This is a genomic window from Allobosea sp. GW821-FHT03A12, from assembly GCF_058986765.1.
The window spans coordinates 1,015,534-1,069,798 of sequence record NZ_JBYSVZ010000003.1; the positions used below are offsets into that span (position 1 = coordinate 1,015,534).

Here is a 54,265-nt window from a genome sequence, read left to right on the forward strand (position 1 = left end):
GATCGCTCCGATGCCCAGCGCCGCGGCGATGGCCTCGGGATCGCGCGTGTAGAATTCGCGCTGCTGCGGCAGGTCGGCAGGCGTGAAGCTGTTACGCGTCTCGGCTGCGCGCAGATAGCCGGTGATGGTCGCCGTACCTGTCGCGGGTGCGATCGCCGCGAAGCGGCTCTCCGGCACGAAGCCGCGATTGACCAGGATCGTCATGCCGTCATCCAGGCGAAAGCCTTGGAAGATCCAGCGCCCGAAGCCGGAAAGCTGGCGCGAGCCGGGCGGGCCGGCAGCGATGGTGGTGCGCACGCTGGCCATGCCGTCGAGATAGCTTCCCTTGGCCTGGGCACGCGTGAGGTCGAGCTTCGGCCAGCCGCCATTGGCGGACAGCTGCACCGGGACAGCCTTGGCCTGCGTTTCCAGTCGCTCGATGAAGAAGCGCTTCTCGCTCATGCGCAGCCATTGCCAGGTGCCGAGCGTGCACAGCACCGCGACGCCGACGATGGTGAGGAGCGCCGGCAGCAGGAGCTTGGGCCGGGGCGTGGAGGAGGCGGACGCGCTCACTTCTTCAGCCTGCCTTCCTCAGCCTTGTGGGCATATTGCAGGGCGACCGCCAGCCCCTTCATCGGCCGCAGCAGCCCGAGGCAGGTGACGAGCGCCAGCGGCAGCCAGAGTAGCAGGTGCAACCAGATCGGCGGCGTGTAGGCGATCTCGACATAGAGCGCGAGGCCGAGCACGAAGAAGCCGGCGATCAGCATGATGAACACGGCGGGGCCGTCGGCCGAATCGGCGAAGGAAAAATCGAGCCCGCAGGCGGCGCAGCGCGGCTTCAGCTTGAGATAGCCGTCGAACAGCTTGCCCTCGCCGCAGCGCGGGCAGCGGCCAGACAGGCCGGTCGCGTAAGGGGAGGGCGGTGTGATCTGCGGCTGCGCCATCGCGGCCTCCTGCAAACGGAAAGGGCGGCCTCGCGGCCGCCCCTGTGTCAGGTTCGCGGCCGCTTCCGGCCCGACTGTCAGTGTGCCGCGGGCGTACCCGAGCCCCAGACATAGATCGAGGCGAACAGGAACAGCCAGACCACGTCGACGAAGTGCCAGTACCAGGCGGCAAACTCGAAGCCGAGATGCTGGTTCGGCTTGAAATGGCCGAGATAGACGCGCCACAGGCAGATCGCCAGGAAGATCGTGCCGATGATGACGTGGAAACCGTGGAAGCCGGTCGCCATGAAGAAAGTCGCGCCGTAGATGTTGCCCTTGAAGGCGAAGGCGGCGTGCGCGTACTCGTAGGCCTGCGTGATCGTGAACAGGATGCCGAGGATCACGGTCAGCCACAGGCCCTGCTTCAGGCTCTTACGGTCGCCCTGGATCAGGGCATAGTGCGCCCAGGTCACGGTCGTGCCGGAGGTCAGCAGGATCAGCGTGTTGAGCAGCGGCAGGTGCCAGGGGTCGAAGGTCTCGATGCCCTTCGGCGGCCAGTGACCGCCGGTGAACTCGGCGCGGGCGTACTGGATGTGCTCGCCGGTGAACAGGCTGGCGTCGAAGAAGGCCCAGAACCAGGCGACGAAGAACATCACCTCGGAGGCGATGAACATCAGCATGCCGTAGCGGTGGTGCAGTTGCACCACGCGGGTGTGGTGGCCCTCCGTCTCGGCCTCGCGGATCACGTCCATCCACCAGGCCAGCATGGTGTAGAGCACGCCGAGCAGGCCGGCGCCGAAGACCATCGGGCCGATGTTCATGCCCAGCAGCGGCAGCGACTTCATCCACATCACCGCGCCGATCGCCATGATGGTGGCGCTGGCCGCACCGACGAGCGGCCACGGGCTCGGATCGACGAGGTGGTAGTCGTGGTTCTTGGTATGGGCCCCGGCCATCGTGCTCAAGTCTCCGCGTCCGTAGAAGTGCAGCGCTTCCTGCGCAGCTTTATAGTTTCGATTGGTTGCCGTCACCCTTGCTTTCCGCCACCGGCTGCCCGTTCTTCGACGGGAAGTAGGTGTAGGACAGGGTGATCGATTTCAGGCTGGCGAGCTCGCGGTTCAACTCGATCTCGGGATCGATGTAGAACACCACCGGCGCTTCCAGGGTCTCGCCCGGCTGCAGCGTCGTCTCGGTGAAGCAGAAGCACTGAATCTTGACGAAATAGGCGCCCGACTGGTTCGGCTGGACGTTGTAGGTCGCGATCCCGGTCATCGGCCGCGAGGACGTGTTGGTGATCTTGTAGAACACCGTCTGCGTCACGCCGACCTGCGCCCTGATCTCCGTCTTCTCCGCCTCGAAGCGCCAGCCCAGCGCCGGCGCGACATTGGCGTCGAACATGACCGAGACGATTCGATCGCTGGTCTTGCCGGTGGCGGCGGTGCCGACCATCGGCGTGCCGGCAAAGCCGGTGACCTTGCAGAACAGGTTGTAGAGCGGCACTGCGGCGAAGGAGAGCCCGGTCATGGCGAGCACGGCGGCGCTGCAGGCGAGGACGGTCCGGCGGTTGCGGGAAGCGGTGCTCATCGCGTCACAGCGGCCGGTTGAGGACCGCCGGCCCGGTCTTGGCCAGCGTCACGATGAAGAAGAACAGCACGAGCCCGCCGAGCACGAGCGCGAGCGCGACCGAGCGGCGATTGCGCCGCGCCATGTCCTCCGGCGAGAACGGCGCCGGCGGCTGCTTCTTGCCTTGCGGGTCCTGGCTCATCCCAGCACCTTGGGCAGAGCCCACATCAGGCCGAGGCCGTTCTCGGCCAGCAGCACGGCGAAGAGTAGGAAGAGATAAAGGATCGAGAAGCCGAACAGAGCATAGGCGGCCTTGTTGGCGGCTTCACCCTCGGTGACCTTCAGCACGCGCAGCGACAGGCCGATCATGGCCAGGCCGGTGGCGACCGAGACGATCAGGTAGATCAGCCCGCCGAAGCCCATCAGAGCCGGCAGCACCGCGACCGGGGCGAGCACCAGCGTATAGGCGACGATCTGGCGGCGGGTGGCGGCCGGGCCGGCGACGTTCGGCAGCATCGGGATGCCGGCGCGGGCGTAGTCGGCCGACTTCACCAAAGCGAGCGCCCAGAAATGCGGCGGCGTCCACAGGAAGATGATGGCGAACAGCACGATCGAGGTCATGCCGAAATCGCCGGTGACCACCGCTTCGCCGATCATCGGCGGGAAGGCGCCGGCGGCGCCGCCGATCACGATGTTCTGCGGCGTCGCCCGCTTCAGCCACATCGAATAGACGACGGCGTAGAAGAAGATGGTGAAGGCCAGCATCGCCGCCGCGAGCAGGTTGGCGACTAGGCCGAGTACCAGCACCGAGCCGATCGAGAGCGTCAGGCCGAAGGCGAGCGCCTCCGAGGGCAGGATGCGGCCGGCAGGGATCGGCCGGCCGGCGGTGCGGGCCATTACCGCGTCGATGTCGGCGTCCCACCACATGTTGAGGCAGCCCGAGGCGCCGGCACCGACCGAGATCGCCAGCAGGGCGGCAAAGCCGATCACCGGATTGACCGTGCCAGGCGCCGCGACCATGCCGCCGAGCGCCGTGACGATCACCAGGAACATCACCCGCGGCTTGAGCAGCGCGAAGAAGTCCCGCGCCTCGCCGGTGGAACTCAGCGCGACGCCGTCGTCAGCCTGGTTGATCTGATCGAAGGCAGCAGACATCGAAATACGTTCACTTCAACTCTTGGGGATGCCCTGGGGGCATCGGTTGCGGAATCCGCCCGTCTCCGGAACGCCTGGGACCAGGCGCTCGGGGGAGAGGCGGCGGCGGGCTGTTGCGCCCGCCGCCGGTGTTTTCAGTGGTCCGAGCCGGCGATGCGCGGCAGCGTCTCGAACTGGTGGAAGGGCGGCGGCGAGGACAGGGTCCATTCCAGCGTGGTCGCGCCTTCGCCCCACGGATTGTCGCCGGCGAGCTCCTTCTTGGTGAAGGCGACGATGACGCCGTAGATCCAGACCAGCAGTCCGGCCGCGAAGATGTAGGAGCCGATCGACGACCAGAAGTGCCAGCCGGCGAACGCGTCGGGATAGTCGACATAGTGGCGCGGCATGCCGGCGAGACCGAGGAAGTGCTGCGGGAAGAACAGCAGGTTCGCGCCGATGAAGGCAATCCAGAAGTGCAGGCGGCCGATCCAGTCCGGGATGATGTAGCCGCTCATCTTCGGGAACCAGTAGTAGAAGCCCGCGAAGATGCCGAACACCGCGCCGAGCGACAGCACGTAGTGGAAGTGTGCCACCACGTAGTAGGTCGCGTGCAGCGAGCGGTCGAGGCCGGCATTGGCCAGCACGACGCCGGTGACGCCGCCGACGGTGAACAGGAAGATGAAGCCGATCGCCCAGACCATCGGCGCGGTGAAGCGGAGCGAGCCGCCCCACATCGTCGCGATCCAGGAGAAGATCTTCACGCCGGTCGGCACCGCGATCACCATCGTCGCGAACACGAAGTAGCGCTGCGTGTTGAGCGACAGGCCGACCGTGTACATGTGGTGGGCCCAGACGATGAACCCGACCACGCCGATCGCGACCATGGCGTAGGCCATGCCGAGATAGCCGAAGATCGGCTTCTTCGAGAAGGTCGAGATGATGTGGCTGATGATGCCGAAGGCCGGCAGGATCATGATGTAGACTTCGGGGTGGCCGAAGAACCAGAACAGGTGCTGGTAGAGCACCGGGTCGCCGCCGCCGGCCGGATCATAGAAGGTCGTGCCGAAGTTGCGGTCGGTCAGCAGCATGGTGATCGCGCCGGCGAGGACCGGCAGCGCCAGCAGCAGCAGGAAGGCGGTCACCAGCACGCCCCAGGCGAACAGCGGCATCTTGTGCATGGTCATGCCGGGCGCGCGCATGTTCAGGATGGTCGTGATGAAGTTGATCGCGCCCAGGATCGAGGCCGCGCCGGCAAGGTGCAGCGCCAGGATGCCGAAATCGACCGAGGGGCCGGGATGGCCTGTCGACGAGAACGGCGGATAGATCGTCCAGCCTGTGCCGACGCCGTGCGCGCCGGGCGCGCCCTCGACGAACATCGAGATCAGCAGCAGGATCAGTCCCGCCACCGTCAGCCAGAACGAGATGTTGTTCATGCGCGGGAAGGCCATGTCCGGCGCGCCGATCATCAGCGGCACGAACCAGTTTCCGAAGCCGCCGATGAGGGCGGGCATGACCATGAAGAAGATCATGATCAGGCCGTGGCCGGTCACGAAGACATTGTAGCTCTGGCCGTTGGCGAAGATCTGCAGGCCCGGCTGCTGCAGCTCGATGCGCATCATGATCGACAGGAAGCCGCCGATCAGGCCCGCGATGATCGAGAAGATCAGATAGAGCGTGCCGATGTCCTTGTGATTGGTCGAGAGCAGCCAGCGGCGCCAGCCCGTCGGGGTATGGTGCTCGTGGGCGTGGGCGTCGTCATGCCCGTGGGCGTGGGGAGCCGCGGTAGCCATGGAATTCGTCTCCTCCTGCGAATGCGGTTCGCGTGAGTTCTTTCAAGATGTCGGGTTCAGCGGGCCGCTTCGGCGACCTTGCTGGTGGCGTCTGCCGCATTGGCGAATTTCTGCTTCGCTTCCGCGAGCCAGGCCGTGTAGCGCTCCTGGCTGACGACGCGGATGGCGATCGGCATGAAGGCGTGGTTCTGGCCGCAGATGAACGAGCACTGGCCGTAGAAGATGCCTTCGCGATCGGCCCGGAACCAGGTCTCGTTCAGGCGGCCGGGAATGGCGTCGATCTTCACGCCGAAGGCCGGCAGCGCGAACTTGTGGATGACGTCGGCGCCGGTGATCTGCAGGCGCACGATCTTGCCGACCGGAACGACCGCCTCGTTGTCGACGGCGAGCAGGCGGGGCGCCTCGGTCTCGGCGATCTTCTTCGACGAGATCGCCTCGGCGCGCTGCTTCTCGTCGAGCATCAGCGAATCGAAGCCGAAGCTGCCGCCGTCCTGCGGGTACTCATAGGACCAGTACCACTGCTTGCCGGTGACCTTCACGGTCATGTCGGCCTGCGGAATTTCGAGCTGCAGCTTGAGCAGGCGGAAGGAGGGGATCGCGATCACGACCAGGATCAGGACCGGGACGATCGTCCAGGCCACTTCGAGCAGCGCGTGGTGAGTCGTCTTCGAGGCGACCGGATTACGCTTCTCGTTGAAGCGCCAGGCGACATAGACCAGCAGCGCCAGCACGAAGAGCGTGATGATGAAGATCAGGACGTTCACCCAGTCGTGGAACCAGTGGATGAACGTCATCACCTCGGAGTTCGCCGGCTGCAGGTTCATCTGCCAGGGATGAGGCATGCCGTTCTGGGCCGATGCGACGGCCGGCGAAAACGCCACCAGAGCAGCGGCGAAGGCCGCCAGGGCGTTCCTGAGAGGAGTGGTCACAAATCGCATCGGTCCGACATAGCTCCTGTGATGCCGCGCGATCTGCCTCCGTCAGCTTAAGACAGGCGCGCGCCGGGGCAGCCACGTCTGGCCGACCCGGTTCTTCGGCATTGCGATAAATCAAAGATCACGCTTGCGCCAGTGGGGCAATGACAGCCTGTGACGCAGCCCGTGCGGCATAAGTACGCGACATATGCATGGACGCGCGGTGGCCGATCTGCGCAGCCTGCAGTCAGTCTGCCACGAGTCTGCCACGCGGACGCACGTGATCCTTCGCCTTGACAGGAATCGGGACGCATGGTCGGAACGCATTCTCGCGTGGCGGGGGCGCCGTTTCGGTGTGGGTGTGCGCACATTCCCACGCCTGTAAGGAGAGGATGACAGGGATGCGCTCATTGATCGGTCCCGTGGCCGCGGCGCTTGCCGTCCTCGGCTGCGGCTGGCTTTCGGCCACGCCGGCCCACGCGCAAGGCGCGGTACGCTCCACCCATGGCGATTGGCAGATGCGCTGCGAGACGCCGCCGGGCGCCAAGGCCGAGCAATGCGCGCTCGTGCAGAATGTTGCGGCCGAGGACAGGCCGAATCTGACCCTGCTCGTCATCGTGCTGAAGACGGCCGACCAGAAGAGCCGCCTGCTGCGCGTCGTCGCCCCGCTCGGCGTGCTGCTGCCTTCCGGTCTCGGCCTCAAGATCGACGACAAGGATATCGGCCGCGCCGGCTTCGTGCGCTGCCTGACCACCGGCTGCGTCGCCGAGGTGGTGATGGACGATACCCTGCTCGGCCAGCTCAAGACTGGTAAGAGCGCCACATTCATCGTGTTTCAGACGCCGGAGGAGGGGGTCGGAATCCCGGTTTCGCTCAACGGATTCGGTCCCGGTGTGGAGGCTTTGCCGTGATTGATCGCTTCGCTGGCCGCGTCGGCCGGTTCGCTTTGCCTGCCGCTCTGGCGCTCGTGCTCGCCGGCTGCGGCTCTTCCGGCTCGTCGGGCACCGGCGAGCCGAGCTCCGCGCAGAAGCTCGGCAATATCCTGATGTTCCAGTCGACCACGCCGCCGCCGGCCGATCAGTTGCCGACCGATGACGATGTCAACTTCATCTGTCCGCAGGTGATCATCTCCGATGGCGGCGCCGCGATCCGCGCCCAGTCGGGGGCGGACAGCGGCAGCCTGCGCAGCCAGGTCTCGATCACCACCGTGGCGCGCGAATGCACCCCGGTCGGCAAGGATGGCGCCTTCACCCTCAAGGTCGGCGTCGAAGGTCGGATCCTGATCGGGCCGGCCGGCAGCCCCGGCAATTATGGCGCGACGCTGTACACGCAGGTGATGCGCAACAACCAGGTGATCGCGCGCCGTAGCGCTCGTGTCGGCGGTGCCATCCCCGGCGGCCAGACAGGTGCCGACTTCTCGCATGTCGAGAGCAACATCTCCGTCCCCGCCGGCTCCGGCGAGGTCGAGATCATCGTCGGCCTGAATCCGGGCGGCGGCGAGCCGGCGCGGCGCCGGCGCAGGTAAGCGGCACGCTGCCGTGAATTCGGGCGGGTGGGCCGATTGACTCGGCCCCCCGCTCGTCTATTGCTGGCTCAGCCGCATCATCCCCGCGGGAGAGACCGGGGCCGGACTTGTCCGGACCCGGCGCCGAAGGCGCAACCGCCCCGGAAACGCTCAGGCAAACGGACCGCGTGGGAATTGGCGCTCTGGAAAGCGGCGGGCTTTTGAAGCCCGCCCACCGACGGGGGTAACCCGCTTGGGCTTCGGCCCAGTGGGGAAATCTCTCAGGTCCCGAGACAGAGGGGGCGCGCTCCGGACGAATCCGTCCGGGGCTCGCGCTCGATTCTGTTGAGGGGATGCCATGGCTGCCGAAGCCGAGACTGCAAGCACCGAGCCGCTGCTCAAGACGCCGCTGCGCGCCCGCCATGTCACGCTCGGCGCGCGCATGGTGCCGTTCGCCGGCTACGACATGCCGGTGCAGTATCCCGCCGGAATCATGGCCGAGCACAACTGGACGCGCGAGAGCGCCGGCCTGTTCGACGTCTCGCATATGGGCCAGGCTTTCCTCGTCGGTCCCGACCACGAGACCACGGCCCGCGCGCTCGAAGCGCTGATCCCGGCCGATATCGTCAACCTGCCGCCCGGCAAGCAGCGCTATTCGCAGCTGCTGAACGAGGAGGGCGGCATCCTCGACGATCTGATGGTGACCCGCTCGGCCGATCCGGACGAGGACGGGGCGCTGCTGCTCGTCGTCAACGCTGCCTGCAAGACCGAGGACTACGCCCATATCGAGGCGCGGCTGCCGGCCCATGTGAAGCTGGTCAAGGCCGAGCATCGCGGCCTGATCGCCCTGCAGGGCCCCAAGGCCGAGGAGGCGCTGGCGGCGCTCAATCCCGAGGCCGCCGAAATGGGCTTCATGACCCTGCGCACGCTGAAGCTCGGCGGCGTCAAGGCCAACGTCAGCCGCTCCGGCTATACCGGCGAGGACGGCTACGAGATCTCCGCCGCGGCCGACCGGATCGGCGAGATCTGGGACGCGCTCCTGCTCGATGCGCGCGTCAAGCCGATCGGCCTCGGCGCCCGCGATTCGCTGCGCCTTGAGGCGGGCCTCTGCCTCTACGGCCACGACATCGACACCACGACCTCCCCCGTCGAGGCGGCGCTCAACTGGTCGATCCAGAAGCGCCGGCGCGAGGAGGGCGGTTTCCCGGGGGCCGCTCGCATCCAGCGCGAGTTCGCCGAGAAGCCGGCTCGCATCCGCGTCGGCCTGCTGCCGGAAGGTCGGGCTCCGGCCCGCGAGGGTGCGGAGATCGCCACTGCCGACGGCACCATCGTCGGCAAGGTCACCTCGGGCGGCTTCGGCCCGACCCTGAACGGCCCCTGCGCCATGGGCTATGTCGCCAGGGAGCATTCGGCTCCCGGCACGAAGCTCGACCTGATCGTGCGCGGCAAGCCCCTGCCGGCGACCATCGCCGCGATGCCTTTCGTCCCCAACCGCTACAAGCGCTGAACCCACCTGTTTCGTCGGAGGAAACCATGGCCGAGACCCGCTACACCAAGGACCACGAATACATCCGCATCGAGGGCGACACCGGCACGGTCGGCATCACCGACTACGCCCAGGGCCAGCTCGGCGATGTCGTCTTCGTCGAGCTGCCCACCGTCGGCAAGGCGCTCGCCAAGGGCGGAGAAGCTGCCGTCGTCGAGAGCGTCAAGGCGGCCTCCGAGGTCTATGCGCCGGTCTCCGGCGAGGTCGTCGCCGTCAACAGCGAGCTTGAAGCCGCGCCGGGCACGGTCAACGAGGACCCGGCCGGCAAGGGCTGGTTCGTCAAGATCAAGCTGGCGAACACCGGCGAGCTCGATGGCCTGCTGAGCGAGGCCGAGTACCAGGACTACGTCAAGACGCTCTGAAACCGTCACTCTGGTCCGGAGAGCCCCAACCTCCGGACCAGAAAGCACTGGTCGAAGAGATGCTCGGGCTGAGCCCGAGCATGACGCCATTCAAGGAACCTCCATGCGCTATCTCCCCCTGACCGAGACCGACCGCGAGGACATGCTCGCGCGCATCGGCGTAACCGATGTCGATGCGCTCTTCTCCGACGTGCCGAACGGCAAGCTGCTGAAAGAGCCGCTCGACCTGCCCCGCGCCAAGGGCGAGCTTGAGGTCGAGCGCATCCTTGGGCGGCTGTCGGCGAAGAACACCGCGGCGGGCTCGGTGCCGTTCTTCGTCGGGGCCGGTGCCTACAAGCACCATGTCCCGGCGACGGTCGATCATCTGATCCAGCGCTCGGAATTCCTGACCAGTTACACGCCCTATCAGCCCGAGATCGCGCAGGGCACGCTGCAATATCTCTTCGAGTTCCAGACCCAGGTCGCGGCGCTGACCGGCATGGAGGTCGCCAACGCCTCGATGTATGACGGCTCGACCGGCACGGCCGAGGCGGTGCTGATGGCCCACCGCGTCACCCGGCGGCGCAAGGCGGTGCTCTCCGGCGGCCTGCACCCGCATTACACCCAGGTCGTCGAGACCCTGTCCGAGATGGCCAGTGACGAGGTCGTGGCGCTGAAGCCCGACGTCCGCGCCACCGAGGACATCCTCGCCGCGATCGACGACAGCGTCTCCTGCGTCGTGGTGCAGTCGCCCGACGTCTTCGGCAACCTGCGCGATCTCAAGCCGATCGCCGACAAGGCGCATGCCCATGGCGCGCTGCTGATCGCGGTGTTCACCGAGGTCGTCTCGCTCGGCGCGGTGATCCCGCCCGGCGCGCAGGACGCCGACATCGTCGTCGGCGAGGGCCAGTCGATCGGCAATGCCCTGAACTTCGGCGGCCCCTATGTCGGTCTCTTCGCCGCCAAGTCGAAATATGTCCGCCAGATGCCGGGCCGGCTCTGCGGCGAGACCGTCGATGCCGATGGCCGCCGCGGCTTCGTGCTGACGCTCTCGACCCGCGAGCAGCATATCCGCCGCGACAAGGCGACCTCGAACATCTGCACCAATTCCGGCCTGTGCGTGCTGGCCTTCACCATCCACATGACGCTGCTCGGTCAGGCCGGCCTGACCCGGCTCGCCGAGGTCAACCACGCCAATGCGGTGAAGCTCGCCGACGCGCTCGCCGGCGTGAAGGGCGCCGAAGTCCTGAACGAGAGCTTCTTCAACGAGTTCACGGTGAAGCTCGCCAAGCCGGCGGCCGAGGTGGCCGAGGCGCTCGCCGCCAAGGGCATCCTCGCCGGCGTGCCGGTCTCGCGCCTGCTGCCGGGCGCCGGGCTCGACGATCTCCTGATCGTCGCCAATACCGAAGTGAATACGGATGACGATCGGGCGGCCTTCGTGGCGGCGCTCGCGGAGGTGCTGTGATGCTGAACCGTCAGGGACGTCCCACCCAGGCTGGCGAGGGCGAGAGCCAGCGTCACGAGACCTTCACCGGCAACAAGGCCCTCCAGCAGATCGAGCCGCTGATCTTCGAGATCGGCCATCACGAGACGACCGGCGTCGATATCGACAAGCCGGCGCCGTTCAAGAGCCGCCTCGGCAAGCATGCTCGCCAGGGCGAGATCGGCCTGCCCGGCCTCTCCGAGCCGGAGGCGATGCGCCATTATGTGCGCCTCAGCCAGAAGAACTACGGCATCGACACCGGGCTGTTCCCGCTCGGCTCCTGCACGATGAAGCATAATGCCCGCCTCAACGAGAAGGTGGCGCGGCTGCCGGGCTTCTCCGACGTGCACCCGCTGCAGCCGGTCTCGACCGTGCCCGGCGCGCTCGACGTCATGCTCGAGCTCGCCCGCTATCTGATGACGCTGACCGGCATGCCGGCGGTGGCGCTGTCGCCCAAGGCCGGCGCCCATGGCGAAGCCTGCGGCATGATGGCGATCAAGGCCGCCATCGCTGCCAAGGGCGAGGGCGCGACCCGCAACGTCGTGCTGGTTCCCGAATCGGCTCACGGCACCAACCCGGCGACCGCGGCGCTGATCGGCTTCTCGGTGAAGGCCGTTCCGGCCCGTCCGGACGGCACTGTCGCGGTCGAGGACGTCAAGGCGCTGCTCGGCCCCGAGGTCGCCGCGATCATGCTGACCAATCCGAACACCTGCGGCATCTTCGAGCCGCAGATCGTCGAGATTGCCGCGGCGATGCACGAGGCCGGCGCCTATTTCTATTGCGACGGCGCCAATTTCAACGCGATTGTCGGCAAGGCGCGCCCGGGCGATCTCGGCGTCGACGCCATGCACATCAACCTGCACAAGACCTTCTCGACCCCGCATGGCGGCGGCGGTCCGGGCGCCGGCCCGGTCGTGCTGTCGGAGCGGCTGGCGCCCTACGCGCCGGTGCCGTTCATCCATGTCGAGGGCGGCAAGTCGCGTCTGGTTGAGCACAAGGCCGATGCGCCGGAGGGGAACGACCCGTTCGGCCGCATGACCGCCTTCCACGGCCAGATGGGCATGTATGTGCGGGCCTTGGCCTACATGCTCAGCCATGGCGCCGACGGCATGAAGCAGGCCTCGGAAGACGCGGTGCTGAACGCCAACTACATCCGCGCAGGCCTCGCCGACCTGATGTCGTTGCCCTTCCCCGACCACCCCTCGATGCACGAGGCGCTGTTCGACGACGACTGGCTGAAGGGCACTGGAGTCACCACGCTCGACTTCGCCAAGGCGATGATCGACGAAGGCTATCACCCGATGACGGTGTATTTCCCGCTCGTCGTCCACGGCGCGATGCTGATCGAGCCGACCGAGTCCGAATCGAAGGCCTCGCTCGACCTGTTCATCGCGACGCTGCGCGACCTCGCCATCGCTGCCAAAGGCAACGACAAGAGCCGCTTCACCGCTGCTCCGCATCATGCCCCGATGCGCCGCCTCGACGAGACCAGGGCCGCGCGCCAGCCGGTGCTGAAATGGGAAAAGCCCGCGCCGGTGAAGGAAGCGGCGGAGTAAGGCCGGCGTTTCCTGCTTCTGATCGGGTCGCTCGACCCGATCAGATCCGATGTCTTCAGGCCTCGTCCCAGGGATCGATGATCGTCAGCCCGAGGCCGGTGAAATGTCTGACGTTGCGCGTGGCGATGGCGAGGCTGTGTGTGGCGGCTGTCGCCGCGAGAAACCCGTCCATGATCGACATGTTCAGGCCAGTGCGGCGAGATTGCGCCATCACGTCGCCCCAGAGCGCTGCGACCGGTGTCGAGATCGGAAGGAGCCGGTTCCCGAAACGCGCCGGCAGCTCAGCCGCGACCCATTCGCTCAAGCGGATGCGTCGGCGGCCTTCCGCCATCAAGGCCACGCCGCGGTAGAGCTCGGCAATCGTGATGATGCTGAGATAGAGGCCTTCCTCGGGGGTATCCTGGAGGAAGCGTTCGACGGCAGCTGATGGTTGCGGCTTCTGCGGCTCGGAAATGACGTTGGTATCGAGCAGTATTTTCACAGCTCGATGTCGCTCGGCTGATCTGTGAGGCGCCTGAGGTCGAGGTCAGCCCCCCGTAGTGGTGAGTTCTGCAGAAACTCCAGCAAATTGCCCTTCGGCGCCGTCTTCTTCTCCCACTCCTCCACCGACACCAGCACCGCTGCCGGCTTGCCGTTGCGGGTCACCGTCTGCGGACCTTCGGACTTTGCCTTGTCGATGAGCTCGGAGAAGTGCGCCTTGGCGTTGGCGACGCTCCAGCTCGCCTTCGATGTCGCTGTCATGCACCGCCTCCCCAAGAAATGACCATGATGACTATATGGGTCATCTACGGCGTCCGGCAAGCCGAGCTGACTTATGGTCACCTTTCCGGCCTGCCTTAAGGCTTCCTTGACCATATGCGAGGGAAGCTTCCGACGGCGTGTATCCTCGCGCCTCGGAAGCTCGCCCATGTATCGCGTTCGCCTTCGCCATATGCTCGCCGCCGCGGTCTCCTTCGCGGCGATGCTCTCGGCCTCCCGCGCCGAGGAGCCGGGCTATGGCCCCAAGACCTATGACCGCACGCTCGAGGCGCTGATCACGCATGAGGACATCGCCGGCCGCGGCGGCTGGCCCAAGATTCCCGGCTCGGCGAGCGCGCTGAAGCCTGATTCGCAGGGGCCGGATGTCGCCCTTCTGAAGAAGCGGCTGATGCTGAGCGGCGACCTGCCGCCCGATGCCCTGCCGGGCGATGTCTATGACGCGACCGTCGTCGCCGCGATGAAGCGCTTCCAGCGTCGCCATGGCCTGTCGGATCTCGGCACGGTCGGCCGCCTCACCTTGAAGGCGCTGAACGTACCCGTGGAAGTGCGCCTCAACCAGCTCACCGCGACGCTGGAGCGGCTCAAGGGCAACGGCTTCAGCTTCACCGATCGCTATGTCGTGGTGAACATCCCCGGCGCCAGCGCCGAGGCGGTGGAAAAGGGCGTGGTGCAGCGCCGCCATCTCGCTATCGTCGGCCGGCCCGATCGGGCCTCGCCTGTGCTCCAGGCCAACATCACCTCGGTCAATCTGAACCCCTACTGGACGGTGCCGATGTCGATCGTGAAGGCCGACATCATCCCGAAGATGCGCAAGGAGCCGGACTTCATTGCCAAGTCCAACATGAAGCTGCTCGGCGCCGAGAACCGCGAGATCGATCCGGCCAGCGTCAACTGGGCGAGCCTGAGCAACCCCTATTTCTACGTCCGGCAGGAGCCGGGCCCGACCAATTCGCTCGGCCAGCTCAAGATCGACATGCCGAACAGCGAGGCGGTCTACATGCACGACACGCCGAAGAAGTCGCTGTTCCGCAACGATGTCCGCTTCAACTCCTCCGGCTGTGCCCGCATCGAGGGCGTGCGCGACCTCGCGGCCTGGCTGCTCGAAGGCACCGAATGGACGGAGGCCGCGATCGAGGCCGAGATCGCCAAGGGCGAGCGCAAGAACATCACGCTGAAGAAGGCGGTGCCGGTCGCTTGGGTCTACATGACCGGCTGGCAGGATGCCGAGGGGCTGGTGCAGTTCCGCGACGACATCTACGGGCTCGACACGCCGCAGGGCATCGTCACCTCGACGATCCAGCCACGCCGGCCCAAGCCCAAGCCGGTCGTCGCTCCGGCAGGCGCTGCCCCCGCCACGGTGAAGCTGCCTCAGCCGGTCGTCCGGCCGGTTGCGCCGAAGGCTGCGGCCGCTCCCGTCGCCGCGCCGCGTCCGGCGCCCCCGACGGCTGTCGCCATCCAGTAGGGCAGGGCAGTCCTTCCTGGTCAGAAGAGTCAATGAAAAACGCCGCGGTCCGAGGACCGCGGCGTTTTCGTTTCTCGCAATGGCGCAGCGGCTCAGTTGAGCTTGGCGCGCACGTCCTTCAGGCCGGCGGCGATCAGGTCGGCACCGGCCTTGCCGGCGACCTGGCCACGCAGGATGACCTCGGCGGCGCGGGTCGCAGCCTCGGCGGCGGCGGCACGGACCTCGGCGGTGGCCTGCGTCTCGGCCTGGGCGATCTTGTCCTCGGCCGACTTGGTCCGCCGGGTGACGAACTCCGCCAGCTTCTCCTCGGCGTCCTTGGCGAGGCGCAGGGCCTCGTCCTTGGCGTTGGCGACGATCGCCTCGGCCTCGGCCTCGGCGGCCTTGCGCTTGCCTTCGAACTCGGCGAGCAGCAGCTCGGCCTCGTGGCGCAGGCGCCGCGCCTCGGCGAGTTCGCGGGCGACAAGCTCACCACGCGCGTCGAGCGCGCCGGTGAGGCCCTTGAGAGCACCCATCTTCACCGCCATGGCGAGGAAGATGACGGTCGAGACGAGGACCCAGAAGGTCGGATTGCTCAACATGGTGCTCAGCCTCCCAGCGCGGTCTTGACCGCCTTGGCGGCGTCGGCCGGGGCCGGAGCCGTGCCGGTCAGGTGGCTGACGATAGCGCCGGCCGCGTCGGCGGCGATCGCCTCGACATGGCTCATCGCCTCGGTCTTGGTGGCGACGATCTTGGCCTCGGCATCGGCGAGCTTGGCGGAAAGATCGGCCTCGACGCTCTTGCGCCGCGTGGCGCTGTCGGCGTTGACTTTCTCGCGCGTCTCCTGCGCGATCGCCTGTGACTTGGCGCGGGCTTCGGCAAGCGACTTCTCATAGGCCTGCCCGGCCTCTTCGGCCTTGGCCTTCATCGCGGCTGCTTCGTCGAGGTCGCCACCGATCTTGTTGGCGCGGTCCTCGAGGATGCTGCCGAGACGCGGCACGATGACCTTGGCGGCGAGCCAGTAGAGGAAGCCGAAGGTGATCGCGAGCCAGAGCAGCTGCGAGGCAAAGGTTTCGCCCTGGAAAGGCGGGAAGCCGCCGCCATGGGCGGGAGCCGCGCCGCCATGGGCGGTCGTTCCGGTGGTCGTGGCTGGCGCTGCCATCACTGAACCTCATCCGGCCGCGCGAGCCCGGACGGTTCGCACGGCGATAGGGAAGGGAGGCGGGAGCCCGCCGCGTGGCGCCTTATGAGGGGCGCCGCCTGCGGCAGGCTCGGGTAGCGTTCGCGATCAGACCGCGAAGAGCAGCAGCAGCGCGATCAGCAGCGAGAAGATGCCGAGCGCTTCGGTCAGCGCGAAGCCGAGCAGCAGGGTGCCGCGCTGGCCATCGGCCGCCGACGGGTTGCGCAGGGCGCCCGAGAGGAACTGGCCGAACAGGTTGCCGAGGCCGATGCCCGCGCCGGCCATGCCGAGGCAAGCGAGACCAGCGCCGATGTACTTGGCTGCGACGGGATCCATGGAAATGCTCCTTAGGGGGATAGTTGTGACAGTCGAGGGGTGAACTTGGGGATCAGGGCCGATCAGTGGCCCGGATGCAGGGCGTCGTGCAGGTAGATGCAGGTCAGCACGGCGAAGACATAGGCCTGCAGGCCGGCGACCAGGAATTCCAGCGCGATCAGCGCGATGGTCAGCACGAGCGGCAGCGGCGAGAGGATGGCCCAGCCGCCGGCGAAGAGCAGCGTCGCCACGAAGCCGGCGAAGATCTTCAGCGCGATGTGGCCGGCGAGCATGTTGGCGAAGAGACGGACCGACAGGCTGATCGGGCGCGAGACGAAGGAGATCACCTCGATCGGCACCAGGATGATAAGCATCAACGGGTGCACGCCCTTCGGCACGAACAGGCCGAAGAAGTGGGCGCCATGCTTGGCGATGCCATAGATGATGACGGTGAAGATCACGAGCGCGGCGAGCGCGGCGGTGACGATCAGGTGGCTGGTGACGGTGAACGAACCCGGGATCATGCCGAGCATGTTACAGACCAACACGAACATGAAGAGCGAGAACACCAGCGGCATGAACTTCATGCCGTCATGGCCGGCCGAGTCTTTCACTGTGTTGGCTACGAACTCGTAGCCCATCTCAGCCAGCGATTGCAGCCTGCCTGGAACCAGCGAGCGGTTGCGCGTGCCGTAGACGAAGAGCAGCACGATGATGGCGACGGCGGCGACCATGAACAGGGCGGAATTGGTGAAAGCGATCTCGCTTCCGCCGATCTTGCCAAGAGACACGATCGGTTTGATCTCGAATTGTTCGATCGGACCAGCCATCTGTCGCCCTTGTTCCTGCCATAAGACGGCCCCTTTCGGGACCGAGCCTCAGTTCTGCGCGCCCGACTTATCGTCAGTGCGCGATTTCATCAAGCCCGCAGCGCGCACGACGTTCATCACGCCAGCGCCGAAGCCGAGCATCAGCAGGGCGATCATCCCGAAGGGCGCCGTCCCCAGCCATTTATCGACGGCCCAGCCGAGCCCGCCGCCGACAATGATGCCGGCAACGAATTCCGTGGAAAGCCGCATCGCCTGACCGATTCCGCTGGAATCGGCGGACGTGCTCTCGCGCCGGATTTCGGCTTCCGTCTGGTTGGTCGCACGCTTCAGGCCCGCATCTAGGGATTTGAGCCGGCTTTCGAGGCTCGCATCCTTGTCCGCAGGCCGCTCCGGGCCTGAACCTTGTCCGTCCTGGCCCGTCATCACCGTTCGACCGCCGTCATGACACGACCCTTCCGTGCTCGGTCCCCGAAGAAACCGGACAATACCGGAATTGTCGCTGATTTGCGCTGCCTGGCCGGTCGATCCGGAACCGGATCGTCGTGGCGGGCGCTCATCGGATTGCCGATCGCTCCGCGCGGTGAAAAAAGCTCCGCCACCCGGAAAAATCGGGCGCACCATATTGACGGGGTCATATGGTGTCAAGTTGAGCAGGTCGTGATTAATGCCTTGAAAAATAAAATGATTTTAGAGTGTCGCAGGGCGCTTTGGACGATTCTTGTGCGCCGCGGCAATAATGTCAGACCGCCTCGCGGATGCGCTCGGCCGTGGCGAGGTCGACCGATACCATCTGGCTGACCCCGCGTTCGGCCATGGTGACGCCGAACAGCCGGTCCATGCGCGCCATGGTGATCGGGTTGTGGGTGATCAGGATGAAACGCGTCGAGGTGTTGCGCGCCATCTCCTCGAGCAGGTCGCAATAGCGCTCGACATTGGCGTCATCGAGCGGGGCGTCGACCTCGTCGAGCACGCAGATCGGCGAGGGATTGGTCAGGAACACCGCGAAGATCAGGGCGGTTGCGGTCAGCGCCTGCTCGCCGCCGGAGAGCAAGGTCATCACCTGCGGCTTTTTGCCCGGCGGCCGCGCGATGATCTCGAGCCCGGCTTCGAGCGGGTCCTCCGAATCGACCAGGGTCAGGTCGGCTGTGCCGCCGCCGAACAGCACCCCGAAGAGATGCTGGAAATGGCCGTTGACGATCTCGAATGCGGCAAGAAGCCGCTCCCGTCCTTCACGGTTGAGCGCTCCGATCGCCTGGCGCAGGCGCCGGATCGCCTCGGTCAGGTCATCGCGCTCGGTTGCGAGGCCGCTGCGCTTGCCCTGGACTTCGGTGAGTTCGTCATCGGCGCGCAGATTGACCGCGCCGAGCCGCTCACGCTCCGCCTTGAGCCCACCGAGCCGGCGCTCGACATCCTCGGCATCCGGCGGCGTATCGCCGACCTTCAGCCCGGCGAGCTGATGCAGGCCTGCGACCTCCGTCTCCAGCCCGTCGACGATCTGGCGCACGACATCGGCGAGGCGCTGCCGCGCTGCCTCCAGCCTGGCCTCCGCGCTCGCACGAGCCTCGCGGGTCGCCGACAGCGCTTCCAGCGCCGCACGTGCCTGCCGGTCGGCTTCCGCCTGCGCGACTTCGCCTGCGGCGAGCTTGTCGGCGGCGGTACGCCGGTTGCCCTCGGCAGTCTCGATCTCGGCGAGGAGCCGGCGGCGCTCGACCAGGAAGGTGTCGGGCGCCTCCAGGAGGGCCTTGTGCTCGGCCGCAGCGGTCTCGATTCGCCGGCGGGTATCGGCAGCGCTCTGCTCGCTGGTGGCGGCCCGCTCGCGCCAGGCGCGCAGGTCCCCTGCGATCGCCTCGCGGCGGCGGCTGCGCAATTCGGCCTCGCGCCCCTGCGTCTGCACCCGCGCCCGCGCCTCGGAGGCTGCCGCACGCCGCTCGCCCAGTTCGGCCCGGGCGGCGAGCAGGGCGCCTTCCAGTTCGGGCGCCGGGGCGAGGCCCCCTAGATCCTGATTCGTGGCTTCGGTTTGCGCCTGCGCGTCGGCGATGTTCTGGCCGAGCCGGCCGATCGCCTCGGTCAGGGCCGAGCGGCGGGCCGCCGTCTCGCCGGCCTTGCGCTCGGCCTGGGCCAGCCGCTCGCGCGCCTGGTCGAGATTGCGCCTGGCCTCGCGGGCTGCCTCCAGCGCCTTCGTCTCGGTCTGGGTGGCCGCCTTGGTGCGTTCGCTCGCCTGGTCGAGACCATCACGCGCCGCTTCGGACGCTTCGCGCGCCACCTGCGCCTCGCGTTCGAGATCGCCGAGGCGATTCTTCTCGGCGAGCCGGCGGGCGGCGGGAGAGGGCGCTTCGGCAGCGCTGGTGAAGCCGTCCCAGCGCCAGATATCGCCTTCGCGCGAGACCAGCCGCTGGCCCGGCAACAGCTTGGGTCGCAAGGCGACGCCATCCGCCCGGGCGACGACGCCGATCTGGCGCAGGCGCCGGGCGAGTGCCGCGGGTCCGCGCACATGCCTGGCGAGCGGCTCGACGCCCTCTGGAAGGGCAGGGTCGCTCTCGCCGCTGCCGCTGTCGGACCAATGCGCCGGCGCGGCGGAATCGGCGGAGGCGTCGAGATCGTCGCCGAGCGCTGCGCCCAGCGCTGTCTCGTAGCCCTTGGCCGCAGCGATCGAATCGAGGATCGCCGGCCAGCGTCCGCCGGCCGCCGGAGCGAGCAGTTTCTGGAGGGTGCGGACTTCGGTTTCCAGGCGTTGCGCCTTGCGGTCGGCTTCCGCGACCGGCCCGCGTAGCCGCGCTTCCTCCTCGCGCGCGGCAGCGAGAGCGCTGCGCGCCGCACCCGCAGCGGCATCCGCGCTCTGCATCGCCGTTTCCGCGGTCGCAACGGTGGCACGCAAGCCGTCGAGCGAGGCGGCGGTGCCGTCGGCATCGAGCGCAGCCTGGTCGCGCTGCAGCCGCTCGCGCTCTGCCGCGTGGCGGGTCTCGCGTTCCCTGGCCTCGCGCAGGGCCCGTTCGAGCGCACCGCGTCGGGCGCTCAATTCGGACAGCCTTGCCTGCACTGCCGCATGCTCGGCTTCGGCGGCCGCCAGCGCCTTCTCGGCTTCGGCGAGCTCGACGGCTGCCGTCTTGCTGCTGCCCGTCGCGGCTTCGGCCTCCAGCCGCAGGCTCTCATCCTCGGCCGTCAGGCGCGACAGGCTGTCGCTTGCATCCTTGCCGAGGCTGTCCTGCCGGGCGAGATCGCCCTGCAGTTCGGCGAGCCGCTTGGCCAGTTCCTCGGTGCGCTGCCTGGCGCGCCGATTCTCGGCCTCGATTTCGTCGAGGCCGCGCTTCAAGCGCACAAGTGCTGCTGCGGCCGCGGCCTCGCCCTCGCGCAGCGCCGGCAGGGCATGCGCCGCGATCGCCTGCAGCCGGGCCGCTTCCGCCTGCACGCCGGTCTTGTCGGCGACCTCACGGACGGCCGCTTCGAGCGCCCGTTCGGCTCCGGCTTCCTGCGTCCGCGCTTCGTGATGGGCGATCAGCGCCAGCACGGCCTCGGCCTTGCGGATGTCCGAGGCGAGGTTGCGGTAACGCGTCGCCTGGCGCGCCTGGCGTTGCAAAGCCTCGACCTGCCCGTCGATCTCGGCGAGCACGTCTTCGAGCCGGTTGAGATTGTCCTCGGCGCCCCTGAGGCGCAGCTCGGCCTCATGCCGGCGGCTGTGCAGCCCGGCGATGCCGGCGGCGTCTTCGAGGATACGTCGGCGCGATTGCGGCTTGGCCGAGATGATCTCGCTGATCTGGCCCTGGCGCACCAGCGCCGGCGAACGCGCGCCGGTGGCGGCGTCGGCGAAGAGGAGCTGCACGTCGCGGGCGCGCACCTCCTTGCCGTTGATCCGGTATGTCGAGCCTTCCTCGCGCTCGATCCGGCGCGTCACCTCCAGCACCTCAGCCTCATTGAAGGCGGCGGGCGCCTTGCGGTCGCTGTTGTCGAGGGTGAGTGCGACCTCGGCCATGTTGCGGGCCGGGCGCTCGGACGAGCCGCCGAAGATGACGTCGTCCATCCCCGAGCCGCGCATGTTCTTGAACGAGCTTTCGCCCATCACCCAGCGCAGGGCTTCGACGAGATTGGATTTGCCGCAGCCGTTCGGGCCGACGACGCCCGTCAGCCCCGGCTCGATCTGGAATTCGGTCGGCTCGACGAAGGTCTTGAAGCCGGCGAGCTTGAGGCGCGTCAGATGCATCGACGCGCCATCAGGCTATCGGGCCGCTCAGCTGCCGAGCAGCGGCTCGAGGATCTTGTCGAATTCGGCGAGGCTGAGTGCACCGGAGCGCTTCTGCCCGTTGATGAAGAAGGTCGGGGTGGAGTCCACGCCAGCCTTGGCCCCACCTTCCTTAACCTGCGTGACAGCGTCGTAAATGTCCTGACGTTTCAGGCAGGCCTCGAAAGATTCCTGTGTGAAACCGGCCTGCTTGACCAGGCTCGAGAGCGCATCGACGGGCTTTTCGGTGAAGGCCCAGTTGCGCTGCTGCGCGAACAGCAGGTCGGTCAGCGGGTAGTATTTGTCGGTGCCGTTGCAGCGCGCCAGCATGAAGCCGGCGGTGGCGAGCGGATCGAGGGGGAACTCGCGCAGCACGAAGCGCACCTTGCCGGTGTCGATGTACTTCGCCTTCAACGCCGGCCAGGTGTCCTTGTGGAAATTGGCGCAGTGGCTGCAGGTCAGCGAGGCGTATTCGATGATCGAGACCTTGGCGTCGGCATTGCCGAGCCAGACATCGCCGAGCGGGTTGGCGACGCCGGGAAGCGTCTGGGCCGAGGCGCCCTGGCTGGCGAGAAGCGGCGAGAGGGCCAAGGCGGCGGAGCCGATCAACACCTGGCGGCGGCTGGTCATGCGGAAATCCCTGTGGCGAGTTGGTCGCTGCGGACCATAGTCGCCAGCAGGATTGTGGCAAGATCGGTTCGTCGCATCCCGCTCACGAAGCCGTGTCGTCGCCCGCGGCCTGGCGCCGCTGCGCGATACCGCGCCCGAGCCGCGCCAGCGCCTCGCGCAACTCCGCACTTTCGACGCCCGCGACCTGCGCATCGATCCGCGCCAATACGGCCGGATCCGGCGGCGGAGCCGGCTTTGGCGCAGACGGCAGCGCGACGGGCCCCTGCTTCAGCACCAGCTTGCCGACGGCGCGCCAGCCGAGATGGCTGTTGACGCGTTCCAGCACCAGCGGCCCGAGCTGCTGCATCTCCAGCGCAAAGGCGCCTTCGACCCGCACCACCAGTGTCGCTGGATCCGAGGCTTCTCCGGGTGCGCCACGCCGCCGCGGCCAGTCGATCTTGAGCGGCCGTGTGCGCTGCGCCAGCCGCTCGCCGACGATCTCCGGCCAGAAGGCGACGACCGAGCGTCCCGCAAAACCCTGCGCGGCGAGCGCAGGCGCGAGGCAGTCGTCGATCAATTCGGCGAGGGGCTTTGCAGGCATGGGCTATTTTGCGACGGGAGCCGTGCGGCGGCAAGCAGATCAACCAGCCGCCCTGTGGGCGCGCCATTCCGCTGCGGTGATCTCCCAGATTTCCGCGGGATGCTCGCCGGAGACGAAGCTGTGCGTCTCGACACCGACCATGCGCATGCCGCTGCTCTGCGATATCCGGCGCGAAGCGATGTTCTCCACCGCTTTCGGCGCCCGTAGCAGATCGCGCCCGAGCACCTCGAACCAGAAGTCGGTCGCGGCGACGACCGCCTCGCTCATCAGGCCTTGGCCGCGCCATTCGGGCGCGATCCAGAAGCCGCGATTGTTCTTCTCTCCGATCAGCAGGCTGATCACGCCGATTAGCCGTCCGGGGTCCGCTTTTGGGCGCAGACTCCAATGCCATTCCTTGCCCTCGGCCATACCGGGCAGCGCGACACCGCGCAGGAAGCTCTCTGCGCCATCGGGCGGATAGGGCCAGGGGATATGGCTGGCGAGGAAGCGCACGATCTCCCATTGCGGAAAAACCGTCTGGATCGCTGCCGCGTCGTCGAGCGCCAGCGGTTTGAGCAGCAATCTTTCGGTTGCGAGGTTGGGAACGACATTGGCCATGATCGACAGGATTAGCTGCAATTGCTCAGTGGGTCAGCCAGCGAAATGCCCGTTTCAGGAAGGCACGGCCATCGGCCCGGACCGGCGTTCCGTGCGCCATCAGGATCTTCTCGGCAGGCCATGACAGCAGCCGCTCGGCAGCTGCTCGGGCCGCCTTCCTGTCGGTGAAGGCGAGGCGGAACTTCCTCGGCACGGAGGGTTCTGAAGCGAGCATCAGGTCCCATTTCGCGATGAGCGCGCGCCAGCCGCTGAACCAGCGCGGCGGAAACTGCTGCAGCAGGTCGGTGAACAGCACCGTGCCGCTCTTGGCATGAAAGAAGACGACTTCGGTCGTGATCGCATTGCCCGCCATGACGACATGGGCGATCTCGTTCGCCCAGGGCAGGATCGCCTGGTCGGTGACCTCGGTGTCGAAGGCGAGGTCTTTGCGCTTCTGCTGCAATCCGGGCGCGGCATAGAGGCGAGCCTCGGGATAGGCCTGCTTCCAGCTCGCGATGAACAGGTCGTGCAGGGAGTTGGGCGCGACGAGATGGCGGACGGAGCCGAGCGATGCGAGCTCCGTCTTGAGCTCGTCGCTCAGCGCGACTGGCGACCAGACGAACAGCTCTCCGTCAGCGAGGCGGATCACGGCCATGCGTGTCGGGTAGTTGAAACCGAGCGCGGCCGTCACTTGCGGACCGCTCGCGATCCAGATCTCGGGACCGAACTCTTCCAGCATCGCCATCACGACCGCTCCACCTCATCCGGTCTGCGAGAGATTCCCGCCGGCCGCAGACATTCATATGACGGTTCATACTGAGCTTGCCTGTCCCGCCCGACGCATTACACCGGACATCATGGACGCCCCCGCTCCCCAGCCCCGCGCCGCCGATCTCCTCGCCTGGTATGACCGCCACCGGCGCGTCCTGCCCTGGCGGGCGCTGCCGGGCGAGCGGGCCGACCCTTACCGTGTCTGGGTCTCCGAGATCATGCTGCAGCAGACCACGATCGCGGCGGTGAAACCCTATTTCGAGCGCTTCATGGCGCGCTTCCCGAGCGTCGAGGCCTTGGCCTCCGCGCCGTCTGAGAACGTCATGCAGGCCTGGGCCGGTCTCGGCTATTACTCCCGCGCCCGCAATCTCCATGCCTGCGCCAAGGCGGTCGCGGATCAGCATGGCGGCCGCTTCCCCGATACGGAAGAGGGGCTGCGCGCTTTGCCGGGCATCGGCGTCTATACGTCGGGAGCCGTCGCGGCGATCGCCTTCGACCGGCCGGCGGTTGCGGTCGACGGCAATGTCGAGCGGGTGATCACCCGGCTCTTCGCGATCGAGGACGAGATGCCCTCAGCCAAGCCGCTGATCCGCGAGCGGGTCCTGGCCTTGCTGTCGCATGAGCGGCCCGGCGACTTCGCGCAGGCGCTGATGGATCTGGGCGCCACGATCTGCACGCCGCGCTCGCCGGCCTGCGGGCTCTGTCCCTGGCGCGAGCTCTGCCGGGCGCGGATCGAGGGCACGCAGGAGAGCTTCCCGCGCAAGGCGGCGAAGAAGACCGGCAAGACCCGCTATGGCGTGGCCTTCGTCGCGATGCGCGAGGATGGCGCGGTGCTGGTCCACACCCGGCCGGCCAAGGGCTTGCTCGGCGGCATGGTCGAGGTGCCCGGCAGCGACTGGCGGGCCGACTATGAGCCCGGCGATGCCCTGCGCGATCAGCCGGTGCCGGCTCAATGGCGTCGGCTGATGCTGCCGGTCCGCCATGTCTTCACGCATTTCCCGCTGGAGCTGACGGTGTTCGCTGGGCGCGTGCCGCTGGAAACGCAGGCGCCGGAGGGCATGCGCTTCACCCCGTTCAGCCGGCTGAAGGAGGAGGCGTTCCCGAACGTCTTCCTGAAGGCGCTCGAAGCGGGACTGGAAGAGTTGCAGCGGGCTTAGGCCGCTGCCATCTGCGTCCTGATCTCACCGCGCAGGACATCGAGCAGCATGGCTTTGCCCTCGCGCTCGACATGCCAGAAGGTCCAGCCATTGCAGGCCGGCAGCCCTTGGGCCAGCGCACCGACCTTGTGGATCGAGCCGACGGCGGGACCGAGCACCAGCGTGCCGTCGGCGCGGATGATTGCGCTGTGACGGCGCTTCTCGTCGAAGACGGTCTCGCCCGCCCTGACCAGCCCGGCCTCGACCAAGCTGAGGAAGGGCACGCGCGGCTCGCTGCGCTTCGACGGCGCGGTGGCGAAGGCTTCCGGCGGCAGCGGCTGCACCGCGGCGATGCGCTCGCGCGCCGCCTGGGCATAGACCTGCTCGCGCTCGATGCCGATGAAGTGGCGGCCGAGCGCCTTGGCGACGGCGCCGGTCGTGCCGGTGCCGAAGAAGGGATCGAGCACGACGTCGCCGGGATTGCTGGCCGAGAGCAGCACCCGGGCGAGCAGCGATTCGGGCTTCTGGGTCGGATGGACCTTGGCGCCCTTCTCGTCCTTCAGGCGTTCCTCGCCAGTGCAGAGCGGCAGATACCAGTCCGAGCGCATCTGCAGGTCGTCATTGCCGCCCTTCAGCGCCTCGTAGTGGAAGGTGTATTTGGACGCTTCGCCGCGCGCCGCCCAGATCAGCGTCTCATGCGCATTGGTGAAGCGCCGGCCGCGGAAATTCGGCATCGGGTTGGCTTTGCGCCAGACGATGTCGTTCAGCATCCAGAAGCCGAGATCCTGCAGGATCGAGCCGACCCGGAAGATGTTGTGATAGGAGCCGATCACCCAGAGCGCGCCGTCCGGCTTCAGCGCGCGGCGGCAGGCCGAAAGCCAGGCGCGGGTGAAAGCGTCGTAATCGGCGAAGGAGGCGAACTTGTCCCAGTCGTCGTCGACGGCGTCGACGAGGCTGTCGTCGGGTCGGCGCAGATCGCCGCCGAGCTGGAGATTATAGGGCGGGTCGGCGAAGACGAGGTCGACGCTGCCCGGCGGCAGGGCCTCGATCGCGGCGACGCAATCACCGACGATCACCTGGTCGAGCGGAAGCTCGCGAGGCGGGAGGATCTGAGAGGGAAGAAGGCTCTTGGCCTTCATCCGGGCCCCCAGCGCGGGCCGTCCGGTACGCGAAACCTGAATCCGGACGGGAGCGCTGGCGGTCCCGGTACGCGAGGTACTCATGACGCCAAGACCGTTACGCAACTTCAACAGTCGCGATCCTGGCCGGTCAGGGTAAAGGTCGGGTTTCCAGCTTGAAAAAAATGCGTCCCATTCTGGGGCTGCAGATTTTGCCTAGCCTATTGATTATGTTTGGAAATTTGTAACGGAAGTTAAGGAAGGGTAACCGGCCCGGAGCTGCCGTTGGGGGAGGCGTCCAACGGGCGCGCCTTCCCTTCTCCCCTTGCGGGAGAAGGTGGCCCGGAGGGCCGGATGAGGGGGCGCACTACCCTATCCGGCGTCAGCGCATATCAAGCGCGAAGGCTGTAATCGTCGCGCGACCACTCATCCGTCTCGGCTTCGCCGAGCCACCTTCTCCGGCAAGGGGAGAAGGGAGGCGTGGCTCGTCATTGACGCTATCCCGCCCGCGCCCAGAAGCCCTTGATCGGCGCGAAGGAAAAGCGATGTGCGGGGCAGGGGCCGTGTTCCTTGATGGCAGCGCGGTGCTTGGCCGTCCCGTAGCCGGCATGACCGGCGAAGCCATAGGCCGGATAGAGCAGGCCGAGCCGCGCCATCATCCGATCGCGCATCACCTTGGCGACGATCGAGGCTGCGGCGATCGAGGCGATCAGCCCATCGCCGCCGATGATCGCCTCGCAGCCGCAGGCCAGCGCTGGCGGATCGTTGCCGTCGACCAGGACGAGATCGGGCGAGAGCGGCAGCGCCCCGACCGCGCGCCGCATCGACAGCAGGGTCGCCTGCCGGATGTTGATCGTGTCGATCTCGGTCGCCGAGGCGCTGCCGACGCCGACCGCCAGGGCGCTGGCGAGGATTTGGACGCAGAGCTCTTCGCGGCGCTGGGCGCTGAGTTCCTTCGAATCGGCGAGCCCGTCCGGAATCGCCAAGGGGTCGAGGATGACTGCGGCGGCGACGACCGGGCCGGCGAGCGGGCCGCGCCCGACCTCGTCCACGCCGGCGACGCGGGCGCGCCCGGCAATCATCGCGGCCTGCTCGCGGCTGAAATCGGCGGTCATGGCTTCGCTATGCCAGATCAAGGCTCGAAGGTCTGCCGCTGCCAGTGCCACATCCACAACTCAGCCGGGCTGCAGAAAGAAGGCGCGCAAGGCTTCCGCAGCCGCCAGCGGGCGAGCTTCCGGGAAGAAATGCCCACCGGGAACGGCCTTACCTTCCACATGATCCGCCCAGCGGCGCCAGATCGCGAGCGGCCCGCCATCGGCTTCATACCATTGTGCCAGAGCGCCCTCGGAACTCCACAGGGCGAGCGTGGGACAGGTGATGCGCCGCTCGTTTCGCTGGTCCTCGGCGTCGTGCTCTCGGTCGATTCCGGCCGCGGCCCGGTACTCCTCGCAGATCGCGTGGATATGGCTGGGATCGCTGAGGGCGGCGACGTAGGCGTCCCGCGCCGCGGCTGAAAAAGTCGAGGCTGGCGTGCCCCAGCCGTTCAGCGCACTGTCGATGATCGCGTCCGGGGCTGCCGCGAGCAGCCGCTCCGGCAGGGGCTCGGGCTGGGCGAGCAGCGTCCACGGCCAGAATCCGAGCGCAAAGCGGGCGTCGGCACGGTCCCAGGCCTCAGCTGTCGGCACGATGTCGAGCACGGCTACCTTCGCGGTCCGCTCCCGATGGTCGAGCGCCAGGCGGTAGGCGACGCGGCCGCCACGATCGTGTCCGGCCACACAGAAGCAGCGAAAACCCAGCTTCTCCATGACTGCGACCATGTCGGCGGCGAGGGCACGCTTGCTGTAGGGGGCGTGGTCGGCGGTCGAGGGCGGGCAGGAGCTCGCGCCATAACCGCGCAGGTCGGCGCAGATGACGGTGAAGTCCTTCGCTAGAAGCGGAGCGACGTCCCGCCACATCAGATGAGTCTGCGGAAAGCCGTGGAGCAGAAGAAGCGGAGGGCCCGAGCCCTTCCGGCGCAGGAAGATCGTGGCCTCGTCCGTTTCAATCGTCTCGCTGCTGAAATCGTCCATGACGGCCTCCGCCTCATGAAGCAAAACGCATGGCGGTGCGATCGGTGCCATCAGATGCTGGGCTGGGGCGCTCAGAACAGACTGAGCTGCGCCTTCTCCTTCTCCGGCTTGACGAAGAGATCGGTGCGCAAGCGTAGCCGCGTGCTGTTGAAGCCGAGCCGCTCGGCCGCCATTTCGAAGCGCCGGCCGATCATCCAGGCATAGGGGCCGGAGCCGACCTGGCGCTGGCCCCAGGCGGCGTCATAGTCCTTGCCGCCGCGGGTCGAGCGGATCAGCGAGACGACATGGCGCATCTTGTCGGGATGATGCGTCACCAGCCAGTCCTGTACGATGTCCTTCACCTCGAGCGGCAGGCGCAGCAGCACATAGCCGGCCTCACGAGCTCCCGCCGCCTTGGCGGCGTCGAGGATGCGCTCGATCTCGTGCTCATTGATCGCCGGCACGATCGGCGCCACCAGCACCGTCACCGGGATGCCGGCCTCCGAGAGCTTGCGGATCGTCTCGATGCGCTTGGCGGGAGCGGCGGCGCGCGGCTCCATGTTGCGGGCGAGCTTGGGATCGAGCGTCGTCACCGAGAGCGCGACCTTGACCAGCCCCTTCGCCGCCATCGGCGCGAGGATGTCGAGGTCGCGCTGCACCAGCGCGGATTTAGTGACGATGCCGACCGGATGGTTGAACTTCGCCAGCACCTCCAGGATCCCGCGCATGATCCGGAGCTTCTTCTCGATCGGCTGGTAGGCGTCGGTATTGGTGCCGATCGCGATGGTGCGTGGCTGGTAGCTCGGCGAGGACAGCTCCTTTTCCAAGAGCAGCGCCGCGTCGGGCTTAGCGGTCAGCTTGCTCTCGAAATCGAGGCCAGGCGAGAGGCCGAGATAGGCATGGCTCGGCCGCGCGAAGCAGTAGACGCAGCCATGCTCGCAGCCGCGATAGGGGTTGATCGAGCGGTCGAACGAAATATCGGGCGAGTCATTGCGTGTAATGATCGTGCGCGGCTTCTCGACCGAGACCTCGGTCTTGAACGGCGGCAGCTCGCCGAGCGAGCCCCAGCCGTCATCTTCGCTGATGCGCTGTTCGGCTTCGTAGCGGCCGCCGGGGTTGATCGTCGCGCCGCGCCCGCGCCGCCGCTCCGGGTCGATCTGGCTGCCGACATAGGCGAGCGGGTCGACCGGCGCCGAGACCGTGCCCGACTCGGCGTCGCGGCGCTTGAGCGGTTGCGTCCTGGCTGAGGGCCTGGCCTGCAGCATGGTTTCGTCTCCCGGCGGAATCGGTGGCTCCGAGACCAAGGAATGTGAACATAAAGGGAACAAAAGGCAAGTGACAGGATTGCGACATGTTGCAGTGCGTCATAAGCTGTCAGTCCATGATCACCGCCGTCATCCGGGCCAATCGTGACGCCGAGGCGCTCGCCGCGACCTTGTCCGTACTGATTCCGGCGGTCGCCAAGGGCGTGATCGGCCATGCCGTGGTGATCGACGAAGCTGACGATGCCGCGATCGCGCGCCTCGCCGACGAGACTGGCGCCAGCTATGTCAGGGCGAAGAACGGCGAGGCCTGGTCGTCCGGCGCTGCGCAGGCGCGCGGCGATTGGGTGATCCTGCTCGAAGCCGGTGACCTGCCCGAGCCAGCCTGGACGCCCAGCATCGAGCGGCATTTGCTGACCTCGGCGGCGCTGCCGGCTTTGATGCCGCTGCGCGGCATGGCGGCGGCCTTGCGCGAATGGGGTGCGGTCTCGCTGCGTTCGCGCGGTGTCAGGGCAGGGTTGCTCGCGCCGAAGAAGCAGATCCTCTCCGGCCGGCTGGCCCGCGCGCCGCGCCGGCTCACCGTCCGCCGCGAGCGCGCTGCGCGCTGACGCTCAGAGCTGGTTGGTGCGGAAGGTGTCGCAGCTCTGCAGCGAGCCGGACTTGAAGCCCGTGTTGAACCAGCGGGTGCGCTGGGCCGACGAGCCGTGCGTGAAGGAATCCGGCACGACCACGCCACGACCCTGCTGCTGCAGCTTGTCGTCACCGATCGCGGAAGCCGTCCGCATCGCCTCGTCGATGTCACCGGGCTCGACCCGGTCCATCGCCTGGAGATTGTAGGCCCAGACGCCGGCGAAGCAGTCGGCCTGCAATTCGACGCGCACCGAAAGCGCGTTCGATTCGCGCTCGGAGAGTCGCTGGCGCAGCTCGTTCACCTTGGGCAGGATGCCGAGCAGGTTCTGGATGTGATGGCCGACCTCGTGGCCGACGACATAGGCATAGGCGAAGTCGCCGCCGCCGCCGAGCTTGCGCTGCATCTCCTGGAAGAAGGAGAGGTCGAGATAGACCCGCTGGTCGTTGGGGCAATAGAATGGGCCCATCGCCGACTGGGCAGTGCCGCAACCCGAGCGATCGACGCCGCTGAACAGCACCAGCTTGGGCGGTACGTATTTCCGGTTGGCCTGCTGCGGCAGCACCTTCGTCCAGATGTCCTCGTTCTGCGCCAGCACGGCCGAGATGAATTTGCCCATCTCGTCCTGCGGCGGCCCGGCCGATTTGCGCTGCTCCTGCGTCGGCGCGCTGCGCCCGCCGATGCCGCCGATCATCTCGGCGCCGCCGATCAAAATGCGCGGATCGATGCCGAGCGCCCAGCCGAGCAGGCCGAGCACGACCATGGTGCCGATGCCGATGCCGCCGCGCCCGCCGGGAAGGCCGGCATATTCGCCACCACCCCCGCCGCGCCGGTCCTCGACGTTCTCGGACTGGCGGTAATCTTCCCAACGCATGCACGAACCCTTTTTGTAGCGCCGCCAATGTCGGCGAGGACGCGGCGGAACTCAAGCGTTGCCGTCAGCGCGGCTGCCCGCTATTTGGCCTCGCCGCGCGAGACGTCGGTGATCATCCGCGCGAGCAGGTAAAGCCGCGGCACGATCGAATCCAACGCGACATATTCATTCTGGTTCGAATGCGAGCCGAAACCCCTGAGGCCGAAGCCTTCGATCACCGGCCCCTTGGCCTGGAGCGCGGCATAGGCAGCGTCGGTTCCGCCGCCGGTCGCTCTTTCCGCGATGGTCAGCGGCCGGCCGATCTCGTCGAAGATGCGCTTGGCATGCGCACCGAGCGCCTTGCTGGCCTCGGTCGGCGCCAGAGGCGGGCGCCCGCGCGTGAAGGTCGCCTCCACCACCGTATCGGGGATGAGCTTGTTCTGGATGCGCTCCTTCACCGCCGCCTCGATCAAGTCGAAATCGGCCATGCGCAGCGCCCGCATGTCGCCTTGCGCCTTCGCCTCTGCCGGAATCGCGTTGCTGACCAAGCCGGCCGAGGCGAGCGTCCAGTTCAGCTTGAGGCCCATCTCCGGCTTGGAGAGATCGCGCATCTGCAGGATCTGGTGGGAGAGTTCGTAGAGCGCGTTGCGGCCCATTTCCGGCGAGCTGCCGGCATGCGAGGCCCGCCCGGTGACCTTGAGCTGCACCGAGCCGATGCCACTGGTGGCGAGGCGGAGCGTGTCCTGGGCGATATTCGAGCCCTCGCAGGAAAACACCGCATCCTGTTCGGCCGCGATCTTCGTGATCAGCGCCCTGGAGCCCGCCGAGCCGATCTCCTCGTCGCCATTGATCAGGACGGTGAGCGTGCCGTAGTCCCTGGCCGCGATCTTGTTGAGCAGCGCGACGGTGTGGAGGATCAGGGCGATGCCGTGCTTGTCGTCGGCGATGCCGAGGCCATAGGCCTTGTCGCCCTCGATCCGGAAAGGCTGCTGGGCCAGCATGCCCTTGGCGTAGACCGTGTCCATATGCGCCAGCAGCAGGATCTTCCTGGTGCCGCTGCCCTTGAAGCGCGCGAGCGCGATCTTGCCGGGCGATCGCGCCGGCTCGGCCGAGTCGATCAGCTCCGTCTCGCCGCCGAGGGCCTTCAGGCGATCGGCGATCAGGGCGGCGATCGTCGCCAGCCCCTGCGCATCCCGCGAGCCGGATTCGATCGAGACCAGCTTTTCGAGCGTCGCGAGATAGGCTGGCTTTTCGGCCTCGGCTGCGTCGAGAACGGGCTTTTGCGGTGCTGCCAAGGCCGGAGCGGCCAGCAGCAGCGCGGCGATCACGGCGCTGCGGGCGATTCTGGTCGCGAACATCATGTCCTCCCTCGCCGGTTCCGTCAGAGGCGTCTCAGTTCCTGCGCCTGCCGCCGGAAACGCTCAATGATAGCCCGCATCGGCTTTCACCTTGCCCCGGAACGTCCAGTACACGAAGGCCGTGTAGAACAGGATCATCGGCAGCAGGAAGGTCACGCCGATCAGCACGAAGACATGCGAGGACGGTGCTGCCGCCGTGTCCCAGATCGTCAGGTCGGGCGGCACGAGATAGGGATAGTTCGAGATCGCGAGCCCGAGGAAACAGAGCAGGAAGATCGCGATGGTGAAGGCAAAGGGCGTGAACTCGTGCGCCCCGTGGAGGCGCTTCCAGGCCATGTAGCCGCAGAAGGCGGTCAGCACCGGGAAGGGCCAGAGCAGCATCAGGTTCGACGGCGTGAACCAGCGTTCGGCGATGCGCGGATGCGCATAGGGCGTCCAGAGCGAGACCAGCGCGGCGAAGGCGAGCAGGCAGAGCAGCAGGGTCTTGGCCTGGCGGCGGGCGCGATCGGCAACCGGCCCCTCGGTCTTGAAGACGAGCCAGGTCGCGCCGAGCAGGGCATAGCCCACGACGACGCCGGCGCCGCACATCAGCGAGAACGGCGTCAGCCAGTCGAACGGGCCGCCGGCGAACTGCCTGTCGGCGACCTTGATGCCCTGGATCAGTCCGCCGAGGATGACGCCCTGGGAGAAGGCGGCGGCGGTGGAGCCGAGCCAGAAGGCGAGATCCCAGATCCGGTGCCTGGGCTTGGCCACCCAGCGGAATTCGAAGGCGACGCCGCGGAAGATCAAGGACAGCAGCATCAGCGTCACCGGCAGGTACAAGGCCGGCATGATCACGGAATAGGCGAGCGGGAAAGCGACCCAGAGGCCCGCGCCTCCGAGCACCAGCCAGGTCTCGTTGCCGTCCCAGAACGGCGCGACCGAGTTCATCATCTGGTCGCGCTCGCTTTCGTCCCCGGTCGTCGGGAACAGGATCGCGATGCCGAGGTCGAATCCGTCGAGCACGACATAGAGCATCACGGCGGTGCCGATCAGCCCGGCCCAGATCACGGGGAGATACCATTCCATAATAGTTCTCCTCAGCTTGCCGGCTGGATCTTGTCGTCGCCGGGATGGCCGTCACCGAAGATGGCGGAGGCCGGAGCCTGCGCCGCCTTGAGCGGCCGCTTCGATGGCTGCTCGGGCGGATCCTCCGGGCTGATCTCGTCCGGCCCCTTGGCGACCAGGCGGTTGATCAGCGCGATGCCGGCGGCGAAGACGACGCAATAGACGAAGACGAACAGCGCCAGCGAGATCGCGACCTCGGCGGTGGTGATCGGCGAGACCGCATCCTTGGAGCGCAGGATGCCGGTGGCGACCCAGGGCTGGCGCCCGACCTCGGTGACGAACCAGCCGGCGAGAATGGCGACGAAGCCGGCCGGCCAGCTGTACTGGGCGATCCACAGCCAGCGCCGCGACTCGAAGAGGCGGCCGCGCCACCAGAGCCATGCTCCTACCCAGCCGAAGATGATCATCAGCGTGCCGAGCCCGACCATCAGCCGGAAGCCGAAGAAGGGGATCAGCACCGGCGGGCGGTCCTGCACGGCGAAGTCCTTCAGGCTCGGGAACAGCGCATCCATGCTGCCATGGGTGAGCAGGCTGGCGACGCCGGGAATCGCGATCTCGAAGCGGTTGAGCTCGGCCTTCTCGTCCGGCCAGGCGAAGAGCACGAGCGCGCCGGGCTTGGAGGAATCCCAGTGCGCCTCGATGGCGGCGAGCTTGGCCGGCTGGTAGATTGCGGTCTGCTTGCCGTGGAAGTCGCCGATCAACGCCTGCAACGGCGCGGTCAGCGCGATCATCAGGATCGCCATGCGCACCATCGTCCTGGCCGATTCGGTTCGGTGGCCGGCAAGCAGATGGCGCGCCCCGGTCGCCAGCACCACGAAGGCGGTGGTCAGATAGGCGGCGGTCATCATGTGCGCATAGCGCAGCGGGAAGGTCGGGCTGAACACGATCTTCATCCAGTCGACGGGGTAGACGATGCCGTCGCGGACTTCGTGCCCGACCGGATACTGCATCCAGCTATTGGCCGAGAGGATCCAGAAGCCCGACAGCGCCGTGCCGCCTGCGACGATGACGGCGGAGAGGAAATGCAGCCAGGGCGGCACCCGCTTCCAGCCGAAGAGCAGCACGCCGAGGAAGGAGGCCTCCAGGAAGAAGGCGCTGAGCACCTCGTAGCCGATCAGCGGACCCAGTACATTGCCGGTGACCGCCGAGAACCGGCTCCAGTTCGTGCCGAACTGGTAGGACAGCACGATGCCGGAGACCACGCCCATGGCGAAGGACACGGCGAAGATCTTGGTCCAGAACCGGGCGAGGAGATGGAACTTCTGGTCGCCGGTCTTCAGCCACAGGCCGAGCAACGTCGCGATATAGGCCGAGAGCCCGATCGTGAAGGCCGGGAAGACGATGTGGAAGGAGATCGTGAAGGCGAACTGGATGCGTGACAGCAGAAAGGCGTCGATTTCCATCGCATCGCTCCGGCGTGCCGGCCACGGATCGCCATGGCCGAATGACCCTGCTGGTTGCAGCGTCTACTTTGCACTCGGAATAATCAAGGCGATGCGACAGGGCAGCCGGTGCCGATGCCGCAGTGGCATCGCGCCGCTGCGTCAAAGCGCGGCGAGGGCGGCCTTGAGCGCGCGCAGGTCGCGCCAGGCCAGGCGCTTCTGCAAGGGCTGGCGCAGCAGGTAAGCCGGGTGCAGCGTCGCGATCGCCCGGATCATGCGCGTGCCGGTGTCGTATTCCATCCAGCGCCCGCGCGAGGCCAGGATGCCGGAGACGCCCAGCAGCCCCTGCGCCGAGGGGCCGCCGATGCAGACCAGGACATCCGGATCGACCAGTTCGATCTGGCGCTGGATGAAGGGCAGGCAGATCGCGACCTCCTGCGGCGTCGGCGTGCGGTTGCCGGGCGGGCGCCAGGGCAGGAGATTGGCGATGTAGACATGCTCCTGCCGGTTGAGCCCGATCGCCGCCAGCATCCGGTCGAGCAGTTGTCCTGAGCGGCCGACGAAGGGCAGGCCGATCCGGTCCTCGTCGGCGCCGGGTGCTTCGCCGACGAACATCACCTTCGCGGCCGGGTTGCCGTCGGCGAAGACCAGGTTCTTGGCGGTCGCCTTGAGCGGGCAGCCCTCGAAGCTCGCCAGTGCCGTCTTGAGCGCGTCCAGCGTCGTCGCCTCGCGCGCCAGCGCCCGGGCCGACAGCGCCGCCTCGTCCGGCGGGGTGGCCGCAGCCACGGCCACAGGGCGCCGTGGCGCCTGCTGCGCAGTGGAGACTGAGCGTGCGACAGGCTGTCGCGCCGGTTCCGGTGCGGCTGCGAAATGGTCGTGCGACGTCTCGTCGAGCGCCTCGGTCACACCCATTTCGGCGTACCAGGCGATCAGTTCGGCTGCGGAGACGGCATCGAGGGACATGGGAGGCAGGATACCGCGCCGCTTGGGCCGAAGCGAGCCTGTTCGCTGTTGCAAAATGAACGGGAGCCCCGGATAGAGGAATTCCAATCAACTTGGCGGCAGTGCTTGGCGGGTTGATCAAGATAGTTCATATATAAACTATCTAACAATGAAGACGCGCGGGTGGAGGGCAGGATGGATCTGAAGGAAGCGCAGAGCACGCCGCGCGAGAGCATGGACTATGACGTCGTCATTGTCGGCGCAGGTCCCGCCGGGCTCGCTGCCGCGATCCGGCTGAAACAGCTCGACGAGGCTATCTCGGTCGTCGTGGTCGAGAAGGGCTCCGAGGTCGGCGCGCACATCCTCTCCGGCGCGGTCATCGATCCGATCGGGCTCGACAAGCTCCTGCCGGACTGGCGCGAGGACGAGGCCCGCCCGCTGCATACCCAGGTGACTGAGGACGTCTTCTATTTCCTCGGCCCGGCCGGCGGCGCGCGCCTTCCCAATTTCGCCATGCCGAAGCTGATGAACAATCACGGCAACTTCGTCGGCTCGCTCGGCCTGGTCGCGCGCTATCTCGCGGCGCGCGCCGAGGCGCTCGGCGTCGAGATCTATCCGGGCTTCGCCGCCGCCGAACTGCTCTATAACGAAGACGGCTCGGTCGCCGGCATCGCCACCGGCGACATGGGCATCGCCAAGGACGGCACGGTCTCCGACCGCTTCACCCGCGGCATGGAATTGCGCGGCCGCTACACGCTGCTCGGCGAGGGCGCGCGCGGCTCGCTCTCCAAGATAGCGATCAAGCGTTTCGCGCTCGACGAGGGCCGCGAGCCGCAGAAATACGGCATCGGCCTCAAGGAAATCTGGCAGGTCAAGCCGGAGAAGTTCAAGAAGGGGCTGGTGCAGCACTCCTTCGGCTGGCCGCTCGACATGTCGACCGGCGGCGGCTCCTTCCTCTACCATTTCGACGACAACCTGGTTTCGGTCGGCTTCGTCGTCCATCTCAACTATTCCAACCCGACGCTCTCGCCCTTCGACGAGTTCCAGCGCTTCAAGACCCATCCGATGATCCGCGACGTCTTCGAGGGCGCCAAGCGGCTCTCCTACGGCTCGCGCGCCATCACGGAGGGCGGCTGGCAGTCGGTGCCGAAGCTGACCTTCCCGGGCGGGGCGCTGATCGGCTGCTCGGCCGGCTTCGTCAACGTGCCGCGCATCAAGGGCAGCCACAACGCCATCCTCTCGGGCATGCTCGCGGCCGAGCATCTCGTGCCGGCGCTGGCGGCTGGGCGCTCGCATGACATGGTCGACGGCATCGAGGACAGCTGGCGCGCCTCCGAGATCGGGCGCGATCTCAAGCTGGTGCGCAACGTCAAGCCGCTCTGGTCCAAGCTCGGCACGATCGGCGGCGTCATGCTCGGCGGCATCGACATGTGGATGAATCAGCTCTTCGGCTGGTCGCCCTTCGGCACGCTGAAGCATGGCAAGCCGGACCATGCCACGCTGAAGCCGATCGGCATGGTCAAGCCGATCGTCTATCCCAAGCCCGACGGCAAGATCTCCTTCGACAAGCTCTCCTCGGTCTTCCTCTCGGCGACCAATCACGAGGAGGACCAGCCGGCGCATCTGAAGCTGACCGACCCCAACGTGCCGGTGCTGCAGAACCTGCCGATCTATGGCGAGCCGGCGCGGCTCTATTGCCCGGCCGGCGTCTACGAGGTTGTCTATGCCGACCCGGAGAAGCAGTCTCTGCCGCGCTTCGTGATCAACGCGCAGAACTGCGTCCACTGCAAGACCTGCGACATCAAGGACCCCGCCCAGAACATCACTTGGACCGTGCCAGAAGGGGCCGGCGGTCCGAACTACTCGAACATGTGATCGCGCTGGCGGCCGATTCTGTTTTGGCCCTGAAATTTGAAAGGCCGCGCGGCTTGGACCGCGCGGCCTTTTTCATTGTTTGCCCTGAAATGGGGACGAATCAGCCCTTGCGGACGATCGGAGCCGGCTTCTCGGGTTCCTTGGTGGCGCAGCCGCCGGCAATGCCGGCGAGCGTGAGAACGGCCGCGAGCGCGAGCGAGACCTTCTTCATCTGGGAGCACCTTTGACGAATCGCCGCGAAGTCGCGGCAAAGCCAAGGCTACGCCTGAAAAATTGACCGAATCCATCAAACCGACCGGCCTGGCCCGGGCGGCTGTGTCTTTTTCACGTCAGCGTGACAACGATAACGCAGAGCGGCGTGCAACTCTTGTCGGCAGGCCTGGAAACGGCCATGTTGACCGCCTAATCGTTCAGGTCACGGTCCCGTCCACGGACCAGTCCCCGGCGGCCGGGGCGGACCGAGGGAGAATGTCGAACGTGACGTTTCAGATCAACGGCCGTAGCGCCGCTCTTGTGCTGGCGTTTGTCGCGGGTTTGCATGTCGGCATGCCGGCTCTCGCGCAGGCGCGCCCGGTCGATAAGTTCGAGCCGGCCGAAAGCCTCGAAGGTAATTATCTCGCGGCCGTGGTGGCCGGTTCAGCCCGTGATCTCGGTGCGGCCTCGATCTATCTGCGCGAGGCGATCCGGAACGATCCGCAGAACAGTGAGCTGCTTGAGCGTGGCTTCGTCGCCTTCCTCGCCGACGGCGCGATGAACGAGACCTTCCGCGCCGCCGAGAAGCTGATCCAGCGCGACGCCACCAACGGCCTTGCCCAGCTCGCGCTCGGCGTGCGCGCGCTGAAGCAGAAGAACTACGCCGCCGCCCGCACCCAGCTGCAGCGTGGCGGCCGCGGCCGTTCCGCCGACATCACCGCGACCTTGCTCGCCGCTTGGGCCTATTCCGGCTCTGGTGAGACCAATCGCGCCATCGATACGCTGGAGCGCCTCAAGGGCGAATCGACCTTCGACCGCTTCCGCGATTTCCATGCCGGGCTGATCCTCGACATCGCCGGCCGTCGCAACGATGCCAACCGCCGGCTCAAGGCGGCCTATGAGGCCGAGAAGACCAATTTGCGTCTCGTCGATCTCTGGGCGCGCCAGCAGGCGCGCACGGGCGACAGCGAGGCAGCCCTGGCGACGCTGAACGATTTCGAGCGCAACGTCCGCCCGAACCATCCGGTGGTGCGCGACGCCATCGCCAAGATCGGCAGCAAGGAGCCGCTGCAGCGCATCGTCGGCAACACCCAGCAGGGCGCCGCCGAAGTGCTCTACGGGCTCGCCAGCGCCGGGATCCTGCAGGGCGACGAGGCGACCGCGCTGCTCTATCTGCGCTTCGCGGTCTACCTCGATCCCGGCCACGACCTCGCCGTTCTGACGCTGGCGGACATCCTGGAGCGCGCCAAGCAGACCGAGGATGCGGTGCAGGTCTATCGGCGCATGCCGGAGAACTCGCCGCTGCGCCCGGTCGCCGACATCCAGATCGGGCTCGGTCTCGAGCAGCTTGGCAAGACCGATGAGGCGACCAAGCATCTCGAGGGGATCATCGTCGCTCGCCCCGACGACATCGACGCGATCTCGGCGCTCGGCAACATCTATCGCTCGCGCAAGCGCTTCGAGGAGGCCGCGGCGACCTATGACAAGGCGGTCGCCAAGCTCGGTACGCCCAGCCGTGCCAACTGGGACCTCTTCTATTCGCGCGGCATCGCCTATGAGCGCACCAAGAAATGGCCGCAGGCCGAGGCCGACCTGCGCAAGGCGCTGGAGCTGATGCCGGAGGCGCTCGGGCGCGAGCGCGCTTTGGTGCTCAACTATCTCGGCTATTCGCTGGTCGACCAGAACCTCAAGCTCGAAGAGGCGCTCGGAATGCTGCGCCGCGCCGTCGAGCTTCGGCCGCGTGACGGCTACATCATCGACTCGCTCGGCTGGGCGCATTACCGCCTCGGCCGCTATGAGGAGGCGGTGAGCGAGCTGGAGAAGGCGATGGAGCTGCGTCCCTCCGATCCCGTGATCAACGACCATCTCGGCGACGTCTACTGGAAGACCGGGCGCTATCTCGAGGCGCGCTATCAGTGGAACTACGCCCGCGATCTCGGCCCGGAGCCGGAGGACCTGGCCCGGATCCAGCGCAAGATCGAGAAGGGCCTCGAGGATCCGGCGCCTTCCGCCAATGCGGCCGAGCCGAAGAAGGATGGCGGCTGACCCTTGTCCGCCGGCAGACTGGCGACCCGCGCCCCGGCCAAGGTCAACCTCTCCCTGAGTGTCCTCGGCCGGCGCGCTGACGGCTATCATGAGCTCGACAGCCTCGTCGCCTTCGCCGGTGTCGGCGACGCGCTGAGCCTGACGCCGGGCGAGCCTGGCGATATGCAGATTTCGGGACCGTTTGCCGCCGGACTGTCGACGGGGCCCGACAACCTCGTCCTCAAGGCCGAGCGCGCATTGCGCGAGGAGATCGCCGGCCTGCGCTCCGGCCGCTTCCACCTCGTCAAGCGCCTGCCGGTCGCCTCTGGCATCGGCGGCGGCTCGGCCGATGCCGCGGCAGCGCTGCGCCTGCTGGCACGGCTCAACGACTTGCCATTGTCACACCCCGCGTTGCTCGCCGCTGCCGGCCGGATCGGCGCCGACGTTCCGGTCTGCCTGGAGGCGCGCGCCCGTATCATGCGCGGCATCGGCGATCAGCTCGGTCCGCCCTTGCGCCTGCCGCGGCTGTTCGCGCTGCTGGTCAATCCGGGTGTCGCGGTCGAGACGGCGCCGGTATTCCGCGCGCTCGGCTTACAGGCAGGGCAGGGACATGCGGGCGCCGTCGCGGCGCTCAAGGCGGAAGCGGCTTCGCTGACGACCCCGGCATCCCTGATCGCTGCCTTGGCCGCCACCGGCAACGATCTCGAAGCGCCGGCCCACGCCGTCGCGCCGGTGATCGGCGAGGTGCTGTCAGCGCTGTCGGCCTCGCCCGGCTGCCGGCTGGCGCGCATGTCGGGCTCGGGCGCGACCTGCTTCGCCCTGTTCGACGATTGTCGCGCAAGTGCCGCGGCGGGAAAGCGCCTGGCGCATGACCGGCCGGATTGGTGGGTGAAGCCTACGATGATAGGTTGAGCCCGCTTTCGAGACCTCGCAATGCTCTATGCCGCCGTCTTGCCGTTGATTGCCCTGATGTTCGCGGCAGGGCCGGCGCTCGCACAGGCCAGGCAACCGGCGACGGACGTGGTCGTCAATGTGGAGCAACAGGCCGAGGCCGAACGGTTGCGAGCCTGTCCCAGCGGTCGTTGGCGCTGGGACGGAAATGAGTTTGAAACGCCAGTAGTCCGGGCCGCAAAGGAACTGGATGTCCCTGGAGGACGTCTGATCGGCATCGACCGCGGCGAATGGGGTGGCGAGCTCCGTTTCCGGTTACTCACGGGGCAGGAGAGTGTTCTTTCTCACGACAACGTCGTGGGTCTGTTGCCGGTCAAGGATGGCGCGATCATCCTGTTCGGCCTCACCCACCTTGGCATGAATCGTGGCTATGCGATGTTGGCGCGACAGAAGGACAACGTCTGGTCGCTGACCTTGATCGACAAGCTGCCTGGCAGGCCTGTCGCCATCAGTACGCTCGGAGACAATGGGGGTGTGCTGGGCGAGCACTTCGCCGTAGCAACCCGCCCCGGAGGCGACATTCGCGCCAAGGCGTCCATCACAATCGTCAATAGGCGTTTTGCTTCAAACGGAGCACGTTGCATTGGTGAGCGGCAGCGGCGCGGATCAGGGTAGATTGCAGTCAGGTGTAGTCGTGCGGTGGCACGGACCAATCTGCCGCGTCGTTCGCTCGTGAGGTGGTGATGCGTCCATTGCATGGCCGGTCGGATTGGTGGGTGAAGCCGACTGTGCTGAGATAAGCGCCACCACTCGCCCGGAAGGCGCATCATGACGCTGGCCTCTTTCCTTGCCTATGTCGGCGTCGCGGTGCTGGTGATCTGCACGCCGGGCCCGGACACCGCATTGACCATCCGCAACACCCTGTTCGGCGGCCTGCTGACCGCGTTCGGCGTCGCGACCGGACTGTCGCTCTGGGCGCTGGCGACCAGCCTCGGCCTCGTCGCGCTGCTGGTGGCGAGCGAGCCGGTCTTTCGCGCCATCCAGTATGCCGGCGCCGCCTATCTGATCTATCTCGGCCTCATGGCGCTGAAGGAGGCTTTTCGCGGCGGTCCGGCCTCGTCGGTTGCTGCTGAGCTGTCGCCGCCGCGCCGGCTCGCCCCCGCGACGGCCTACCGGCAAGGGCTGGTCAGCAATCTCGGCAATCCCAAGATCGCGGTCTTCTTCGCGAGCCTCTTGCCGCAGTTCGCGGCTGGCCGCGGCAGCTTCACCACGCTCTTCCTGCTCGGTCTGGTCTTCGCCGCGATGACGCTGCTCTGGCTCTCGGCCTATGCGCTCGTCGTCGCCAAGGCCGGCGACGTGCTGCGGCGCTCGCAGGTCAGGCGCGTCATCGAGGCGGTGACGGGCGGGCTCCTGCTGGCGCTGGGCTTGAGGATCGCGGCGGAGCAGCGCTGAACGGCCGAGCCCGTTCTATCGCAGGCTGGGCAGCAGCCCCTTGAGCATCAATAGCCCTATCGTCGCGACGGTCGTCGCATCCCGGATCGCGCCGCTCTCGATCATCGCAACGACCTCCGCCACCGGGATGCGGCGCGTGACGAGCCCTTGCTCTTCGTGGTCGAGGCGCTGCGTTACGGCGGTGAGCTGTCGTGCCAGGAAGACGTGGCAGCCCTGGTTTGAGTAGCCGTAGCATTCGTAGAGATAGCCGACGCGGATGATCTCGCCGGCTTCGAGCCCGGTCTCCTCGCGCAGCTCGCCGCGGGCGACGTCGAGCGGATCGGCTCCCGGCGCGGTTTCCCAGGAGCCTTGCGGCACCTCCCAGAAGCGCCCGCCGACCGGGTAGCGGTATTGCTCGACGAGGTGAAAGTCGCCGTTCTCCTCGATCGCGGCGATCGCCACGAAATCGGTCTTCTCGACGACGCCGTAGATGCCCGTCGATCCGTCCTGGCGGAGGATCTCGTCTTCTCGGACCCTCATCCAGCGGTTCTCATAGACGAGCCGGGACGACAGCGTCTTGATTTCCGCCTTCGGATCGGAGGTCACAAAGGATCGCCTCAGTGCGCCCGCGCCACGCAGAAATCGACGGCGTCGTTGAGCGCCTGTTTCATCGGCGATGACGGGTAAAGGCCGAGCGCGTCCTTCGCCATCTTGGCGTAGTGGCGGGCGCGCTCGATCGTGTCGGCCAATGCGCCGTGCTTGCGCATCAGCGCCTGCGCGGCCTCGAGATCGCCGTCACGGACCTCGCCTTCCTGCAGGGTGCGACGCCAGAAGGCGCGCTCGTCCTCGTTGCCCCGGCGGAAGGACAGGACCACTGGCAGCGTGATCTTGCCCTCGCGGAAGTCGTCGCCGACATTCTTGCCGAGCTGGCCCGAGGAGCCGCCATAGTCGAGCGCGTCGTCGACGAGCTGGAAGGCGATGCCGAGATTGAGCCCGTAGCTGCGGCAGGCGGCGGCCTCGCCCTTGGACGAGCCGGCGATCACCGGCCCGACCTCGCAGGCGGCGGCGAAGAGCTCGGCAGTCTTGCCGCGGATCACGGCGAGGTACTCGTCCTCGGTCGTCTCGGTGTTCTTGGCGGCGGCGAGCTGCATCACCTCGCCCTCGGCGATGACGGCTGCGGCGGTCGAGAGGATGTCGAGAGCGCGCAGCGAGCCGACCTCGACCATCATCTTGAAGGCCTGGCCGAGCAGGAAATCGCCGACCAGCACGCTCGCCTCGTTGCCCCAGAGCATGCGGGCCGCAGCCTTGCCGCGGCGCATGTCGCTCTCGTCGACGACATCGTCGTGCAGCAGCGTCGCCGTATGCATGAACTCGACGCTAGCCGCGAGCTTGACATGGCCCTCGCCGCGATAGCCGCACAGCGCCGCCGTCGCCAGCGTCAGCATCGGCCGCAGGCGCTTGCCGCCCGAGGAGATCAGATGGTTCGCCACCTCCGGGATCATCGTGACCTCGGAACCGGTGCGCGACAGGATCATCGCGTTGACGCGTTCCATGTCGGCGCGCGTCAGCCCGACCAGCGGCTCGATGCCGCCCTGGCTGGTGTCCTTGTCTTCGAAAGCTACGACGACGCCCACGCGCAAACTCCGGCCTCATTCCCGCGCAACCGCGCGCTATGCCCTTGCCACAAAGGTCGCATGCGTGGCCAGCCCCGGCAATCCTTTCGCGACGCAGCAGTTTGACGCTGCGCTGCGGCCTTGCCGTTCCCAGATGCGATCTTTGCGCTTGCGCATGCGCCCCCCGAGAGGCTCCATGATGGCATGCACGAACTCGTCCGCTCCAATGACCTCGTCCTGCTCGGCGCCATCGAGGCGCTGCTGGCCTCGGCCAATCTCGATTGCCTGATCGCCGACCAGCACATCAGCTCGCTCGAAGGCATGATCGGCGCCTTTCCGCGCCGCCTGCTGGTGCGCGAGCAGGACAGCAGGCGCGCCCGTGCCTTGCTGGTCGAGGCGGGCTACGGAGATGAGTTGCGCCCCGCTCCCTCGCGATGACGGAAGCGTCCATGGCCGAGCGGTTTCCTGCTCTCGGCGAGATTGCCGAAGACCGCCTGTTCGGCGGGCGTTTGCGTCTGCTGCAGCCGGTGAAGGGCCATCGCGCCGGCTCGGATGCCGTGCTGCTGGCCTCGGCGATTCCGGAGCTGGGGGCAGGGCCGCTCTCCGATTTCGGCGCCGGCGTCGGCACGATCGGGCTCGCCGTTGCGCTGCGCCAGCCGGCGCTGGAGGTCGTCCTGGTCGAGCGCGATCCGGAGCTCGCGGCGCTCGCGGCCCGCAATGCCGGGCTCAACGGCCTGGACGGACGGGTGCGCGTCGCGGTCGGGACGATAGGCGAGCGTAATGCCGATCTCGCTCGCGAAGGGCTCGCGGCAGCATCCATGGCCTGGGTCGCGATGAACCCGCCCTTCTTCGAAGCCGGCGAGGTGCGCGCTTCGCCGGTCGCCAATCGGCGCGTGGCTCATGTCGCCGGGCAATCCCTGGGCGACTGGCTGAAAGCGGCCCGCCACGTGCTGAAGTCGGGCGGCGGCGTCAGCATCATCCACCGCGCCGAGGCGCTGGGCGTGATTCTCACGGGGCTGGAGACGGGGTTCGGCGCAGTCGAGATCCGCCCGGTCCACAGCCAGGCCGACCGGCCGGCGATCCGGGTGATCGTCTCGGCCCGCCTAGGCAGCAAAAAACCGGCAGCTTTGCTGCCGGCTGTTGTTCTCAACGGTGCGGATGGACGCTTCACCGCTTTCAGCGAAGCGCTCCATCGTGGCGAGGCCGTGCTCGCCTGAAGCTGCGCCTCAGCGGCAGATGCGGCGCTCGCGCACCACCCAGCCCCAGCCGTCCCAATAGCGCACGGGGCGGCTATAGCAGCGCGGGCCGTAATAACCGCCACCCCAGCCATAGCGCGGTCCACCATAGCCATAGCGCGGCCCGCCATAGCCGTAGCGGGGACGGCCATAGTAACCACCGCCGCCCCAGCCGGGATTGCTGTAGCGCGGGGCAAAGGGATGGCGGCTGCCGCTGCCGGGATAGCCGTAGCCGCCGCTCAGCGCCTGCGCGTCGGCCGGAGTCGCAGTGACTGCGCCCATGCCGAGGCCTGCCACGCCGAGCGCCGCAGCGGCCGAAAGTCCAAGAACGAGTTTGCGAAGCATGGTTACCTCCTTCGCTGATCTGCCCGGCCTGTGCCGGGGCAATCGGGCGTCATCGTGGCGCCAAGCTTGCGGTCGCGGGGCTGAACGGAGCGTGGCTGCGCCGTTCAGCCCATCTTCATCCGCCGTGGCTTGCCGTCAGCGGCAGACGCGTGTCGACCGGATCACCCAGCGGCGGCCGTTCCAGACGCGCTGGTCGACGATGCGGCAGCGCGAACCGTAATGCGGACGGCCACCGTAATGCGGGCGGCCATAGCCCGGCCGCGGACGGACATGCGAGCCACCGCCCCAACCGGGACGGCTGTAGCGTGGCGCGGATGGGTGGGTGCTGCCGCTGCCCGGGCGCCCATAGCCGCCGCTCAGCGCCTGGGCGTCGGCGGGAGCCGCGGTGATGGCGCTCATGCCGAGCGAGGCGACGCTGAGGACGGCGGCGGCCGAGAGGCCGAGGAAAAGCTTGCGGAGCATATCGTATCCTTCTTCATGAACGGGGCCGGCCTGTGGCGCGGCGATCGGGCGTCATTATGGCCGCCGGCTCGCCTCGGGGCCTGACGGAGCGTGCCGCCAGGCCCTTCGAGGGCAGTTGCCGTCAGCGGCAGACGCGCACCGGGCGGATCACCCAGCGCCAGCCGTTCCAGACGCGCCGATCGACGAAATAGCAGCGCGGACGATAGACCGGGCGGCCGTAATAGCGGCGCGGGCCGTAATAGGGCCGGCCGTAATACTGGACCTGCTCCATCTGGCCCGTGGTGGCCGGGACGCTGCCCGCCGCGATCGGCGTGGCATTGGCCGGGGCGACGGCGAGGCCGGTGAGGAGGGCGCCGGCACCGAACAGGGCGGCGGCGATACGGTTCGACAGCATTGTGTACTCCTGCTTGTCGCGTCGGCCCGGCTCAAGCGCTCGCCCCGAGCGCCGCGGACCGTTCGATGGTGCGACAATAGCCCGAGCTATATGAACGCGATGGTTGGCAAAGGGTTCATGCCTCATTCATGCCCGGCGGCTTGACCATGAGCGCCGCCAGCCCCTAATCACGCCGCACGTTTTTCGACAGTTTAAAAGGCTGATGCCCTTGGCCGCGTCCTCCGATCCCATGAACCCGACCCGCTCCTTCCAGGGATTGCTGCTGACCTTGCAGCGCTTCTGGGCCGAGCGCGGCTGCGTCATCCTCCAGCCCTACGACATGGAGGTCGGCGCCGGCACCTTCCACCCGGCGACGACGCTGCGCGCGCTCGGGCCCAAGCCCTGGAAGGCGGCCTATGTCCAGCCTTCGCGCCGGCCCAAGGACGGCCGCTATGGCGAGAACCCGAACCGGCTGCAGCATTACTACCAGTTCCAGGTGATCCTGAAGCCGTCGCCGCCGGACCTGCAGCAGCTCTATCTCGACTCGCTCAAGGCGATCGGCGTCGATCTTGCCCTGCACGATGTCCGCTTCGTCGAGGACGACTGGGAGAGCCCGACGCTCGGCGCCTGGGGCCTCGGCTGGGAGTGCTGGTGCGACGGCATGGAAGTCAGCCAGTTCACCTATTTCCAGCAGGTCGCCGGCGTCGAATGCGCCCCGGTCGCGGGCGAGCTGACCTATGGGCTTGAGCGCCTCGCCATGTACGTCCAGGGCGTCGAGAACGTCTACGACCTCAACTTCAACGGCCTCGAGGGCGAGGACCGCATCTCCTATGGCGACGTCTTCCTGCAGGCCGAGCAGGAATTCTCGCGGCACAACTTCGAATACGCCAACACCGAGACACTGTTCCGCCATTTCAGCGATGCCGAGGCCGAGTGCAAGGCGCTGCTCGCCGCCGGAGAGGCGGGTGAGGGCGCCAATTCCGCGCAGCACACACTTGCTCTGCCGGCCTATGACCAGTGCATCAAGGCAAGCCATGTCTTCAACCTGCTCGATGCGCGCGGCGTGATCTCGGTCACCGAGCGCCAGAGCTACATCCTGCGCGTGCGCGAGCTCGCCAAGGCCTGCGGCGCCGCCTGGCTGAAGACCGCCGGCGGGGGAGCGAACTGATGCCCGATCTTCTGCTCGAACTCTTCTCCGAGGAAATTCCCGCCCGCATGCAGCGCAAGGCTGCGGAGGACCTGAAGAAGCTCGTCACCGATGCGCTGGTCGAGCGTGGCCTGACTTATGAGGGCGCCAAGGCCTTCGCGACGCCGCGCCGCCTCGCGCTCACCATCGCCGGCCTGCCGGTGCGCGGCCGCGACGTTCGCGAGGAGCGCAAGGGCCCGCGTGTCGGCGCGCCCGAGGCTGCCGTGCAGGGCTTCCTAAAGGCTGCCGGGCTGACCTCGCTCGACCAGGCGACCATCGTCAGCGATCCCAAGAAGGGCGACTCTTACGTCGCCGTGATCGAGAAGCCCGGCCAGGAGACGGTCGCGGCGATCGCCGAGATCGTGCCGGCGGTGATCCGGTCTTTCCCCTGGCCGAAATCGATGCGCTGGGGCAAGGCCTCGGCGCAGGGCGGCTCGCTGCGCTGGGTTCGCCCGCTGCATTCGATCCTCTGCACCTTCGGCGCCGAGACCGAGGATCCGGAAGTCGTGCCCTTCGAGGTCGACGGCATCAAGTCCGGCAACGTCACCTATGGCCACCGCTTCCATGCGCCGGGGCCGATCACGGTCAAGCGCTTCGACGATTACGTGCCGAGCCTGGAGCGGGCCAAGGTCGTGCTCGACGCCGATCGCCGCAAGGAGATCATCCTGGCTGATGCGAAGAATCTCGCCTTCGCCGCGGGGCTGGAGCTGGTCGAGGACGAGGGTTTGCTGGAGGAGGTCGCCGGCCTCGTCGAATGGCCGGTCGTGCTGATGGGCGATTTCGAGGAGCGCTTCCTCGAGATTCCCGGCGAGGCGATCCGCGCCACCATCCGCGCCAACCAGAAATGCTTCGTGCTGCGCGATCCTGCGACGGGCGAGCTCGCCAATCGCTTCATCCCGGTCTCGAACCTGATGGCCAGCGACGGCGGCCTGGCGATCACCGCCGGCAATGGCCGCGTCGTCCGCGCACGGCTCTCCGATGCCGCCTATTTCTGGCAGACCGATCGCGGCCCGCTGCCCGATCTCGACACGCTGAAGGAGAGCGCCGAAAAGCTCGGGCTCGATCTCGCCAAGCCGCTCGACCAGCGCATGGCCAAGCTCGACAAGCTCGGCGTCGTCTTCCACGCCAAGCTCGGCACGCAGGGCGAGCGCGTCCAGCGCATCGCCGCGTTGGCGAAGGAACTGGCCCCGATCGTCGGAGCCGATCCGGCGCTCGCCGAGCGGGCCGCCAGGCTCGCCAAGGCTGACCTGCCGACCGAGATGGTCGGCGAATTCCCCGAATTGCAGGGCCTGATGGGCCGCAAATACGCCGAGCTGCAGGGCGAAAATGCGTCGGTCGCCGCCGCGATCGAGGAGCACTACAAGCCGCTCGGCCCGTCCGATCGCGTCCCGACCGATCCGGTCTCGGTCGCCGTCGCGCTCGCCGACAAGCTCGACACGCTGGTCGGTTTCTGGGCGATCGACGAGAAGCCGACCGGGAGCAAGGACCCCTATGCGCTGCGCCGCGCGGCGCTGGGGGTGATCCGGCTGGTGGTGGAGAATGGGGCGCGGCTGGAGCTATGGCGGACTTTCTTGCGCTGCCTAACCCCCTATACGAAGGCGGCCGTCCGCTCGGCCTCGCTAGGAGAGCGAACCCTCGCTGCCGAAATGGCTAGCAGAATTGGGTCAGAAGTTTTTGCTGATGCTTGGAATACATACGTCGCTGAGAAAGGGGAGGTCATTAGTGAAGAGGCGCAAGCCGTTGCGCTGTCTCTCTGCAATGATCTCCTCTCCTTCTTCCACGACCGCCTGAAGGTGATGCTGCGTGATCAGGGCGCGCGGCATGATCTGGTCGATGCGGTGCTGGGGGAGGGCGCGTCCGCCAATGACGACCTCCTGCTGATCACTCGCCGCGTCGCCGCTCTCGGCCGCTTCCTCGATACCGAGGACGGCAAGAACCTGCTCGCCGGCTATCGCCGCGCCGCCAATATCCTGAAAGCCGAGGAGAAGAAGGACGGCGAGGGCGCTTTCGCGGCTAAGGCCGATCTCCAGCTCATCGCCGATGCCGGGCTGATCGAGGAGAAGGCGCTCGCGGTCGCACTCGCTCAGGCGACGCCGAAGGCGGAAGCCGCAATCGCCGCCGAGGACTATGAGGGCGCCATGGCGGCGCTCGCAGAGTTGCGGCCGGCGGTCGATGCCTTCTTCGACAAGGTCACGGTCAACGATCCCGATCCGGCCCTGCGCGCCAATCGCCTCAAGCTGTTGAACCAGCTGCGCGAGGCGACCCGAGCCGTGGCGGATTTCTCGCGGATCGCTGGCTGAAGGACGCGGGGAACCCTCTCCTGTAAGGAGAGGGCAGGGCGAGGTGTGGGCGGCTAGACCAGGTCCGCGGGCGCTCACCGCGCAGTCAGGTTCGAGCTAACGTTTTCACTTCGAACACCTCACCCCTACCCCTCTCCTTCCAGGAGAGGGGATCCCCCGCTCCGCTCGTCGACGCACTGGCTAGTAAAGCCCTAGCCAGCTACCCTTCCGGAACTTTTTCCCACCGCTCTACGTTCTCTTGCCCGAGGCAGCTCGCTGCGAATGCGTCGCAGCTTGCGCCTCGGGGGGCCGGCTTTCGGCCGCGATAAGAGGATTTGAGCCATGAGCATTCTGATTTCGCTGTTGATCACGATCCTGGTGATCGCCCTCGTGCTTTATCTGGTGCGGATGCTGCCGGTGGACGGCAATATCAAGAACATCATCCAGATCATCGTCATCCTCATCGGCATCCTCTCGCTGCTGCGTTATCTCGCGGTCTTCTAGAGCCCGTTCCGATCAGCTTGCGCTGCAAACTGATCTGTAAAACGGTCTCTGAGCTAAGCATGCGAGACGGATTCACCGATCAGGTTGTTCAACCTGATCGGATCCGACTCGGCCCAAAGGGGCCGCCGTCATGCTCGCCCCGTGGCGAGCGTCCATGCGAACATCGCCCGCGACTGGCGAGCACATGGATGGTTGGGACAAGGCCCGGCCGTGGCGGTGGTGACGTCTTCAAGCGGCAATTGACGAAAATCCCGCGCTGATCCAGACTCCCATTGGTCCAGAGGGCCCCGGACGCGACCCGTCCCGGGGCCCTTTCCCGTTCGAGACCGAGCGATCGCCGCGATGACTTCGCAGAACCGCACCAGCCATATCCGCCTGACCTCGCATCCCGAGCCCGGCAGCGCCGCCGCCCGCTTCCCGATCCATTGGGGCGCCGGAACGCCGCAGGAGCGAGGACCGGTCATCGCCTCGACCACCAACCCGGCCGACCGCAACGTCATCGGCGCCCATGGCGGCTCCTATTCGGTCTATCGCGCGCTCGCGATTTCCGCCCGCGCCATGAACCCGGCGCAGCGGCCCGATCTGACCAACACCCATCCGACCTCCGACATCCTGCCGCAGCCGCAATGGTTCGACCCGGGCCGGATCGTCTCGCTCGATCCGTTCGGCCATCGCGTCGCCCAGGATTTCGGCAAATGGATCGGCGAGGGCATCGACATCCGCCCGACCATCGCGGTCACCAAGGCGCGCCTCAACCTGCCCGAGATCCTCGCCGCCATGGCCGGCCACCGGCTGGCCGCCGACGGCCATATCCTGCACGGGTCCGGCGACATCAGCGTCACCAAGATCGCGGTCGACCCGGTCTGGCACCTGCCGGGGATCGCCGACCGCTTCGGCACCAGCGAGAACGAGCTGCGCCGCACCTTGTTCGAGCAGACCGGCGGCATGTATCCCGAGCTGGTCACGCGGCCTGACCTCAAGGTCTTCCTGCCGCCGATCGGCTCGATCACCGCCTATGTCATCGGCGAGGTCTCGGCGATTTCGGACCCGAAGAAGACGCTTGCCTGCCGCGTCCATGACGAGTGCAACGGCTCCGACGTGTTCGGCTCCGACATCTGCACCTGCCGGCCCTATCTCGTGCATGGCATCGAGGAAGCCGTTAAGGAAGCGCAGGGAGGCGGCGTCGGCCTGATCGTCTACAACCGCAAGGAGGGCAGGGCGCTCGGCGAGGTCACCAAGTTCCTCGTCTACAACGCCCGCAAGCGCCAGGAGGGCGGCGATTCCGCCGCGACGTATTTCGAGCGTACCGAATGCGTCGCCGGTGTGCAGGACGCCCGCTTCCAGCAATTGATGCCGGACGTGCTGCACTGGCTCGGGGTGAAGAAGATCGACCGGCTGATGTCGATGTCGAACATGAAATACGACGCCATGGTCGAGAGCGGCATCGAGATCGGCGAGCGCGTCGCCATCCCGCCCGAACTGGTCCCGCCGGATGCCTCGGTCGAGATCGAGGCCAAGAAGGCGGCGGGCTACTACTCGCCGGACGGCGCGCCCGGCGACAACGCCCTCAAGGCCACTATCGGCCGCGACCTCGAGAAGTTCTGATCCGCCTATGCCTGACAACAATCCCGAAGCCGTCCGCCTGCTGCTCAAGCCGGCCGCCGTCCGCGAGCGCGCCCATGAGATGCTGCGACTCGGCCTCGAAGGCCGGCTCGCGCATTTCAGCGTCCATCCCGAGCGCCTGCCGGGCTGCGCCGCCTATGTGCTCGAGACGATCCGCCAGAACTATCCGGCGCTCGACATCCCCTTCCACGCCCGCTGGCGCCATTTCGTCATCGCCGGAATGGATCGCTGGACGGTGTTGGATGCCGGCGCCCAGTTTACTGATGTAAGGGTGAGGGGCCGCGCCGCCTACGACCTTGCGGTCGTCAGCGTCCTGCTCGATGCCGGCGCCGGTGCCGATTGGCGCTATCGCGACGCGGTCACCGGCCAGAGCATCGGCCGCTCGGAAGGACTGGCGCTCGCTTCGCTCGACATGTTCGCTGCCGGTGCCTTTTCTAGCGATCCGGCGCAGCCGCTGCGGGTCGACAGCGAGGCGCTCAGGCATCTCGACGCAGCGGCGCTGGCTGCAGGCTTCCAGGTCTCGGACGCCAATCCGCTGGTCGGCCTCGAAGGCCGCGCCGCCCTGCTCAACCGCCTCGGCGAGGAGTTGGAGAGGCACGGCCTGACACGGCCGGGCAACCTGTTCGACCGGCTGGTCGAGGCGGCCGAGGGCCGCTCGATCCGCGCCGCCTATATCCTCTCGCAGGTGCTGGAGGTGCTGGGCGGCATCTGGCCCTCGCGTTTGGCTTACGCCGGCATCGCGCTCGGCGACAGTTGGAAGCATCCGCTGATCGCGCCGGGCGAGGTGACCGCCGGCATCGTGCCCTTCCACAAGCTCTCGCAATGGCTGAGCTATTCGCTGATCGAGCCGCTGCAATGGGCCGGCATCCAGGTCGTCGACATCGACGATCTCACCGGCCTGCCGGAGTATCGCAATGGCGGGCTCCTCATCGATCTCGGCGTGCTCGAACTGAAGGAGCCGTCCGATGCCGTGCGCGGCCACGAGGTCGGTTCGCAGCTCGTGGTGGAGTGGCGGGCGCTGACGGTTGCACTGCTCGACAGGATCGGCGAATTGGTGCGCGCCGAGCTCGGCCTGAGCGCCGAGCAATTGCCGCTGGCCAAGGTGCTGGAGGGCGGCACCTGGGCCGCTGGCCGTCGCATCGCTCGCGAGAAACGCGAAGGCGGCGGTCCGCCCTTGACCATCGTCAGCGACGGCACGGTATTCTAGACAATAACGACAAGACCAAGGGGATCAGGATTGCATGGCCACGAGCGCTAACGGCGTCACCGTCGTCGACCACCCGCTGGTGCAGCACAAGCTGACGCTGATGCGCGAGAAGGACCGCTCGACCAAGAGCTTCCGCCAGCTGCTGAACGAGATCGGCATGCTGCTCTGCTACGAGGTCACCCGCGACCTGCCGACCGAGATGATCGAGATCGAGACGCCGCTGCAGAAGTCTATGCAGCCGGTGATCTCAGGCAAGAAGCTGGTCTTCGCGCCGATCCTGCGCGCCGGCGTCGGCTTCCTCGACGGCATGCTGGAGTTGGTGCCCGCCGCCCGCGTCGCCCATATCGGGCTCTATCGCGACCCGGAGACGCTGCAGGCGGTCGAGTACTATTTCAAGGCGCCCTCCGACATCGCCGACCGCATGATCGTGGTGATGGACCCGATGCTGGCGACGGCTAACTCGGCGGTGGCGGCCGTTGACCGGCTGAAGGAGCGTGGCGCCAAGGATCTGCGCTTCGTCTGCCTGCTCGCGGCGCCCGAGGGCATCGCGCGGATGCGCGATTCCCATCCGGATGTGCGGATCTGGACGGCGGCGATCGACGAGCGCCTCAACGATCACGGCTACATCGTCCCCGGCCTCGGCGACGCCGGCGACCGGATGTTCGGCACGCGCTGAGCATCTTCGCACGAAGCAGAGGCCGGTTCGCGTCAGGAAAATGCGATCGAACAAAGACTGAGAGCATTTCCGCGTTTCTCCGAAACGCGGAAATGCTCCAGCGTCATTCGATGATCTCGACCACGCGGTGGGTGCGTGGTTCGACGACGACGGCTTCGCCGTTCACGACCGTATAGCGATAGCCGGGCGCGCCATACGTCGTGGGCACGTTGTGATAGACGACGCCGCGTGCCGGGAGCACGACACCGACCTCGACCGGTTCGGCATAGCGATACGACCGCATGTGCTGCGCCATCACATAGTTCCGGAAGGCGGCATCGTCGTTGATCATCCCGGCAGCGTGAGCCCGCGGGGGTGCAGCCAAGGTGTCGAACGGCATCAAGTTCGTATCTCTGCCGACGAGGGCCGGGTCATGAGTGACCCCGCCGGTCGGGTCGCGGATGATGGGCCCCGTCTCTTGGGCGAAAACGGTTGCGGGAATGGCTGCAA

The 54,265-nt window shown here is 67.1% G+C and carries 57 protein-coding genes and 2 riboswitches (2 of these 59 running past the window's edge); of the genes, 22 read left to right on the plus strand and 35 right to left on the minus strand.

Annotated elements, in window-relative coordinates; genetic code table 11:
- The 8 genes from AC3WLC_RS12300 to coxB form a co-directional block, all read right to left on the minus strand.
- Nucleotides 1-552, minus strand: partial view of an SURF1 family protein gene (locus tag AC3WLC_RS12300; RefSeq protein WP_493684201.1) — the 5' portion only. Its footprint begins 201 nt before the window's first position; 552 of the gene's 753 nt are visible here — the first part of the coding sequence; it begins with the start codon at nucleotides 550-552; the stop codon falls past the left edge of the window.
- Entirely contained in the window at nucleotides 549-923 is a 375-nt protein-coding gene (locus AC3WLC_RS12305) for a DUF983 domain-containing protein (protein ID WP_346362397.1), read from the minus strand. Before AC3WLC_RS12305 ends, AC3WLC_RS12300 begins: the two co-directional genes overlap by 4 nt.
- Nucleotides 924-1,000: 77 nt before the next feature.
- Nucleotides 1,001-1,858, minus strand: coding sequence for a cytochrome c oxidase subunit 3 (locus tag AC3WLC_RS12310; RefSeq protein WP_493684550.1), 858 nt, complete (start codon nucleotides 1,856-1,858; stop codon nucleotides 1,001-1,003).
- A 49-nt stretch (nucleotides 1,859-1,907) separates the two neighbouring features.
- Nucleotides 1,908-2,486: a cytochrome c oxidase assembly protein gene (locus AC3WLC_RS12315; protein WP_493684202.1), complete on the minus strand. Its 579-nt coding sequence runs from the start codon at nucleotides 2,484-2,486 to the stop codon at nucleotides 1,908-1,910.
- Between the two features lie 4 nt (nucleotides 2,487-2,490).
- Nucleotides 2,491-2,667 carry a cytochrome c oxidase system small membrane protein gene (locus AC3WLC_RS12320; RefSeq protein WP_493684203.1) on the minus strand — a complete coding sequence of 59 codons (177 nt, stop codon included), beginning with the start codon at nucleotides 2,665-2,667 and terminating at the stop codon, nucleotides 2,491-2,493.
- Nucleotides 2,664-3,620, minus strand: a complete 957-nt coding sequence (locus tag AC3WLC_RS12325; protein ID WP_493684204.1) for a heme o synthase — start codon at nucleotides 3,618-3,620, stop codon at nucleotides 2,664-2,666. The genes AC3WLC_RS12320 and AC3WLC_RS12325 overlap by 4 nt, the downstream gene beginning before the upstream one ends.
- Nucleotides 3,621-3,754: 134 nt before the next feature.
- Nucleotides 3,755-5,389 carry a cytochrome c oxidase subunit I gene (ctaD, locus tag AC3WLC_RS12330; protein ID WP_493684205.1) on the minus strand — a complete coding sequence of 545 codons (1,635 nt, stop codon included), beginning with the start codon at nucleotides 5,387-5,389 and terminating at the stop codon, nucleotides 3,755-3,757.
- Nucleotides 5,390-5,445: 56 nt separating this feature from the next.
- Nucleotides 5,446-6,327 carry a cytochrome c oxidase subunit II gene (gene coxB / locus AC3WLC_RS12335; RefSeq protein WP_493684206.1) on the minus strand — a complete coding sequence of 294 codons (882 nt, stop codon included), beginning with the start codon at nucleotides 6,325-6,327 and terminating at the stop codon, nucleotides 5,446-5,448.
- A gap of 368 nt (nucleotides 6,328-6,695) precedes the next feature.
- Here coxB and AC3WLC_RS12340 point away from each other — a divergent pair, with 368 nt between their 5' ends.
- From AC3WLC_RS12340 to gcvPB, 6 genes are all read left to right on the plus strand, one after another.
- Complete coding sequence (locus tag AC3WLC_RS12340; RefSeq protein WP_493684207.1) at nucleotides 6,696-7,214, plus strand: invasion associated locus B family protein; 519 nt, start codon at nucleotides 6,696-6,698, stop codon at nucleotides 7,212-7,214.
- On the plus strand, nucleotides 7,211-7,828 hold the full coding sequence (locus AC3WLC_RS12345) for a hypothetical protein (RefSeq protein ID WP_493684208.1): 618 nt from the start codon (nucleotides 7,211-7,213) through the stop codon (nucleotides 7,826-7,828). The genes AC3WLC_RS12340 and AC3WLC_RS12345 overlap by 4 nt, the downstream gene beginning before the upstream one ends.
- Nucleotides 7,829-7,904: 76 nt before the next feature.
- Nucleotides 7,905-8,004, plus strand: a riboswitch (glycine riboswitch).
- A 4-nt stretch (nucleotides 8,005-8,008) separates the two neighbouring features.
- A riboswitch (glycine riboswitch) is annotated at nucleotides 8,009-8,106 on the plus strand.
- A 59-nt stretch (nucleotides 8,107-8,165) separates the two neighbouring features.
- Complete coding sequence (gene gcvT, locus AC3WLC_RS12350) at nucleotides 8,166-9,314, plus strand: glycine cleavage system aminomethyltransferase GcvT (protein ID WP_493684209.1); 1,149 nt, start codon at nucleotides 8,166-8,168, stop codon at nucleotides 9,312-9,314.
- A gap of 26 nt (nucleotides 9,315-9,340) precedes the next feature.
- Entirely contained in the window at nucleotides 9,341-9,715 is a 375-nt protein-coding gene (gcvH, locus tag AC3WLC_RS12355) for a glycine cleavage system protein GcvH (RefSeq protein WP_137881507.1), read from the plus strand.
- A gap of 103 nt (nucleotides 9,716-9,818) precedes the next feature.
- Complete coding sequence (gene gcvPA, locus AC3WLC_RS12360) at nucleotides 9,819-11,159, plus strand: aminomethyl-transferring glycine dehydrogenase subunit GcvPA (RefSeq protein ID WP_493684210.1); 1,341 nt, start codon at nucleotides 9,819-9,821, stop codon at nucleotides 11,157-11,159.
- Nucleotides 11,159-12,733, plus strand: a complete 1,575-nt coding sequence (gene gcvPB, locus AC3WLC_RS12365) for an aminomethyl-transferring glycine dehydrogenase subunit GcvPB (protein ID WP_493684211.1) — start codon at nucleotides 11,159-11,161, stop codon at nucleotides 12,731-12,733. The genes gcvPA and gcvPB overlap by 1 nt, the downstream gene beginning before the upstream one ends.
- 55 nt (nucleotides 12,734-12,788) lie before the next feature.
- Here the strand turns inward: gcvPB and AC3WLC_RS12370 are convergent, their stop codons facing one another.
- Together AC3WLC_RS12370 and AC3WLC_RS12375 are read right to left on the minus strand one after the other, a co-directional pair.
- On the minus strand, nucleotides 12,789-13,214 hold the full coding sequence (locus AC3WLC_RS12370) for a type II toxin-antitoxin system VapC family toxin (RefSeq protein ID WP_493684212.1): 426 nt from the start codon (nucleotides 13,212-13,214) through the stop codon (nucleotides 12,789-12,791).
- Nucleotides 13,211-13,474 (minus strand): type II toxin-antitoxin system Phd/YefM family antitoxin, encoded by a 264-nt coding sequence (locus tag AC3WLC_RS12375; protein WP_493684213.1) that lies wholly within the window; start codon nucleotides 13,472-13,474, stop codon nucleotides 13,211-13,213. The genes AC3WLC_RS12370 and AC3WLC_RS12375 overlap by 4 nt, the downstream gene beginning before the upstream one ends.
- A 166-nt stretch (nucleotides 13,475-13,640) precedes the next feature.
- On the opposite strand from AC3WLC_RS12375, the gene AC3WLC_RS12380 reads away from it, so the two are divergent.
- On the plus strand, nucleotides 13,641-14,954 hold the full coding sequence (locus tag AC3WLC_RS12380; protein ID WP_493684214.1) for a L,D-transpeptidase family protein: 1,314 nt from the start codon (nucleotides 13,641-13,643) through the stop codon (nucleotides 14,952-14,954).
- Between the two features lie 92 nt (nucleotides 14,955-15,046).
- On the opposite strand, the gene AC3WLC_RS12385 is transcribed toward AC3WLC_RS12380, so the two are convergent.
- From AC3WLC_RS12385 to AC3WLC_RS12430, 10 genes are all read right to left on the minus strand, one after another.
- A complete protein-coding gene (locus AC3WLC_RS12385) occupies nucleotides 15,047-15,529 on the minus strand; it encodes a F0F1 ATP synthase subunit B family protein (RefSeq protein WP_493684551.1) in 483 nt (160 codons plus the stop codon).
- A gap of 8 nt (nucleotides 15,530-15,537) precedes the next feature.
- Nucleotides 15,538-16,092: a F0F1 ATP synthase subunit B gene (locus AC3WLC_RS12390; RefSeq protein WP_493684215.1), complete on the minus strand. Its 555-nt coding sequence runs from the start codon at nucleotides 16,090-16,092 to the stop codon at nucleotides 15,538-15,540.
- A gap of 126 nt (nucleotides 16,093-16,218) precedes the next feature.
- A complete protein-coding gene (locus AC3WLC_RS12395) occupies nucleotides 16,219-16,446 on the minus strand; it encodes a F0F1 ATP synthase subunit C (protein WP_091831801.1) in 228 nt (75 codons plus the stop codon).
- Between the two features lie 62 nt (nucleotides 16,447-16,508).
- Complete coding sequence (locus AC3WLC_RS12400; RefSeq protein WP_493684216.1) at nucleotides 16,509-17,255, minus strand: F0F1 ATP synthase subunit A; 747 nt, start codon at nucleotides 17,253-17,255, stop codon at nucleotides 16,509-16,511.
- Nucleotides 17,256-17,303: 48 nt separating this feature from the next.
- Complete coding sequence (locus AC3WLC_RS12405) at nucleotides 17,304-17,678, minus strand: AtpZ/AtpI family protein (RefSeq protein ID WP_493684217.1); 375 nt, start codon at nucleotides 17,676-17,678, stop codon at nucleotides 17,304-17,306.
- A gap of 316 nt (nucleotides 17,679-17,994) precedes the next feature.
- Nucleotides 17,995-21,450, minus strand: coding sequence for a chromosome segregation SMC family protein (locus AC3WLC_RS12410; RefSeq protein WP_493684218.1), 3,456 nt, complete (start codon nucleotides 21,448-21,450; stop codon nucleotides 17,995-17,997).
- Between the two features lie 27 nt (nucleotides 21,451-21,477).
- Nucleotides 21,478-22,098 (minus strand): DsbA family protein, encoded by a 621-nt coding sequence (locus AC3WLC_RS12415; RefSeq protein WP_291672922.1) that lies wholly within the window; start codon nucleotides 22,096-22,098, stop codon nucleotides 21,478-21,480.
- 82 nt (nucleotides 22,099-22,180) lie between these two features.
- Complete coding sequence (locus tag AC3WLC_RS12420) at nucleotides 22,181-22,678, minus strand: DUF721 domain-containing protein (protein WP_493684219.1); 498 nt, start codon at nucleotides 22,676-22,678, stop codon at nucleotides 22,181-22,183.
- 39 nt (nucleotides 22,679-22,717) lie between these two features.
- Nucleotides 22,718-23,296 (minus strand): GNAT family N-acetyltransferase, encoded by a 579-nt coding sequence (locus AC3WLC_RS12425; protein ID WP_493684220.1) that lies wholly within the window; start codon nucleotides 23,294-23,296, stop codon nucleotides 22,718-22,720.
- A gap of 4 nt (nucleotides 23,297-23,300) precedes the next feature.
- A complete protein-coding gene (locus AC3WLC_RS12430; RefSeq protein WP_493684552.1) occupies nucleotides 23,301-23,993 on the minus strand; it encodes a DUF4336 domain-containing protein in 693 nt (230 codons plus the stop codon).
- 118 nt (nucleotides 23,994-24,111) lie between these two features.
- On the opposite strand from AC3WLC_RS12430, the gene mutY reads away from it, so the two are divergent.
- Complete coding sequence (gene mutY, locus AC3WLC_RS12435; protein WP_493684221.1) at nucleotides 24,112-25,182, plus strand: A/G-specific adenine glycosylase; 1,071 nt, start codon at nucleotides 24,112-24,114, stop codon at nucleotides 25,180-25,182.
- Here the strand turns inward: mutY and AC3WLC_RS12440 are convergent.
- The 4 genes from AC3WLC_RS12440 to AC3WLC_RS12455 all read right to left on the minus strand — a co-directional run bounded on the left by AC3WLC_RS12440 (nucleotide 25,179) and on the right by AC3WLC_RS12455 (nucleotide 29,592).
- A complete protein-coding gene (locus AC3WLC_RS12440; protein ID WP_493684222.1) occupies nucleotides 25,179-26,384 on the minus strand; it encodes a site-specific DNA-methyltransferase in 1,206 nt (401 codons plus the stop codon). The genes mutY and AC3WLC_RS12440 overlap by 4 nt on opposite strands.
- Before the next feature lie 392 nt (nucleotides 26,385-26,776).
- Nucleotides 26,777-27,394, minus strand: a complete 618-nt coding sequence (gene rnhB / locus AC3WLC_RS12445; protein WP_493684223.1) for a ribonuclease HII — start codon at nucleotides 27,392-27,394, stop codon at nucleotides 26,777-26,779.
- Between the two features lie 60 nt (nucleotides 27,395-27,454).
- Nucleotides 27,455-28,348: an alpha/beta fold hydrolase gene (locus tag AC3WLC_RS12450; protein WP_493684224.1), complete on the minus strand. Its 894-nt coding sequence runs from the start codon at nucleotides 28,346-28,348 to the stop codon at nucleotides 27,455-27,457.
- 71 nt (nucleotides 28,349-28,419) lie between these two features.
- On the minus strand, nucleotides 28,420-29,592 hold the full coding sequence (locus AC3WLC_RS12455; protein ID WP_493684225.1) for a PA0069 family radical SAM protein: 1,173 nt from the start codon (nucleotides 29,590-29,592) through the stop codon (nucleotides 28,420-28,422).
- 116 nt (nucleotides 29,593-29,708) lie between these two features.
- Here AC3WLC_RS12455 and AC3WLC_RS12460 point away from each other — a divergent pair, with 116 nt between their 5' ends.
- Nucleotides 29,709-30,197 (plus strand): hypothetical protein, encoded by a 489-nt coding sequence (locus tag AC3WLC_RS12460; RefSeq protein WP_493684226.1) that lies wholly within the window; start codon nucleotides 29,709-29,711, stop codon nucleotides 30,195-30,197.
- A gap of 3 nt (nucleotides 30,198-30,200) precedes the next feature.
- On the opposite strand, the gene ypfJ is transcribed toward AC3WLC_RS12460, so the two are convergent.
- From ypfJ to AC3WLC_RS12485, 5 genes are all read right to left on the minus strand, one after another.
- A complete protein-coding gene (ypfJ, locus tag AC3WLC_RS12465) occupies nucleotides 30,201-31,091 on the minus strand; it encodes a KPN_02809 family neutral zinc metallopeptidase (RefSeq protein WP_346361279.1) in 891 nt (296 codons plus the stop codon).
- Between the two features lie 80 nt (nucleotides 31,092-31,171).
- On the minus strand, nucleotides 31,172-32,428 hold the full coding sequence (locus AC3WLC_RS12470) for a M20/M25/M40 family metallo-hydrolase (RefSeq protein ID WP_493684227.1): 1,257 nt from the start codon (nucleotides 32,426-32,428) through the stop codon (nucleotides 31,172-31,174).
- 63 nt (nucleotides 32,429-32,491) lie between these two features.
- Complete coding sequence (cydB, locus tag AC3WLC_RS12475) at nucleotides 32,492-33,496, minus strand: cytochrome d ubiquinol oxidase subunit II (protein WP_493684228.1); 1,005 nt, start codon at nucleotides 33,494-33,496, stop codon at nucleotides 32,492-32,494.
- An 11-nt stretch (nucleotides 33,497-33,507) separates the two neighbouring features.
- Nucleotides 33,508-34,938: a cytochrome ubiquinol oxidase subunit I gene (locus AC3WLC_RS12480; RefSeq protein ID WP_493684229.1), complete on the minus strand. Its 1,431-nt coding sequence runs from the start codon at nucleotides 34,936-34,938 to the stop codon at nucleotides 33,508-33,510.
- A 141-nt stretch (nucleotides 34,939-35,079) separates the two neighbouring features.
- Nucleotides 35,080-35,880 carry a uracil-DNA glycosylase gene (locus AC3WLC_RS12485; RefSeq protein WP_493684230.1) on the minus strand — a complete coding sequence of 267 codons (801 nt, stop codon included), beginning with the start codon at nucleotides 35,878-35,880 and terminating at the stop codon, nucleotides 35,080-35,082.
- A gap of 174 nt (nucleotides 35,881-36,054) precedes the next feature.
- Here AC3WLC_RS12485 and AC3WLC_RS12490 point away from each other — a divergent pair, with 174 nt between their 5' ends.
- From AC3WLC_RS12490 to AC3WLC_RS12510, 5 genes are all read left to right on the plus strand, one after another.
- Nucleotides 36,055-37,734 carry an electron transfer flavoprotein-ubiquinone oxidoreductase gene (locus AC3WLC_RS12490; protein WP_493684231.1) on the plus strand — a complete coding sequence of 560 codons (1,680 nt, stop codon included), beginning with the start codon at nucleotides 36,055-36,057 and terminating at the stop codon, nucleotides 37,732-37,734.
- Between the two features lie 468 nt (nucleotides 37,735-38,202).
- Nucleotides 38,203-39,972 (plus strand): tetratricopeptide repeat protein, encoded by a 1,770-nt coding sequence (locus AC3WLC_RS12495; protein WP_493684232.1) that lies wholly within the window; start codon nucleotides 38,203-38,205, stop codon nucleotides 39,970-39,972.
- Between the two features lie 3 nt (nucleotides 39,973-39,975).
- Nucleotides 39,976-40,863 (plus strand): 4-(cytidine 5'-diphospho)-2-C-methyl-D-erythritol kinase, encoded by an 888-nt coding sequence (locus tag AC3WLC_RS12500; RefSeq protein ID WP_493684233.1) that lies wholly within the window; start codon nucleotides 39,976-39,978, stop codon nucleotides 40,861-40,863.
- Nucleotides 40,864-40,884: 21 nt separating this feature from the next.
- On the plus strand, nucleotides 40,885-41,517 hold the full coding sequence (locus tag AC3WLC_RS12505) for a hypothetical protein (protein WP_493684234.1): 633 nt from the start codon (nucleotides 40,885-40,887) through the stop codon (nucleotides 41,515-41,517).
- Between the two features lie 153 nt (nucleotides 41,518-41,670).
- Nucleotides 41,671-42,294 carry a LysE family translocator gene (locus AC3WLC_RS12510; RefSeq protein WP_493684235.1) on the plus strand — a complete coding sequence of 208 codons (624 nt, stop codon included), beginning with the start codon at nucleotides 41,671-41,673 and terminating at the stop codon, nucleotides 42,292-42,294.
- A 15-nt stretch (nucleotides 42,295-42,309) separates the two neighbouring features.
- Here AC3WLC_RS12510 and AC3WLC_RS12515 read toward each other — a convergent pair whose 3' ends face one another.
- Complete coding sequence (locus AC3WLC_RS12515; protein ID WP_493684236.1) at nucleotides 42,310-42,879, minus strand: NUDIX domain-containing protein; 570 nt, start codon at nucleotides 42,877-42,879, stop codon at nucleotides 42,310-42,312.
- 11 nt (nucleotides 42,880-42,890) lie between these two features.
- Nucleotides 42,891-43,907 carry a polyprenyl synthetase family protein gene (locus tag AC3WLC_RS12520; RefSeq protein ID WP_493684237.1) on the minus strand — a complete coding sequence of 339 codons (1,017 nt, stop codon included), beginning with the start codon at nucleotides 43,905-43,907 and terminating at the stop codon, nucleotides 42,891-42,893.
- 183 nt (nucleotides 43,908-44,090) lie between these two features.
- Here AC3WLC_RS12520 and AC3WLC_RS12525 point away from each other — a divergent pair, with 183 nt between their 5' ends.
- Both AC3WLC_RS12525 and AC3WLC_RS12530 read left to right on the plus strand, forming a co-directional pair.
- Entirely contained in the window at nucleotides 44,091-44,324 is a 234-nt protein-coding gene (locus AC3WLC_RS12525; protein WP_493684238.1) for a putative signal transducing protein, read from the plus strand.
- A gap of 11 nt (nucleotides 44,325-44,335) precedes the next feature.
- Nucleotides 44,336-45,103 (plus strand): tRNA1(Val) (adenine(37)-N6)-methyltransferase, encoded by a 768-nt coding sequence (locus tag AC3WLC_RS12530; protein WP_493684239.1) that lies wholly within the window; start codon nucleotides 44,336-44,338, stop codon nucleotides 45,101-45,103.
- Nucleotides 45,104-45,112: 9 nt separating this feature from the next.
- Here AC3WLC_RS12530 and AC3WLC_RS12535 read toward each other — a convergent pair whose 3' ends face one another.
- The 3 genes from AC3WLC_RS12535 to AC3WLC_RS12545 form a co-directional block, all read right to left on the minus strand.
- On the minus strand, nucleotides 45,113-45,466 hold the full coding sequence (locus AC3WLC_RS12535) for a hypothetical protein (RefSeq protein WP_346361292.1): 354 nt from the start codon (nucleotides 45,464-45,466) through the stop codon (nucleotides 45,113-45,115).
- 135 nt (nucleotides 45,467-45,601) lie between these two features.
- Nucleotides 45,602-45,928 (minus strand): hypothetical protein, encoded by a 327-nt coding sequence (locus AC3WLC_RS12540; RefSeq protein ID WP_493684240.1) that lies wholly within the window; start codon nucleotides 45,926-45,928, stop codon nucleotides 45,602-45,604.
- Between the two features lie 121 nt (nucleotides 45,929-46,049).
- Nucleotides 46,050-46,322, minus strand: a complete 273-nt coding sequence (locus AC3WLC_RS12545; protein WP_493684241.1) for a hypothetical protein — start codon at nucleotides 46,320-46,322, stop codon at nucleotides 46,050-46,052.
- Nucleotides 46,323-46,524: 202 nt separating this feature from the next.
- On the opposite strand from AC3WLC_RS12545, the gene AC3WLC_RS12550 reads away from it, so the two are divergent.
- The 6 genes from AC3WLC_RS12550 (at nucleotide 46,525) to upp (ending at nucleotide 53,776) form a co-directional block, all read left to right on the plus strand.
- Complete coding sequence (locus AC3WLC_RS12550) at nucleotides 46,525-47,469, plus strand: glycine--tRNA ligase subunit alpha (RefSeq protein ID WP_493684242.1); 945 nt, start codon at nucleotides 46,525-46,527, stop codon at nucleotides 47,467-47,469.
- Nucleotides 47,469-49,787: a glycine--tRNA ligase subunit beta gene (glyS, locus tag AC3WLC_RS12555; protein WP_493684243.1), complete on the plus strand. Its 2,319-nt coding sequence runs from the start codon at nucleotides 47,469-47,471 to the stop codon at nucleotides 49,785-49,787. The genes AC3WLC_RS12550 and glyS overlap by 1 nt, the downstream gene beginning before the upstream one ends.
- Before the next feature lie 321 nt (nucleotides 49,788-50,108).
- Nucleotides 50,109-50,270, plus strand: a complete 162-nt coding sequence (locus AC3WLC_RS12560) for a Thivi_2564 family membrane protein (RefSeq protein ID WP_092155574.1) — start codon at nucleotides 50,109-50,111, stop codon at nucleotides 50,268-50,270.
- Between the two features lie 342 nt (nucleotides 50,271-50,612).
- Entirely contained in the window at nucleotides 50,613-51,875 is a 1,263-nt protein-coding gene (locus AC3WLC_RS12565) for a GTP cyclohydrolase II (RefSeq protein WP_493684244.1), read from the plus strand.
- A 7-nt stretch (nucleotides 51,876-51,882) separates the two neighbouring features.
- Nucleotides 51,883-53,100: a URC4/urg3 family protein gene (locus AC3WLC_RS12570; protein ID WP_493684245.1), complete on the plus strand. Its 1,218-nt coding sequence runs from the start codon at nucleotides 51,883-51,885 to the stop codon at nucleotides 53,098-53,100.
- Nucleotides 53,101-53,134: 34 nt separating this feature from the next.
- Nucleotides 53,135-53,776 (plus strand): uracil phosphoribosyltransferase, encoded by a 642-nt coding sequence (upp, locus tag AC3WLC_RS12575; protein WP_137881534.1) that lies wholly within the window; start codon nucleotides 53,135-53,137, stop codon nucleotides 53,774-53,776.
- Between the two features lie 103 nt (nucleotides 53,777-53,879).
- Here the strand turns inward: upp and AC3WLC_RS12580 are convergent, their stop codons facing one another.
- Nucleotides 53,880-54,265, minus strand: the 3' portion of a protein-coding gene (locus AC3WLC_RS12580; RefSeq protein ID WP_493684246.1) for a DUF1236 domain-containing protein. Its footprint extends 31 nt past the window's final position; the window shows 386 of its 417 coding nt (coding positions 32-417); its start codon lies off the right edge, out of view — the gene reads right to left on this strand; its stop codon occupies nucleotides 53,880-53,882.

Bases quoted from the DNA above. Each gene is read 5' to 3' on its own strand.
- AC3WLC_RS12305 (WP_346362397.1), bottom strand. From the start codon at position 923: ATGGCGCAGCCGCAGATCACACCGCCCTCCCCTTACGCGACCGGCCTG.
- AC3WLC_RS12310 (WP_493684550.1), bottom strand. From the start codon at position 1,858: ATGGCCGGGGCCCATACCAAGAACCACGACTACCACCTCGTCGATCCG.
- AC3WLC_RS12315 (WP_493684202.1), bottom strand. From the start codon at position 2,486: ATGAGCACCGCTTCCCGCAACCGCCGGACCGTCCTCGCCTGCAGCGCC.
- AC3WLC_RS12320 (WP_493684203.1), bottom strand. From the start codon at position 2,667: ATGAGCCAGGACCCGCAAGGCAAGAAGCAGCCGCCGGCGCCGTTCTCG.
- AC3WLC_RS12325 (WP_493684204.1), bottom strand. From the start codon at position 3,620: ATGTCTGCTGCCTTCGATCAGATCAACCAGGCTGACGACGGCGTCGCG.
- ctaD (WP_493684205.1), bottom strand. From the start codon at position 5,389: ATGGCTACCGCGGCTCCCCACGCCCACGGGCATGACGACGCCCACGCC.
- coxB (WP_493684206.1), bottom strand. From the start codon at position 6,327: ATGCGATTTGTGACCACTCCTCTCAGGAACGCCCTGGCGGCCTTCGCC.
- AC3WLC_RS12340 (WP_493684207.1), top strand. From the start codon at position 6,696: ATGACAGGGATGCGCTCATTGATCGGTCCCGTGGCCGCGGCGCTTGCC.
- gcvT (WP_493684209.1), top strand. From the start codon at position 8,166: ATGGCTGCCGAAGCCGAGACTGCAAGCACCGAGCCGCTGCTCAAGACG.
- gcvH (WP_137881507.1), top strand. From the start codon at position 9,341: ATGGCCGAGACCCGCTACACCAAGGACCACGAATACATCCGCATCGAG.
- gcvPA (WP_493684210.1), top strand. From the start codon at position 9,819: ATGCGCTATCTCCCCCTGACCGAGACCGACCGCGAGGACATGCTCGCG.
- gcvPB (WP_493684211.1), top strand. From the start codon at position 11,159: ATGCTGAACCGTCAGGGACGTCCCACCCAGGCTGGCGAGGGCGAGAGC.
- AC3WLC_RS12375 (WP_493684213.1), bottom strand. From the start codon at position 13,474: ATGACAGCGACATCGAAGGCGAGCTGGAGCGTCGCCAACGCCAAGGCG.
- AC3WLC_RS12380 (WP_493684214.1), top strand. From the start codon at position 13,641: ATGTATCGCGTTCGCCTTCGCCATATGCTCGCCGCCGCGGTCTCCTTC.
- AC3WLC_RS12390 (WP_493684215.1), bottom strand. From the start codon at position 16,092: ATGGCAGCGCCAGCCACGACCACCGGAACGACCGCCCATGGCGGCGCG.
- AC3WLC_RS12395 (WP_091831801.1), bottom strand. From the start codon at position 16,446: ATGGATCCCGTCGCAGCCAAGTACATCGGCGCTGGTCTCGCTTGCCTC.
- AC3WLC_RS12400 (WP_493684216.1), bottom strand. From the start codon at position 17,255: ATGGCTGGTCCGATCGAACAATTCGAGATCAAACCGATCGTGTCTCTT.
- AC3WLC_RS12405 (WP_493684217.1), bottom strand. From the start codon at position 17,678: ATGACGGGCCAGGACGGACAAGGTTCAGGCCCGGAGCGGCCTGCGGAC.
- AC3WLC_RS12410 (WP_493684218.1), bottom strand. From the start codon at position 21,450: ATGCATCTGACGCGCCTCAAGCTCGCCGGCTTCAAGACCTTCGTCGAG.
- AC3WLC_RS12415 (WP_291672922.1), bottom strand. From the start codon at position 22,098: ATGACCAGCCGCCGCCAGGTGTTGATCGGCTCCGCCGCCTTGGCCCTC.
- AC3WLC_RS12420 (WP_493684219.1), bottom strand. From the start codon at position 22,678: ATGCCTGCAAAGCCCCTCGCCGAATTGATCGACGACTGCCTCGCGCCT.
- AC3WLC_RS12430 (WP_493684552.1), bottom strand. From the start codon at position 23,993: ATGCTGGAAGAGTTCGGTCCCGAGATCTGGATCGCGAGCGGTCCGCAA.
- mutY (WP_493684221.1), top strand. From the start codon at position 24,112: ATGGACGCCCCCGCTCCCCAGCCCCGCGCCGCCGATCTCCTCGCCTGG.
- AC3WLC_RS12440 (WP_493684222.1), bottom strand. From the start codon at position 26,384: ATGAGTACCTCGCGTACCGGGACCGCCAGCGCTCCCGTCCGGATTCAG.
- rnhB (WP_493684223.1), bottom strand. From the start codon at position 27,394: ATGACCGCCGATTTCAGCCGCGAGCAGGCCGCGATGATTGCCGGGCGC.
- AC3WLC_RS12450 (WP_493684224.1), bottom strand. From the start codon at position 28,348: ATGGACGATTTCAGCAGCGAGACGATTGAAACGGACGAGGCCACGATC.
- AC3WLC_RS12455 (WP_493684225.1), bottom strand. From the start codon at position 29,592: ATGCTGCAGGCCAGGCCCTCAGCCAGGACGCAACCGCTCAAGCGCCGC.
- AC3WLC_RS12460 (WP_493684226.1), top strand. From the start codon at position 29,709: ATGATCACCGCCGTCATCCGGGCCAATCGTGACGCCGAGGCGCTCGCC.
- ypfJ (WP_346361279.1), bottom strand. From the start codon at position 31,091: ATGCGTTGGGAAGATTACCGCCAGTCCGAGAACGTCGAGGACCGGCGC.
- AC3WLC_RS12470 (WP_493684227.1), bottom strand. From the start codon at position 32,428: ATGTTCGCGACCAGAATCGCCCGCAGCGCCGTGATCGCCGCGCTGCTG.
- cydB (WP_493684228.1), bottom strand. From the start codon at position 33,496: ATGGAATGGTATCTCCCCGTGATCTGGGCCGGGCTGATCGGCACCGCC.
- AC3WLC_RS12480 (WP_493684229.1), bottom strand. From the start codon at position 34,938: ATGGAAATCGACGCCTTTCTGCTGTCACGCATCCAGTTCGCCTTCACG.
- AC3WLC_RS12485 (WP_493684230.1), bottom strand. From the start codon at position 35,880: ATGTCCCTCGATGCCGTCTCCGCAGCCGAACTGATCGCCTGGTACGCC.
- AC3WLC_RS12490 (WP_493684231.1), top strand. From the start codon at position 36,055: ATGGATCTGAAGGAAGCGCAGAGCACGCCGCGCGAGAGCATGGACTAT.
- AC3WLC_RS12495 (WP_493684232.1), top strand. From the start codon at position 38,203: ATGTCGAACGTGACGTTTCAGATCAACGGCCGTAGCGCCGCTCTTGTG.
- AC3WLC_RS12505 (WP_493684234.1), top strand. From the start codon at position 40,885: ATGCTCTATGCCGCCGTCTTGCCGTTGATTGCCCTGATGTTCGCGGCA.
- AC3WLC_RS12510 (WP_493684235.1), top strand. From the start codon at position 41,671: ATGACGCTGGCCTCTTTCCTTGCCTATGTCGGCGTCGCGGTGCTGGTG.
- AC3WLC_RS12525 (WP_493684238.1), top strand. From the start codon at position 44,091: ATGCACGAACTCGTCCGCTCCAATGACCTCGTCCTGCTCGGCGCCATC.
- AC3WLC_RS12530 (WP_493684239.1), top strand. From the start codon at position 44,336: ATGGCCGAGCGGTTTCCTGCTCTCGGCGAGATTGCCGAAGACCGCCTG.
- AC3WLC_RS12535 (WP_346361292.1), bottom strand. From the start codon at position 45,466: ATGCTTCGCAAACTCGTTCTTGGACTTTCGGCCGCTGCGGCGCTCGGC.
- AC3WLC_RS12540 (WP_493684240.1), bottom strand. From the start codon at position 45,928: ATGCTCCGCAAGCTTTTCCTCGGCCTCTCGGCCGCCGCCGTCCTCAGC.
- AC3WLC_RS12545 (WP_493684241.1), bottom strand. From the start codon at position 46,322: ATGCTGTCGAACCGTATCGCCGCCGCCCTGTTCGGTGCCGGCGCCCTC.
- AC3WLC_RS12550 (WP_493684242.1), top strand. From the start codon at position 46,525: ATGCCCTTGGCCGCGTCCTCCGATCCCATGAACCCGACCCGCTCCTTC.
- glyS (WP_493684243.1), top strand. From the start codon at position 47,469: ATGCCCGATCTTCTGCTCGAACTCTTCTCCGAGGAAATTCCCGCCCGC.
- AC3WLC_RS12560 (WP_092155574.1), top strand. From the start codon at position 50,109: ATGAGCATTCTGATTTCGCTGTTGATCACGATCCTGGTGATCGCCCTC.
- AC3WLC_RS12565 (WP_493684244.1), top strand. From the start codon at position 50,613: ATGACTTCGCAGAACCGCACCAGCCATATCCGCCTGACCTCGCATCCC.
- AC3WLC_RS12570 (WP_493684245.1), top strand. From the start codon at position 51,883: ATGCCTGACAACAATCCCGAAGCCGTCCGCCTGCTGCTCAAGCCGGCC.
- upp (WP_137881534.1), top strand. From the start codon at position 53,135: ATGGCCACGAGCGCTAACGGCGTCACCGTCGTCGACCACCCGCTGGTG.